This is a genomic window from Aquitalea sp. ASV11, assembly GCF_016429185.1.
In the GTDB taxonomy this organism is placed as follows: domain Bacteria; phylum Pseudomonadota; class Gammaproteobacteria; order Burkholderiales; family Chromobacteriaceae; genus Aquitalea; species Aquitalea pelogenes.
In genome coordinates this window covers 1-57440 of sequence record NZ_JAELUD010000002.1, presented here as the reverse complement: position 1 = coordinate 57440, position 57440 = coordinate 1, and the positions used below count along the sequence as shown (strand labels likewise).

54 protein-coding genes and 1 other RNA gene (1 of these 55 running past the window's edge) are annotated in these 57440 nt (G+C 58.1%); 25 read left to right on the top strand and 30 right to left on the bottom strand.

Annotated features, from left to right (window positions below):
* Nucleotides 1-742, bottom strand: the 5' portion of a protein-coding gene (locus tag JHD62_RS01305) for an alpha/beta hydrolase (RefSeq protein WP_199101445.1). The gene continues 176 nt to the left of window position 1, outside the view; 742 of the gene's 918 nt are visible here — the first part of the coding sequence; it begins with the start codon at nt 740-742; its stop codon lies off the left edge, out of view.
* A gap of 93 nt (nt 743-835) precedes the next feature.
* On the opposite strand from JHD62_RS01305, the gene JHD62_RS01300 reads away from it, so the two are divergent.
* Together JHD62_RS01300 and serS are read left to right on the top strand one after the other, a co-directional pair.
* The gene (locus JHD62_RS01300; protein WP_199101444.1) at nt 836-2146 is read left to right on the top strand and encodes a replication-associated recombination protein A; all 1311 of its coding nucleotides are present in this window, start codon (nt 836-838) and stop codon (nt 2144-2146) included.
* A gap of 283 nt (nt 2147-2429) precedes the next feature.
* Nucleotides 2430-3716, top strand: coding sequence for a serine--tRNA ligase (gene serS, locus JHD62_RS01295; protein WP_199101443.1), 1287 nt, complete (start codon nt 2430-2432; stop codon nt 3714-3716).
* A gap of 101 nt (nt 3717-3817) precedes the next feature.
* Here serS and JHD62_RS01290 read toward each other — a convergent pair whose 3' ends face one another.
* On the bottom strand, nt 3818-4729 hold the full coding sequence (locus JHD62_RS01290; protein WP_199101442.1) for an N-acetylmuramoyl-L-alanine amidase: 912 nt from the start codon (nt 4727-4729) through the stop codon (nt 3818-3820).
* A gap of 293 nt (nt 4730-5022) precedes the next feature.
* Nucleotides 5023-5802 carry an enoyl-CoA hydratase gene (locus tag JHD62_RS01285; RefSeq protein ID WP_199101441.1) on the bottom strand — a complete coding sequence of 260 codons (780 nt, stop codon included), beginning with the start codon at nt 5800-5802 and terminating at the stop codon, nt 5023-5025.
* A 299-nt stretch (nt 5803-6101) separates the two neighbouring features.
* On the opposite strand from JHD62_RS01285, the gene JHD62_RS01280 reads away from it, so the two are divergent.
* Nucleotides 6102-6773, top strand: coding sequence for a sulfite exporter TauE/SafE family protein (locus tag JHD62_RS01280; protein WP_199101440.1), 672 nt, complete (start codon nt 6102-6104; stop codon nt 6771-6773).
* Between the two features lie 49 nt (nt 6774-6822).
* On the opposite strand, the gene JHD62_RS01275 is transcribed toward JHD62_RS01280, so the two are convergent.
* Genes JHD62_RS01275 through JHD62_RS01250 form a run of 6 tightly spaced genes read right to left on the bottom strand, consistent with a single transcriptional unit; the run spans nt 6823 to nt 10914 of the window.
* Complete coding sequence (locus JHD62_RS01275; protein WP_199101439.1) at nt 6823-7710, bottom strand: metal ABC transporter substrate-binding protein; 888 nt, start codon at nt 7708-7710, stop codon at nt 6823-6825.
* Between the two features lie 10 nt (nt 7711-7720).
* Nucleotides 7721-8596, bottom strand: coding sequence for a metal ABC transporter permease (locus tag JHD62_RS01270; RefSeq protein ID WP_045848673.1), 876 nt, complete (start codon nt 8594-8596; stop codon nt 7721-7723).
* A complete protein-coding gene (locus JHD62_RS01265; RefSeq protein ID WP_045848672.1) occupies nt 8596-9339 on the bottom strand; it encodes a metal ABC transporter ATP-binding protein in 744 nt (247 codons plus the stop codon). The genes JHD62_RS01270 and JHD62_RS01265 overlap by 1 nt, the downstream gene beginning before the upstream one ends.
* Nucleotides 9336-9557: a hypothetical protein gene (locus JHD62_RS01260; protein WP_199101438.1), complete on the bottom strand. Its 222-nt coding sequence runs from the start codon at nt 9555-9557 to the stop codon at nt 9336-9338. Before JHD62_RS01260 ends, JHD62_RS01265 begins: the two co-directional genes overlap by 4 nt.
* Before the next feature lie 8 nt (nt 9558-9565).
* The gene (locus JHD62_RS01255) at nt 9566-10492 is read right to left on the bottom strand and encodes a GTP-binding protein (RefSeq protein ID WP_199101437.1); all 927 of its coding nucleotides are present in this window, start codon (nt 10490-10492) and stop codon (nt 9566-9568) included.
* A complete protein-coding gene (locus tag JHD62_RS01250) occupies nt 10480-10914 on the bottom strand; it encodes a Fur family transcriptional regulator (protein WP_199101436.1) in 435 nt (144 codons plus the stop codon). Before JHD62_RS01250 ends, JHD62_RS01255 begins: the two co-directional genes overlap by 13 nt.
* A gap of 144 nt (nt 10915-11058) precedes the next feature.
* Here JHD62_RS01250 and JHD62_RS01245 point away from each other — a divergent pair, with 144 nt between their 5' ends.
* Both JHD62_RS01245 and JHD62_RS01240 read left to right on the top strand, forming a co-directional pair.
* Nucleotides 11059-11499: a cytochrome c gene (locus JHD62_RS01245; RefSeq protein WP_199101435.1), complete on the top strand. Its 441-nt coding sequence runs from the start codon at nt 11059-11061 to the stop codon at nt 11497-11499.
* Between the two features lie 93 nt (nt 11500-11592).
* Nucleotides 11593-12030 (top strand): cytochrome c, encoded by a 438-nt coding sequence (locus JHD62_RS01240; RefSeq protein WP_045848667.1) that lies wholly within the window; start codon nt 11593-11595, stop codon nt 12028-12030.
* Between the two features lie 76 nt (nt 12031-12106).
* On the opposite strand, the gene JHD62_RS01235 is transcribed toward JHD62_RS01240, so the two are convergent.
* Nucleotides 12107-12760: a cytochrome b/b6 domain-containing protein gene (locus tag JHD62_RS01235; protein WP_199101434.1), complete on the bottom strand. Its 654-nt coding sequence runs from the start codon at nt 12758-12760 to the stop codon at nt 12107-12109.
* Nucleotides 12761-13037: 277 nt separating this feature from the next.
* Here JHD62_RS01235 and tyrS point away from each other — a divergent pair, with 277 nt between their 5' ends.
* The 5 genes from tyrS to JHD62_RS01210 all read left to right on the top strand — a co-directional run bounded on the left by tyrS (nt 13038) and on the right by JHD62_RS01210 (nt 19810).
* Entirely contained in the window at nt 13038-14315 is a 1278-nt protein-coding gene (gene tyrS / locus JHD62_RS01230; protein WP_199101433.1) for a tyrosine--tRNA ligase, read from the top strand.
* Between the two features lie 10 nt (nt 14316-14325).
* The gene (locus JHD62_RS01225) at nt 14326-15348 is read left to right on the top strand and encodes an NAD(P)-dependent oxidoreductase (protein WP_199101432.1); all 1023 of its coding nucleotides are present in this window, start codon (nt 14326-14328) and stop codon (nt 15346-15348) included.
* Complete coding sequence (locus tag JHD62_RS01220) at nt 15342-16130, top strand: hydroxypyruvate isomerase family protein (RefSeq protein ID WP_199101431.1); 789 nt, start codon at nt 15342-15344, stop codon at nt 16128-16130. The genes JHD62_RS01225 and JHD62_RS01220 overlap by 7 nt, the downstream gene beginning before the upstream one ends.
* Before the next feature lie 364 nt (nt 16131-16494).
* The gene (locus JHD62_RS01215; RefSeq protein WP_045848663.1) at nt 16495-17850 is read left to right on the top strand and encodes a DEAD/DEAH box helicase; all 1356 of its coding nucleotides are present in this window, start codon (nt 16495-16497) and stop codon (nt 17848-17850) included.
* A 172-nt stretch (nt 17851-18022) separates the two neighbouring features.
* Entirely contained in the window at nt 18023-19810 is a 1788-nt protein-coding gene (locus JHD62_RS01210) for an aminopeptidase P family protein (protein ID WP_370541012.1), read from the top strand.
* A gap of 72 nt (nt 19811-19882) precedes the next feature.
* On the opposite strand, the gene argS is transcribed toward JHD62_RS01210, so the two are convergent.
* From argS to JHD62_RS01160, 10 genes are all read right to left on the bottom strand, one after another.
* Complete coding sequence (gene argS / locus JHD62_RS01205; RefSeq protein ID WP_199101429.1) at nt 19883-21601, bottom strand: arginine--tRNA ligase; 1719 nt, start codon at nt 21599-21601, stop codon at nt 19883-19885.
* Nucleotides 21602-21762: 161 nt separating this feature from the next.
* Nucleotides 21763-22827 carry an MBL fold metallo-hydrolase gene (locus tag JHD62_RS01200; protein ID WP_199101428.1) on the bottom strand — a complete coding sequence of 355 codons (1065 nt, stop codon included), beginning with the start codon at nt 22825-22827 and terminating at the stop codon, nt 21763-21765.
* A gap of 90 nt (nt 22828-22917) precedes the next feature.
* Complete coding sequence (locus JHD62_RS01195; RefSeq protein ID WP_199101427.1) at nt 22918-24396, bottom strand: DUF3138 family protein; 1479 nt, start codon at nt 24394-24396, stop codon at nt 22918-22920.
* Nucleotides 24397-24529: 133 nt separating this feature from the next.
* Nucleotides 24530-25375, bottom strand: a complete 846-nt coding sequence (locus tag JHD62_RS01190; RefSeq protein WP_062790576.1) for an ABC transporter permease subunit — start codon at nt 25373-25375, stop codon at nt 24530-24532.
* Nucleotides 25372-26280, bottom strand: coding sequence for an ABC transporter permease subunit (locus JHD62_RS01185; protein ID WP_045848657.1), 909 nt, complete (start codon nt 26278-26280; stop codon nt 25372-25374). Before JHD62_RS01185 ends, JHD62_RS01190 begins: the two co-directional genes overlap by 4 nt.
* 287 nt (nt 26281-26567) lie before the next feature.
* The gene (locus JHD62_RS01180) at nt 26568-27668 is read right to left on the bottom strand and encodes a polyamine ABC transporter substrate-binding protein (protein ID WP_199101426.1); all 1101 of its coding nucleotides are present in this window, start codon (nt 27666-27668) and stop codon (nt 26568-26570) included.
* Nucleotides 27669-28555: 887 nt separating this feature from the next.
* A complete protein-coding gene (yegQ, locus tag JHD62_RS01175) occupies nt 28556-29902 on the bottom strand; it encodes a tRNA 5-hydroxyuridine modification protein YegQ (RefSeq protein WP_199101425.1) in 1347 nt (448 codons plus the stop codon).
* On the bottom strand, nt 29896-30336 hold the full coding sequence (locus JHD62_RS01170; RefSeq protein ID WP_045848654.1) for a hypothetical protein: 441 nt from the start codon (nt 30334-30336) through the stop codon (nt 29896-29898). Before JHD62_RS01170 ends, yegQ begins: the two co-directional genes overlap by 7 nt.
* 165 nt (nt 30337-30501) lie before the next feature.
* Entirely contained in the window at nt 30502-30714 is a 213-nt protein-coding gene (locus tag JHD62_RS01165; RefSeq protein WP_045848653.1) for a hypothetical protein, read from the bottom strand.
* A gap of 62 nt (nt 30715-30776) precedes the next feature.
* Nucleotides 30777-31619: a ferritin-like domain-containing protein gene (locus tag JHD62_RS01160; RefSeq protein ID WP_199101534.1), complete on the bottom strand. Its 843-nt coding sequence runs from the start codon at nt 31617-31619 to the stop codon at nt 30777-30779.
* Between the two features lie 179 nt (nt 31620-31798).
* On the opposite strand from JHD62_RS01160, the gene fliW reads away from it, so the two are divergent.
* Together fliW and JHD62_RS01150 are read left to right on the top strand one after the other, a co-directional pair.
* On the top strand, nt 31799-32242 hold the full coding sequence (fliW, locus tag JHD62_RS01155; protein ID WP_131360681.1) for a flagellar assembly protein FliW: 444 nt from the start codon (nt 31799-31801) through the stop codon (nt 32240-32242).
* Between the two features lie 39 nt (nt 32243-32281).
* Nucleotides 32282-32869 (top strand): DNA-3-methyladenine glycosylase I, encoded by a 588-nt coding sequence (locus JHD62_RS01150; protein WP_199101424.1) that lies wholly within the window; start codon nt 32282-32284, stop codon nt 32867-32869.
* Here JHD62_RS01150 and JHD62_RS01145 read toward each other — a convergent pair.
* The 3 genes from JHD62_RS01145 to argE all read right to left on the bottom strand — a co-directional run bounded on the left by JHD62_RS01145 (nt 32860) and on the right by argE (nt 36003).
* The gene (locus JHD62_RS01145; protein WP_199101423.1) at nt 32860-33099 is read right to left on the bottom strand and encodes a hypothetical protein; all 240 of its coding nucleotides are present in this window, start codon (nt 33097-33099) and stop codon (nt 32860-32862) included. The two genes, JHD62_RS01150 and JHD62_RS01145, sit on opposite strands and share 10 nt — an antisense overlap.
* Nucleotides 33100-33309: 210 nt before the next feature.
* Nucleotides 33310-34698, bottom strand: a complete 1389-nt coding sequence (locus JHD62_RS01140; RefSeq protein ID WP_045848649.1) for a sodium-dependent transporter — start codon at nt 34696-34698, stop codon at nt 33310-33312.
* Nucleotides 34699-34821: 123 nt separating this feature from the next.
* On the bottom strand, nt 34822-36003 hold the full coding sequence (gene argE, locus JHD62_RS01135) for an acetylornithine deacetylase (protein WP_199101422.1): 1182 nt from the start codon (nt 36001-36003) through the stop codon (nt 34822-34824).
* Between the two features lie 169 nt (nt 36004-36172).
* Here argE and ffs point away from each other — a divergent pair.
* Nucleotides 36173-36271: signal recognition particle sRNA small type (ffs, locus tag JHD62_RS01130), an RNA gene on the top strand.
* Nucleotides 36272-36544: 273 nt separating this feature from the next.
* Entirely contained in the window at nt 36545-36868 is a 324-nt protein-coding gene (locus tag JHD62_RS01125) for a DNA-binding transcriptional regulator (protein WP_045848647.1), read from the top strand.
* Between the two features lie 107 nt (nt 36869-36975).
* On the opposite strand, the gene JHD62_RS01120 is transcribed toward JHD62_RS01125, so the two are convergent.
* Nucleotides 36976-37425 carry a universal stress protein gene (locus tag JHD62_RS01120; protein ID WP_045848646.1) on the bottom strand — a complete coding sequence of 150 codons (450 nt, stop codon included), beginning with the start codon at nt 37423-37425 and terminating at the stop codon, nt 36976-36978.
* Nucleotides 37426-37544: 119 nt separating this feature from the next.
* Here JHD62_RS01120 and JHD62_RS01115 point away from each other — a divergent pair, with 119 nt between their 5' ends.
* The 4 genes from JHD62_RS01115 (at nt 37545) to xerC (ending at nt 40247) form a co-directional block, all read left to right on the top strand.
* Nucleotides 37545-37970: a thioesterase family protein gene (locus JHD62_RS01115; RefSeq protein WP_199101421.1), complete on the top strand. Its 426-nt coding sequence runs from the start codon at nt 37545-37547 to the stop codon at nt 37968-37970.
* Between the two features lie 17 nt (nt 37971-37987).
* Nucleotides 37988-38401: a TerB family tellurite resistance protein gene (locus tag JHD62_RS01110; protein WP_197077286.1), complete on the top strand. Its 414-nt coding sequence runs from the start codon at nt 37988-37990 to the stop codon at nt 38399-38401.
* Nucleotides 38402-38515: 114 nt separating this feature from the next.
* The gene (locus JHD62_RS01105) at nt 38516-39367 is read left to right on the top strand and encodes a MoxR family ATPase (RefSeq protein WP_045848643.1); all 852 of its coding nucleotides are present in this window, start codon (nt 38516-38518) and stop codon (nt 39365-39367) included.
* A 7-nt stretch (nt 39368-39374) separates the two neighbouring features.
* Nucleotides 39375-40247, top strand: coding sequence for a tyrosine recombinase XerC (xerC, locus tag JHD62_RS01100; RefSeq protein WP_199101420.1), 873 nt, complete (start codon nt 39375-39377; stop codon nt 40245-40247).
* 87 nt (nt 40248-40334) lie between these two features.
* On the opposite strand, the gene JHD62_RS01095 is transcribed toward xerC, so the two are convergent.
* The 5 genes from JHD62_RS01095 to apaG form a co-directional block, all read right to left on the bottom strand.
* Nucleotides 40335-41792 (bottom strand): aminoacyl-histidine dipeptidase, encoded by a 1458-nt coding sequence (locus tag JHD62_RS01095; RefSeq protein WP_199101419.1) that lies wholly within the window; start codon nt 41790-41792, stop codon nt 40335-40337.
* 234 nt (nt 41793-42026) lie between these two features.
* Nucleotides 42027-42782, bottom strand: a complete 756-nt coding sequence (locus tag JHD62_RS01090) for a TenA family transcriptional regulator (RefSeq protein WP_199101418.1) — start codon at nt 42780-42782, stop codon at nt 42027-42029.
* 69 nt (nt 42783-42851) lie between these two features.
* Entirely contained in the window at nt 42852-45287 is a 2436-nt protein-coding gene (locus JHD62_RS01085) for an EAL domain-containing protein (RefSeq protein WP_199101417.1), read from the bottom strand.
* Nucleotides 45288-45680: 393 nt separating this feature from the next.
* Nucleotides 45681-47477 carry an ABC transporter ATP-binding protein/permease gene (locus JHD62_RS01080; RefSeq protein ID WP_199101416.1) on the bottom strand — a complete coding sequence of 599 codons (1797 nt, stop codon included), beginning with the start codon at nt 47475-47477 and terminating at the stop codon, nt 45681-45683.
* 95 nt (nt 47478-47572) lie between these two features.
* Nucleotides 47573-47953, bottom strand: a complete 381-nt coding sequence (gene apaG / locus JHD62_RS01075) for a Co2+/Mg2+ efflux protein ApaG (protein WP_178973956.1) — start codon at nt 47951-47953, stop codon at nt 47573-47575.
* 105 nt (nt 47954-48058) lie between these two features.
* On the opposite strand from apaG, the gene rpe reads away from it, so the two are divergent.
* The 4 genes from rpe to trpE all read left to right on the top strand — a co-directional run bounded on the left by rpe (nt 48059) and on the right by trpE (nt 51786).
* On the top strand, nt 48059-48739 hold the full coding sequence (gene rpe / locus JHD62_RS01070; RefSeq protein WP_199101415.1) for a ribulose-phosphate 3-epimerase: 681 nt from the start codon (nt 48059-48061) through the stop codon (nt 48737-48739).
* Nucleotides 48739-49497: an SDR family NAD(P)-dependent oxidoreductase gene (locus tag JHD62_RS01065; protein ID WP_233160492.1), complete on the top strand. Its 759-nt coding sequence runs from the start codon at nt 48739-48741 to the stop codon at nt 49495-49497. Before rpe ends, JHD62_RS01065 begins: the two co-directional genes overlap by 1 nt.
* Nucleotides 49498-49518: 21 nt before the next feature.
* A complete protein-coding gene (locus JHD62_RS01060) occupies nt 49519-50184 on the top strand; it encodes a phosphoglycolate phosphatase (RefSeq protein ID WP_199101414.1) in 666 nt (221 codons plus the stop codon).
* A gap of 138 nt (nt 50185-50322) precedes the next feature.
* Nucleotides 50323-51786, top strand: coding sequence for an anthranilate synthase component I (trpE, locus tag JHD62_RS01055; RefSeq protein WP_199101413.1), 1464 nt, complete (start codon nt 50323-50325; stop codon nt 51784-51786).
* Nucleotides 51787-52067: 281 nt separating this feature from the next.
* On the opposite strand, the gene JHD62_RS01050 is transcribed toward trpE, so the two are convergent.
* Nucleotides 52068-52763 carry a hypothetical protein gene (locus tag JHD62_RS01050; protein WP_199101412.1) on the bottom strand — a complete coding sequence of 232 codons (696 nt, stop codon included), beginning with the start codon at nt 52761-52763 and terminating at the stop codon, nt 52068-52070.
* 359 nt (nt 52764-53122) lie between these two features.
* Here JHD62_RS01050 and JHD62_RS01045 point away from each other — a divergent pair, with 359 nt between their 5' ends.
* Genes JHD62_RS01045 through JHD62_RS01035 form a run of 3 tightly spaced genes read left to right on the top strand, consistent with a single transcriptional unit; the run spans nt 53123 to nt 57232 of the window.
* A complete protein-coding gene (locus JHD62_RS01045) occupies nt 53123-55027 on the top strand; it encodes a lytic transglycosylase domain-containing protein (RefSeq protein WP_199101411.1) in 1905 nt (634 codons plus the stop codon).
* A 25-nt stretch (nt 55028-55052) separates the two neighbouring features.
* Nucleotides 55053-56000 (top strand): complex I NDUFA9 subunit family protein, encoded by a 948-nt coding sequence (locus JHD62_RS01040; protein ID WP_199101410.1) that lies wholly within the window; start codon nt 55053-55055, stop codon nt 55998-56000.
* Complete coding sequence (locus tag JHD62_RS01035; RefSeq protein WP_199101409.1) at nt 56000-57232, top strand: multifunctional CCA addition/repair protein; 1233 nt, start codon at nt 56000-56002, stop codon at nt 57230-57232. The genes JHD62_RS01040 and JHD62_RS01035 overlap by 1 nt, the downstream gene beginning before the upstream one ends.
* Nucleotides 57233-57440 lie beyond the last annotated feature (208 nt).

The window sequence follows — 57440 nt, the reverse complement described above, 5'->3', positions numbered from 1 at the left end:
ACGGGGCCCGCTGCATGGAACACACGGCCAATAGTGGCGGTGTGCCCGCGCCCAGCAAACGGGTGGGCGACAACCGGTCCCAACGCGCGGCATCGCTACCAAAAGCCTTGTCATACAAGGGGAAATGCGGGCCGCGCATGATGCCCGCTACCTCCAGCGCTGCACTGTCCAGCAGCACGCTGGCCACCCAGGGCTGCACGCCATGGCGCTGGCGCAGCACGGTATCGGTACTCAGCAAGCCGACCAGATGCGCGCCAGCCGAGTGGCCCATCAATACCAGCTGCCGTCTGTCTGCCCCCCATTCGGTGGCATGCGCCTGCACCCAGGCCACCGCGCGGGCCACATCATCCGCCTGCTCTTCCACCGCAGCCTGCGGCAGCAGGCGATAATCCAGCGACACCAGCACCACCCCGGCAGGCAGCCAGTGCACCAGCTTGTTATCCACCACATTAGCCGCCTGCTTGCTGCCCAAGCGCCAGGCCCCGCCATGCACCATTACCAATAATGGCCGGCCCGGCCCTTCGCCTGCAGGCAGATAGACATCCAGTCGCTGCCGCACATCAGGGCCATACGCCAGATCAGCCAGCTTTCGTGCACCAGCAGGCAAACGGCCACTGCTGGCAACATCCTCCTCCACCAGAGCATCGTGACTGGCCGCCCGCTGCTGCAGCCAGTTCTGCAGGGGGCCAGCCTGCACCGGCAATGCCAGCAGCAGCCATAAACAGAGTACAACCGGCTTCATTCCGCACCTCCTCAATTCCAGCTCACGGTGCCTGCGGCAGGCAGAACACAGCTGATATACTAGCAGCCTGTTTCTTTTGCCGTGTTAGCCGCCATGAATGATCTGTTTGCCCAGGAAGCCAAAAAACCGCTGGCCGAGGCGCTGCGCCCCGCCGCGCTGGATGAGGTGATTGGCCAGCAGCACCTCATCGGCCCCGGCAAGCCGCTACGGCTGGCAGTGGAGTCCGGCACCCTGCACTCGATGATTCTGTGGGGCCCGCCCGGCGTGGGCAAAACCACGCTGGCGCGCATTCTGGCCGGCAGTTTCGATGCCGAGTTCATTCCGCTCTCTGCCGTGTTTTCCGGGGTGAAAGACATTCGCGATGCAGTGGAACAGGCACACGCCGCGCTGCAACGCTCTGGCCGCCACACCATCCTGTTTGTCGATGAAGTCCACCGCTTCAACAAAAGCCAGCAGGACGCGTTTTTGCCTTTTGTCGAATCCGGCTTGCTCACCTTTATTGGCGCCACCACGGAAAACCCGTCGTTCGAAGTGAACTCCGCCCTGCTGTCACGGGCGCAGGTGTATGTGCTGAACAGCCTGGGGGAAGACGAGCTGGTGCTGTTGTTCCAACGTGCACGCGACAAGGGCGCGCTGGACGGGCTGGAATTCGACGAGCAGGCCATCGCCGCCCTCACCGGCTATGCCGATGGCGATGCACGGCGCTTTCTTAACCTGCTGGAACAAACCCGCACCGCCGCGCTGGCGCGCAAAACCGCTCAGGTCACCCAGGACTTTCTGGCCGAAGTACTCAGCGTCAACGCCCGCCGCTTCGACAAGGGCGGCGACGCCTTCTACGACCAGATTTCCGCCCTGCACAAATCGGTGCGCGGCTCCAACCCGGATGCCGCCCTGTACTGGCTCACCCGCATGCTGGATGGTGGCGCGGACCCGCGCTATCTGGCGCGCCGCCTGGTGCGCATGGCCTGGGAAGACATCGGCCTGGCCGACCCGCGCGCCATGCAGATTGCCAACGACGCCGCCGCCACCTACGAGCGACTGGGCAGCCCGGAAGGCGAACTGGCACTGGCGCAGGCTGCCATTTACCTGGCGGTGGCGGCAAAAAGCAATGCCGGCTACATGGCCTACAACCAGGCGCGCGCCTTCATCAAGCAGGACAAGAGCCGCCCGGTGCCGGTACACCTGCGCAATGCCCCTACCAAGCTGATGAAAGAGCTGGGCTATGGCCATGAATACCGCTATGCCCATGACGAACCGAATGCCTATGCCGCCGGCGAAAGCTATCTGCCGGACGACATGCCGGAACCTGGCTGGTATCAGCCGGTGCCGCGCGGGCTGGAAATCAAGATCGGGGAAAAACTGGCCCTGCTGAAAAAGTGGGATGAGGAAGCCGGCAAGAAGTAAGGCCGCTGCGACCGCGGGCTAGCCAACAGGACGTCGCCTGCCAGCATCTACAAGCCCGCCAGCATTGCTTATAATGCTGTTTTTGCCAGCAACAGGCAGGACAAAGCCCGCCTGTTACCGTTACACTTGCGTTTTACAGTATGAGTTGGTGCTGCCAGCCACAGGCAGACAGTGCAGCGCCACACAGCGGTTGTTTCCCCTCCGCATGCAGGATTCAGTAAGGGGCTGATGCTGTTGCACAGCCCGCTACCAGCAAGACACTTCAATACCATCAGGATTTTCCATGCTAGACATTCAATTGCTCCGTAACGATCTGGACGCTGTTGCTGCCCGCCTGGCCAGCCGTGGCTACACCCTGGACACCGCCGCTTTCACCGCAATGGAAGCCGACCGCAAATCCCTGCAAACCCGCATGCAGGAACTGCAATCGCGCCGCAATGCCACTTCCAAGCAAATTGGTGAAGCCAAGCGCAAGGGTGAGGATGTGTCTGCCATCATGGCCGAAGTGGCAAACCTGGGTGATGAACTGAAAGCAGCCGAAGCTGCCTTCGAAGCGGTGCAAGTCAAGCTGGATGCCCTGCTGATGAGCATTCCCAACCTGCCGAACGAATCCGTGCCGGTAGGCAAGGACGAGAACGACAATGTGGAAGTGCGCCGTGTTGGCGTGCCGCGCCAGTTCGACTTTGAAGTAAAAGACCATGTCGACATCGGCACCCCGCTGGGCCTGGATTTCGACACCGGTGCCAAGCTGTCCGGTGCCCGCTTCACCGTGCTGAAGGGCGACATTGCCCGCCTGCATCGCGCGCTGGCGCAGTTCATGCTCAACACCCACACCGGCGAGCATGGCTATACCGAGCACTACACCCCGTATATCGTCAATGACAGTGCCCTGCTTGGCACCGGCCAGTTGCCGAAGTTTGCCGAAGACATGTTCAAGGTGACCAAGGGCGGTGAAGAAGGCACGGTGGATCAGTATCTGATTTCCACCTCGGAAATCACCCTCACCAACACCGTGAGCAACAGCATCCTGAAAATGGAAGAGCTGCCGCTGAAGCTGACCGCTCACTCCCCCTGCTTCCGCTCCGAAGCCGGCAGCTATGGCCGTGATACCCGCGGCATGATCCGCCAGCACCAGTTCGACAAGGTGGAAATGGTGCGTATCGAGCATCCGGACCACTCCTATGCTGCGCTGGAAGAAATGGTCGGCCATGCCGAGAACATCCTGAAGGCACTGGAACTGCCCTACCGCGTGATCACCCTGTGCACTGGCGACATGGGTTTTGGCGCTGCCAAAACCTACGATCTGGAAGTATGGCTGCCGGCACAGAACACTTACCGCGAAATTTCCAGCTGCTCCAACTGTGAAGCCTTCCAGTCGCGCCGCATGCTGGCCCGCTTCAAGGACGAAAACGGCAAGAACCAGCTGGTGCACACCCTGAACGGTTCTGGCCTGGCTGTAGGCCGCACCCTGGTGGCGGTACTGGAAAACTACCAGAACGCCGATGGCAGCGTGACTATTCCGGCCGTGCTGCGTCCGTACATGGGCGGCAAGGAAAAAATCGGCGGCTGACACTAGCCGGGTCTGCCATACAAAAAGCCACGACATGTCGTGGCTTTTTTGTTTGGTGAAGCAAGTCTGCTTGACGAGCCTGGGCTGAAGTCAGGCAATTATTACTGGCGGTATTTTTCCAGCAAGGCTTTAGCAATGGCCTCGGTTTGCGCATCGGCATTGCCGCTGTAGTCTGCCGGACGAAAGTGCATCTGGAATGCACTGATGGTTTTGCGGGTGTCTTCATCCAGCTCACCAGTTTGCGGAATCTGGTCATAGCCATAGCGTTTCAGGCTTTTCTGCACTTCCAGCACCACGGCTGCCTGCTTGGGCGCGCGTCCTGCAAGATGTTTTTCCACCGTTTGCGGGTCCGGCCAGGCGCCGATTCCCATACCGGCCAATTGCTCCCACGGAAACAAAGGGCCAGGGTCAGACTTGCGCAAGGGTGCCACGTCACTGTGACCCAGCACGTTGTAGGGCTGGATCTGGTTCCGGGCAATCACATCCTTGAGCAGGATAGACACGGCCTTGATCTGCTGAGGCGTATACGGATACCACTGACGCAGGCCAGAGGGTAATTCGGTGTAACCACGGTTAACCATTTCAACCCCGACTGAAGAAGCATTCAGCGCACTCCACCCGGCCCAGCTACTGACGCCAGCGTGCCAGGCACGCTTGCTTTCCGGTACCAGCTGCATGATGACGGGCATACCGCTGCGCCATTGGGGCCGTTCCGGTACGAGGTAATGCGTACTGACCTGCGGACCAGTCAGCATGGCCAGGGATTCCGCCTCATTCAGTGCCGTGTAGTGCATGATGACAAAACGGATGCGCTCGTCCTGGCCCTGGGCGGTAAAGCTGGTATTCAGGAAATAGTTACCTGCAACCTGTTCTAGTACCGGTCGGTTATCCGTGACTGCAGGCGGTTTGGGAAGTGAGTTGTAGCTGCAGCCTGGCAAGGCTGCCAGACTGCTGCTCAAGGCAAGTGTTTTGTACAGATACACTCGTGATAGATAATGTTTTTTAGTGTCCATGGGAATCATCTGGCGAAGGTTTAATTTAATACATCAATCGAAATAAACAAATCGATTGATTGCAATTATCAACAATCGCGCAGACACCGGATACTGGCCAAATTTGCAGGAACTTTCCTCAACAAAAGACGAAATATCAGCAAATACTGCATGAAAGATCAGTTGACACACCCCCATCACCAATATGCACATTGCAAATTCATGATTTGAATCGCAGGAACAGCATGCATTGCCACCGGAAATGAAAAAAGCCGGGATAATTCCCGGCTCTATATCTTGCCATCGCTGATGCGTCAATCTTGATCAGCCCAGCTGGGAACCCTCTTGCCCAGAAAAGCAGAAACACCCTCCAGTTGTTCTTCTTCACCAATCAGGGACAGCAAGGCCTCGCGTTCGCGTTGCAGGTGCTCTTCCAGCGTGGCACCGGTGCTGGCTTCAATCAGCTGGCGCGCGCGTGCCACCGCCTGAGGTGCCTGATTCGCTACCTTGCCCGCCAGGCTTACTGCCATGATCTTGGCAAAACCCGGATCGACAATTTCTTCCACCAGGCCGATTTCGTAAGCCTTTTCCGCACTCAGGATTTCGCCTCCCAGCAGAATGCGCTTGGCCCAGGACACGCCCACCTTGTCGGCCAGCGTCTTGCTGCCGCCACCGGCCGGCAACAGGCCAACCCGGGCTTCCGGCAAACCCAGCCTGGCGCCGCGTTCCACCACCATGTAGTCACACATCAGCGCGCATTCCAGGCCGCCGCCCAGGGCATAACCGTTGATGGCGGCAACCGTAACGCCGGAATAATTGCGCAGAGCAGCAAACGCGGCGGCAAAGGCGTCCAGCATTTCGGCCACATCCTGCTTGCTGCCCTTGCTGAACAGATTCAGATCAGCGCCAGCACAGAAGAAAGCGTCTCCAGCCCCGGTGATCACCACTGCGCGCACCGAGCTGTCCGCTTGCAGCTCGGCCATCACGGCAGCCAGTTCATGCAGGCTGGCGATGGTCCACACATTGGCGGGAGGATTGTTGATCGTGATGATTGCAGACTGGCCCAGATGTTCGAGCGTCAAATACTTGGCCATGTAGTTTCCTCAGTTTCTTTGTGGGTCGTTACACATTGCAGCACCTGTCCGTTTGGCCTTTTTATTTGTGGCCTCCCCGATTACGGCAGGAAAGAATGAGCATTCTCAGGGCTTGGCCCGCCTTTTTCCAGCGCGAATAACCGTTTCCCCATACTTTTTTTCTAGCTGGCATTCCGCGTCAATGCCAAACAGAATTTGGCTTTTTTTTACTATTACATTGTCACAATTTGCTTAAAAATCAGGCAGGCCGAGCTAACAAGCCCTCTGGTAGAATAGGGATTTAAGCAACAGGTTGTCGCATGTTAGAAACGGGTTTCTGGGTGATTTTCCTGGCCGGCCTGCTGGGTGGCGGACATTGCATGGGGATGTGCGGTGGCATTGTGACGGCGCTGACCCTGAATCTGCCTTCCGGGCAGCAGCGCTGGAAAATCATGCTGTCGTACAACAGCGGGCGCTTGCTCAGTTATGTCAGCGCAGGCGTGTTGCTTGGTGGCCTGGCTGAAGCGGGCTTGAGCCTGATTGCCACCCGACCGGCACAAATGGCCTTGCTGGTACTGGCCAACCTGATGCTGATTGCCATGGGCCTGTATCTGGCCGGGCTCTCCAGCGCCATTACCACCCTGGAAAAAATCGGCCGTCCGGTTTGGAGCAAACTGCAACCCTTGCTCGCCCGCCTGCTGCCCATCCGCAGTGCCAAAACCGCCTTGCTGGCCGGCATGCTGTGGGGCTGGTTGCCATGCGGCCTGGTGTATAGCGCTTCGCTGTCAGCACTGGCCAGCGGCAAGGCCTTGCAAGGCGGCCTGCTGATGCTGGCATTCGGCCTGGGCACGCTGCCCAATTTGTTGCTGATGGGGGTGTTTGCCGACACGCTGCGCCAGTTCATCCAGCGCAAGCCGGTGCGTTTGCTGGCGGGCTTGCTGGTGGCAGGCATGGGGCTGACCCGTTTGCTGCTACTTGCAATGCAGGCATGAAAAAAGCCGCCCGGTGTGATCGGGGCGGCTTTCGGATTCCTGGCGCAGTTTAGCGGAAAGACTGCATGATGGTTTCCACATTGTGATGGAACAGCTTCAGATAACTGCTGGCCGGGCCATTGGGCTTGGACAGGGCATCGGCATACAGTTCGCCACCAATCTTGACCTTGGCTTCGCGGGTCAGTTGTTCCAGCAGGCGCTTGTCGGTCATGTTTTCCATGAACACCGCATTCACCTTTTCCTGACGGACCTGTTTCACCAACTGCGCCACGCCCTTGGCCGATGCTTCTGACTCGGTGCTGACGCCCTGGATGGCCAGCATCTTGATGCCATAACGCTCGCCAAAGTAGCCAAAGGCATCGTGCGAAGTCAGCATCTTGCGCTTGGCCTGCGGCACGGCGGCAAACTGCCTGGCCGCCCAGTCGTCCTCCTGCTTCACCCGGGCTGAAAAATCGGCAGCACGGCGGTTGTATTCGTCCTTGCCTTGCGGGTCGGCCTTGATCAGCGCGGCAGTGATATTGCGGATGTATACCTGCACCCGCTGCGGGTCGTGCCAGGCATGCGGGTCCACCACATCGTGGCCATGCGCTTCGCCCTCTTCTGCCGGGGCCATGCGGGTCTTGATTCCCTTGCCGGCTTCCACCATCACCCCCTTGTAGGCAGATGCCTTGGTCAGTCGACCCATCCAGCCTTCCAGCCCCAGCCCGTTGGTAACAAACACGCGGGACGCCGATAACGCTTTCACATCAGCCGGAGAGGGTTGGAACACATGGGCATCCTGATCCGGCCCTACCAGCGAAACCACGTCCACCCGCTCACCGCCGATTTCGCGGGTCATGTCAGCCACGATGCTGAAACTGGCCACCACTGGCAATTTTGCTGCCATGGCTGCCATGGGCAAACCCAGCAACAACAGACTCAACAGACTTTTTTTCACACCGAACTCCTCAGGATTCAAAATGCCGCGCGCGGATATAGCGCGGCAAGGCACCGCCCGCCGGAGCGAACAGCAAGGAAAAGAGGTAGAACAAGCCAGCCACCAGAATGATGGCGGGGCCGGAGGGCAACTCGAAGTGATAGGACAGCAACAGACCGGCCAGACCACTGCCAAACGCCACGCTCACTGCCATCACCAGCATGCCTTCCACCGTTTCCGACCACAGCCGGGCGGTAATGGCGGGCAGCATCATCAGGCCCACCGCCATCAGCGTACCCAGTGCCTGAAAGCCGGATACCAGGTTCAGCACCACCAGCATCAGGAAGGCCATGTGCCACAGGCCACCGCGCGCGCCTACCGAGCGCAGGAACACCGGGTCCAGGCTTTCCAGCAACATCGGGCGATAGATAAAGGCCAGGGTGATCAGGGTGACCGAAGCAACACCACCCACCAGATACAAGGCAGCGTCGTCCACCGCCAGCACCGAACCGAACAGGATGTGCATCAGGTCCACATTGCTACCGCTCTTGGACACCAGCAGCACGCCGATGGCCAGTGACAACAGGTAGAACGCCGCAAAGCTGGCGTCTTCCTTGATACCGGCAAAGCGCGTGGCAAGGCCCGCCAGCACCGCCACCAGTACACCGGCAACAAAGCCACCCAGACTCATGGCCGGCAGGCTGAGGCCGGCCAGCATGAAGCCGACGGCAGCGCCAGGCAGCACGGCATGGCTCATGGCATCACCCATCAGGCTCATGCGGCGCATCACCAGGAACAGGCCGATGGGGCCGCTGCCCAGCGACAGGGCCAGGCAACCAGCCAGCGCCCGGCGCATGAAGGCAAAGTCGACAAAAGGCGCGATCAGTACATCGTAAAGGTGTTGCATCAGGCATTGACTCCATCGACCTGACACACCGCGGCACGGTCCTGCCAGTGGGCGGCCGTATCCACCGCCCGTTTCAGATTGGCATCGGTCAGTACCTGCTCGGTACGCCCCCAGGCCACCACTTCACGCGCCAAGAGCAGCGTATGCGGGAAATAGGCACGTACCTGCTCGTAGTCGTGCAGGACCGCAATGATAGTGCGGCCTTCTTCCTTCCAGCGCCGCACCAGTTCCAGCAGGTCGAAGGTGGTTTTGGCATCCATGGCGGTGAATGGCTCGTCCAGCAGGATCAGCCGCGCATCCTGCAGCAGGATGCGGGCGAACAGTACGCGCTGGAATTGCCCGCTGGACAGTGCCGAAATGGAACGGGTGGCAAAGTCGGCCAGGCCCACTTGTTCCAGTGCATCCATGGCCTGGCCAAGGCCGGCACGCCCTACCCGGCCAAACGGCCCGGTACGGTGCCACAGGCCGGTGGCCACCAGGTCGAGCACGCTGACCGGCAAGGAGCGGTCGATTTCCGACTGTTGCGGCAGGTAGGCAATGTCCTGACGGACAAAGCCATCCAGCCGGGCATGGCCGGAATCGGGCTTGAGCGCGCCGATCATGGCTTTGAGCAAGGTGCTTTTACCCGCGCCATTGGGGCCGAAGATGGCCGTGGCATCGCCCGTGACAAAGCTGCCCGATACATGATGCACGGCCGGATGGCGCTGGTAAGACACCGTCAGATTATCCAGTGCGACCTTCATGCCACCTCCTGCAATGCCCACAGCACCACCGCCCACAACACGGCCAGTACCAGCGCCACCAGTGCCAGCCGCTGCCAGGCCGACATGGCCAGCAGGCTGATGGGCGGACGCAGGTTGGCGGCGGTCAGGTGTTGATGCGGGACGGCACCATGTTGATGACCATGGGCATGCTCATGTTGATGCGCATGGTCATCGGGTGAAGAATGTTGATGTTTCATCTGTTGATTTACTCGAAGCAGGCTTGCAGCGCGGCCTCGACCGCAGCGTTATCCATTGCCGGGGCGATCAGCTCGAAACGGCTGTCACGCCGCCAGGACACCTGGCTGGCTCTCCACTGCCCTTCGGCCCAGTTCAACCACACCCAGCTGTCCAGCACCTTGAACACGCCCTTGGCCCTGACCAGACCAGGCAGCAGCTGGGGCAAGGTGTCAAAGAAATCGGTGAGCTTTTCGCCACTGAAGGCCTGCTCTGGCGGGAAGGTCCAGCCGGCGGAATCCCAGCCATTGCCACTATCAGCCGGAATGGCAGGCCGGTAGCGCGGCTTGACGGTGACGGCGGCATCCAGCCATTGCACATCCACCAGGCCATCCCGCACCTCGGCAATCACCGATTTGGGTGGAAACAGCTTGCCCGCCTGAATGCGGAAGGCTTCCAGTGTTTCGGCATCTGCCATATCGATCTTGTTGGCCACCAACACGTCGGCAATGGCCACCTGGTCGCGGTACAGCGGCTGGCGCAAGTAGTCCGGGCTGACAAACTGGCGCGGGTCCACCAGCGTCAGCACCGCGCCAACTTCCAGCGCATCGCCCAAGGGCTTGGCACGCAGCTCGTCAATCACCCCTGCGGCATGGGCAAGGCCGCTGGCCTCGATCAGCAGGCGGTCGGGGCGCTCGCGCCGCAGCAGAGTGGCCACGGTGGCGGTCATTTGCGGACCGGCCACGCAGCACAGGCAGCCACCGGCGATTTCCGCCACCGGCAGGTCGTCGTTCATCAGAGCGGCACCGTCGATGCCCACTTCACCGAATTCATTGACAATGACCGCCCATTTTTCACTGGCCGGACGGGTAGCAATCAGATGGCGCAGGGCGGTGGTCTTGCCCACACCCAGAAAGCCGGTAAACAGATTGACAATGGTTTTTTTCATATGCGGCATGCCTTGCAAAGTCCGGTCAGCGTCAGGTTCTGGCGGCTCAGGGTGAAGTCGGCGGCGTCCGCCACATCGTGCAAGCCGGCCAGTGCCGCCATCACGTCGACTTCCTGCACCTTGCCGCAGGTTTCACATACAAGAATCATGCTTTCGTGCTGACACTCGAAATGGTCACAGACAACAAAACCGTTCAAGGCATCCACACGGTGCAACAGGCCCTGCTCCACCAGAAAGTCCAGCGCGCGGTATACCGTGGGCGGGGCGGCAACGCCGCGTTCCTTTTGCAAATCGGCCAGCACCTGATAAGCCTTCACCACGCCCTGATGGCGCAGCACCAGCTCCAGCACCTGGCGGCGCAGGGCAGTCAGCTTGCAGCCGCGGCGCTCGCAATGCGCTTCGGCGGCCTGTATGTAATCCGTGCGGTTCATTGACGACTCCTGTTGGCGAGGGCGAATGTTACTTTATAACATCAGTACCGCACAACCATTAACACTAACGAGTACTGCCTGTCATCCGTCCGTGTTAGCCTGCGTTATCCCCTGTAGCAGCTTGCAACCTTCAAAGGAGTTCACATGAAAAAAACCCTCATGCTCAGCCTTTGCGCCGTTCTGGCCAGCTCTGCCTTCGCCGCCACCGATCCGGTATCCGCCCGTCAGGACATTTTCAAGCAGTTCAAGAAAGACGCCGGTGCCATGGGCAAGATGGTGAAGAGCGATGCCATCAACAAGGACGAATTCAGCAAGCTGGCTGCCCATCTGGATGAAGTGGCCCAGCAACCGTGGCAGCACTTCCCGGCTGGCACCGCCAGTGGTCAAACCGCCAAAAAGACCGAAGCCAAGGCCGAAATCTGGAGCAAGCCTGCCGAATGGACCAAAACGACAGATGCCTTCAAGGCAGAGACCGCCAAGCTGAAACAAGTTGCGGCAGCGGGAGACACCGCCAGCATCAAGAACCAGTTCGCCGCAGTGCAGAAGACCTGCAAGGCCTGTCACGACGCCTTCCGTAAAGACTGATAGAATTTTCCACCTGTCGCAGGTGCGGCCGGGCCTTGCTCTCTGGCGCGCACCTGCAATCCACCTTGCCAACATCACCCCGACACAGAATCCATGAAACACACTGTTACTGCCCTGCTGCTGGCTGCCCTGGCCATTCCTGCCGCCATGGCCGACTCTCCGGCGGAAATCCGCACCCAGAGCTTCAAGAAAATCCTGCGTGCCTTCGAGCCGATGGGCATGGTGGTACGCGACCGCGACCCGTACAACAAGGCAAAATTCATTGCCATGGCCGACAGCCTGAAACAGGTTTCTGCCGAACCGTTCAATCATTTCCCGGCTAACAGCATTGATGGCAAGAGCCGCGCCAAGCCGGAAATCTGGAGCCAGCCGGCCAAGTTCCAGGCTGCGCGCGACACCTTCCTCAAAGCCGTCAACGACCTGGACAGCACCGCCCACAATGGGGACCTGGCCAGCATCAAGAAGAGCTACGGCGTGGTGGCACAAAGCTGCAAAGCCTGTCACGACAGTTTCCGTGGCCCGGAAAAATGAATCTGTCGCCAGCCACACGGCAGCAAAACAAAAAGCCCTGACATGTCAGGGCTTTTTCATTAATACAAGATCATGCTCACAAGCGGGTCAGTAGCAGATACACCCCGCCACCCGACAACAGCAGGCTCAGCAAGGCCAGTTGCCAGGCACGAAAATACGGTGCCGGGGTCTGGCCATCGGCCACCTGATAGCCGGTCAGCATGGCACGCACCAGGTTCTGCTTCTTGATCACACGGTAAGCCACAATGGCAGTAATGTGCAGACCTACCAGCAGCAGGATGAGGTTGAACAACAGCTTGTGAAAGCGGGTGACAGATTCGGACAGCTCGCCCGAAATCAGCCGGGCCAACGGGCCATCAAAAGTGTAGCTATCCACGTCGGTGGCAAACAGGCCGCTCCCCACCTGCACCAGCAATACCGCCAGCAAGGCCAGCACCATCAGTGCGCCCAGCGGGTTATGCCCGGGACGCGGCGTCCACTTGCCTTGCAGATAGGCGCGAATGGCCGCCGGGCCTTTGACAAACTGGCTGAAACGGGCGGTTTCGCTACCGATCACGCCCCAGATCAGCCGGAACAGCAACAGCACGGCAATCGCCTCGCCACTCCAGATGTGATATTGCAACCAGTTGCCGCCCTGCTCGCCGGTAAACCACATGCCACCAAACAGCACAACCAGGCTCCAGTGAAACAGGCGGGTTGGCCAATCCCATACCTTGATGCTCTTTTCCATGCGCAACCTCGTGCAGCAAACAGTGCAAAGCACGCAGTTTAACCAGCTGCCAACTTACTGCCTACTGCCAAGTGTTGAAGAACTGTTGCCGAAGCCAGCCGCATGGACAATGCCGGAAAAATGCCGGAATTGGATTCTGATCAGGCCGTTTTCGGGTAGTATTAGCCCTTTCGCCGTCCGTGATAGCGCAGCTTGCCCAAGCACGGCTGACCACAGACGGCCAACGCACTGACAGCCCGCTGCGGCTGTGTTTTCACGCATTGAGTTGGAGAAAGTAATGACCCAAGCTTCACTGATCAAGGATCTGGAGGCCCGCGGCCTGATCGCGCAAACCACAGACGCCGCCGCCTTGTCCGAACTGCTGGCCAAGGAACAGGTAACCCTGTATTGCGGATTCGACCCGACTGCTGACAGCCTGCACATCGGCAGCCTGGTTCCCATTCTGATGCTCAAACGCTTCCAGCTGGCGGGCCATCGCCCGATCGCCCTGGTAGGCGGTGCCACCGGCATGATCGGCGACCCCAGCTTCAAGGCCACCGAACGCAAGCTGAACACCCCGGATGTGATTGAAGGCTGGGTGGACAAAATCCGCGCCCAGGTTTCGCCCTTCCTGTCCTTCGAAGGCGATAACGCCGCCGTCATGGCCAATAATTACGACTGGTTTGGCGGCATGGGTGCACTGGAATTCCTGCGCGATATCGGCAAGCATTTCTCGGTCAACGCCATGATCAAGAAAGAAGCGGTGCAACAGCGTATCAACCGCGACGACCAGGGCATTTCCTACACCGAGTTCTCCTACAGCCTGCTGCAGGGTTATGACTTTTCCGAGCTGAACCGTCGTCTGGGCTGCAAGCTGCAAATCGGCGGTTCCGACCAGTGGGGCAATATTACCGCCGGTACCGACCTCACCCGTCGCCTGAACCAGCAACAGGTGTTCGGCCTGACCATGCCGCTGGTTACCAAGTCCGACGGCACCAAGTTCGGCAAAACCGAATCCGGCACCATCTGGCTGGATGCACGCAAGACTTCACCCTACGCCTTCTACCAGTTCTGGCTGGGCACCGCCGATGCCGACGTGTACAAGTTCCTGCGCTACTTCAGCTTCCTGTCGGTAGCGGAAATCGCCGCCATCGAAGAAGCCGACAAGGCCCGCGATGGCAAGCCGGAAGCCCAGCGCATCCTGGCCGAACAAGTGACCGAACTGGTACACGGCAAGGCTGCCCTGGCCGCTGCCCAGCGCATTACCCACAGCCTGTTCAGCAACGACCTGTCCAGCCTGACCGAAGACGACTTCGCCCAGCTGGCGCAGGACGGCCTGCCGCACTTCGTACTGAATGCAGCTGAGGACAGCCTGATCGACGCGGTGGCCAATGGCGGCCTGGCCAAGTCCAAGAGTGAGGCACGTACCTTCATCCAGAGCGGCGCGGTCAGCATCAACGGCAACAAGGCAGACAGCATCGAGCATCGTTTCACTGCCGATGACCGACTGTTCGGTCGCTTCAGCCTGCTCAAGCGCGGCAAGAAGAACTATGCACTGATCGAATGGCAGGCCTGATACCGGCCTGATGCCCGCTTTGTCGGGCAATGCCACGGCGGCCCGCTTCTGCACTTGCAGGCGGGCCGTTTTTTCATGTCATCACTGCAAGACTCGACGCCGTGACGGCCAAACCAATAGAATTTCGCCATCCTCCATTGTCCGCAGGGCTAGCTTCATGGAAAGAATCGGTTTTATCGGCCTGGGCCTGATGGGCCTGCCCATGTGCTGCAGGCTGCAGGCTGCCGGCTTCCCGCTCACCGTCTGGAACCGCTCGCCGGACAAGCTGGAACAGGCCCGCGCCGAGGGCATGTCAGCCTCAACATCGCTGGTGGAACTGGCGGGTGTCAGTGACATCATCATGCTGTGCATTGCCGATGCCGCTGCGGTGCAAAGCGTGGTGGCGCAATTACTCCCGCTCTTGCGCGCCGGTCAGCTCATCATTGACCTGTCCAGCATCGACCCCGACACCACCCGCCGCTGCGCCGAGCAAGTCAGTCAACTGGGTGCCAGCTGGGTGGATGCGCCGGTATCCGGCGGGGTAAGGGGTGCGGAACAAGGCACACTGGTGATCATGGCGGGCGGCAGCGAGGTGGACATCCAGCGCGCCAGCCTGCCCTTGCAAGCCTTGTCGCAGCGCATTACCCGCATGGGGGATGTCGGCAGCGGGCAGGTGACCAAAATCTGTAACCAGCTGATTGTGGCCGCCAATGCCATGCTGATTGCCGAAGCGGTGGCACTGGCCGAAAACAATGGCGTGGATGCCAGCCTGCTGGCACCGGCGCTGGCCGGTGGCTTTGCCGATTCGCTGCCGCTGCAAATCCTGGCCCCGCGCATGGCGGCGCGCCAGGCCGAGCCGGTGCAATGGAAAGTGGCCACCCTGCTGAAGGATCTGGATAACGCCGGTCAGTTATCAAAACAAAGCCAATCCGCCACGCCGCTGGCTGCGCTGGCCAGCCAGCTGATGCGCCTGCATGCGGCACAAGGCCATGCCCTGGCCGACCTCAGCAGCGTCATCAACCTGTACCAGGACCAGGAAACCAGACCATGTTGAAACTCTGTGCCAACCTCAGCATGCTGTTCAGCCACTTGCCATGGCCGGAACGCTTTGCCGCCGCCCGCGCTGCCGGTTTTACAGCAGTGGAAATCCAGTTTCCCTATGAACATACGGTGGAACAGCTACAAGACTGGCTAGGTCAGCATCAATTGCAGCTGGTACTGATCAACGCCCCGGCCGGGGACCTGATGCAAGGCGGTGCCGGGCTGGCCGGAAACCCCGGCAAGGAAGCGGAATTTGCCAGCGGCCTGCAGCAATGCCTGCATTACGCCACCCAACTGGGCGTGGAGGCGGTGAACATCCTGCCCGGACGGCTGGCCGAAGGCTGCAGCCGCACACAGGCCCTGGCCACACTGAGTGCCAATCTGCTGATGGCTGCTGATCTGCTTGGCCAGCATCACATCCGCTGCACCGTGGAGGCCATCAACCGCCACGACATGCCCGGTTTTCTGGTGAGTACCCTGGCCGAATTGCAGCAACTGCCCGCTCACCCCGATCTTTTCTGGCAAATCGACCTTTATCACATGGCCAGCATGGGCGAAGCACTGTCCCCCTTGCTGGCAACACACTGGCAACGCATCGGCCACTTGCAGTTTGCCGACTACCCCGGCCGTGGCGCGCCGGGCAGCGGTGCGCTGGACTTTGCCAGCTTGTTCAGTCAAATCAAGGCACTGCCTTATGCCTTCTGGAGTGGCGCAGAATACCGTGACAATAACGGCGACATGGGGTGGCTGGCCTCACTGCCAGGCCAGCAGGACGATGCTGCACTGCGGCACTAAAACTTGCAGCCGGCTGCAATTTTTGATTTTTTGCCACATCTCCTGACAGGGAATCAATCACTTAGCAGGCCATTTTGCAGAAAAGGCTTGCAAACGGCTATTTTTTACCGTAGAGTGCGAACCCTTCTGATTTCCAAATTCCACCGGCAGATTCAGCAGCAGCAATGCAGCAACTGCCGGCGTGATGCTTCATCGTCCCTGACCGATATTCCAGGCTTCGTCCACGTAGTGTCTCTTTTGACTGGACTGCTGTTCGCCGCTTGCACAGGTTGGTGCCGATGACCGACAGCCTCTGAACGAGGCTGCTAACCGCCACATCTCCTGGCCAAGCGACACCGGCTCTACTCCGGTTTGAAAGGACATTATGCATTTCTCCGACCTGGGCGTTGCCCCGACCATCCTGCGTGCACTCGAAGCTGCCGGTTACGATACCCCCACCGGCGTACAAGCCGAAGCCATTCCTGCTGCCATTGCTGGCCGCGACCTGCTGGTTTCCGCTCAAACCGGTAGCGGCAAGACCGCAGCCTTCCTGCTGCCGGCACTGACCAAGCTGTCCGAGCGCTCCACCGGCAAGGGCCAGGGCCCGCGCGTTCTGGTGCTGTGCCCGACCCGCGAACTGGCTCAACAGGTGGAAAAGAACGCCCTGGAATACGGCAAGGACCTGCGCTGGATGCGTACCGCCTGCCTGGTGGGCGGCGCCTCCTTCGGCTACCAGACCCGCGCCCTGTCCCGCCCGATCGACCTGATCGTGGCCACTCCGGGCCGTCTGATGGACCACATGCGCTCCGGCCGTGTTGACTTCTCCCGCCTGGAAATGCTGGTACTGGACGAAGCCGACCGCATGCTGGACATGGGCTTCATCGAAGACATCGAAACCATCGTCAAGGCCACTCCGGAAAGCCGTCAGACCGTACTGTTCTCCGCTACGCTGGATGGCACCGTTGGCCGCATGGCTGAAAAAATCACCCGCGAACCGCAGCGCATCGAAATTGCCCGTACCGAAACTTCGGGCGGCACCATCGAAGAACACCTGCTGTACGCGGACGACCTGAACCACAAGCATCGCCTGCTGGATCACATCCTGAAAGAATCCGGCTTTGACCAGTGCGTGATTTTCTCCGCCACCAAGGCTTACAGCGAAGAACTGGCCGACAAGCTGTCCGACCAGGGCTACTCCGCTGCCTGCCTGCATGGCGACATGCCGCAAAGCTGGCGTAACCGTACCCTGAACGACCTGCGTCGCGGTCGTATCAAGATTCTGGTGGCCACCGACGTTGCTGCGCGCGGTATCGACGTACCCACCATCACCCACGTGGTGAACTTCGACCTGCCGAAACAGGCTGAAGACTATGTGCACCGTATCGGTCGTACCGGCCGTGCTGGTCGTGACGGCACTGCCATCACCCTGGCGGAATCGAAAGAATTCCACAAGGTACGCCGCATCGAGCAATACCTGAAGCGTCAGATCACCGAAGGCGTGATCGAAGGCATGGAACCGACCCGTCGTCCGCCGAAAGGCCCGCGTCGCAATGGCAAGCCGGGTGGCTACGGTGCCCAGGGTCAACGTCGTGGTGGTAGCGGCAACGGTAACGGCTATGGCCGCGAACGTCGCGAAGGCGGCTATGGCCGTGGCACTGGCGGCAACGGTGGCGGCAGCTACGACCGTCGTGGCCCGCGCTCTGCCGGTCAGGGTCAGCGCAGCACCCAGCGTGCCGACTAAGCACCCAGTTGTTCAGTAATACAAGAAGGCGATCCACGGATCGCCTTTTTTGCGCCTTGCCGTCTCAGGCATGCACAAAATGCATGGCGACCCCGGCATAAACTCGCTTGTCAGCCTGCCATGCGCGCACCAGAATAGCTGCACACACAGCACTGGATAACGCATGACTACCCTGCTCACCATTCCCCAGCGTCTGGCCGCCTTGCGCCAGGCCATGCAACAACAGCATATTGCTGCCTGCCTGATTCCCTCTTCCGACCCGCATCTATCCGAATACCTGCCCGCCTACTGGCAGGCCCGGCAGTGGCTGTCCGGCTTTCACGGCTCGATGGGCACGCTGATTGTCACGCAGGATCAGGCCGGACTGTGGGCCGACAGCCGCTACTGGGAACAGGCCGCCAAAGAACTGGACGGCAGCGGCATCGCCCTGATGAAAATCCAGACTGCCGCCAGCAGCCAGCATCTGGACTGGCTGGCAGAAAACCTGCAAGCCGGACAAACCGTAGCAGTGGCAGGTGACGTACTGAGCCTGGCCGCAGCCAATGCGCTGCACAGCAGCCTGAGCGCACGTGGCATTGCCCTGCGCACCGAGCTGGATTTACCCGCCCAGATCTGGAGTGACCGCCCCTCTCTGCCGCAAGCCGCCATCTACCCGCACCCGGCACCATTTGCCAGCACCAGCCGCCAGGACAAGCTGGCCGCGGTACGGCTGGCCATGCAGCAGCACGGTGCGGATTTCCATTTCATTTCCACACTGGACGACATTGCCTGGCTGCTGAACCTGCGCGGCGCGGATGTCAATTACAACCCGGTATTCATCAGCCACTTGCTACTGGGCCCGGACAGCACCACCCTGTTTGTTGACGGCCACAAAGTGGATGCCAAACTACAGGCCGAACTGGCCGCCGATGGCGTGCAACTGGCCGATTACCACAGTGCCAAGGCCTCACTATCCGCCCTGCCCCTCAGTAGCACCATGCTGCTGGACCCGCGCCGCATCACGCTGGGTTTCCATCAGGCCATGCCACAAAGCATGCCGCGCGTGCAGGCCATCAACCCCAGCACCTTGCTGAAAGCCTGCAAGACAGCCGCCGAGGCAGAACACATCCGCCACACCATGGAGCAGGATGGCGCTGCGCTGTGCGAGTTCTTCGCCTGGTTCGAACAGGCAGTCAACCACGAAGCCATCACCGAACTGACCATCGACGCGCAGATTACCGCCGCCCGCACCCGCCGCCCCGGTTTTGTCTCGCCCAGCTTTGCCACCATTGCCGGCTTCAATGCCAACGGCGCCCTGCCGCACTACCGCGCCACGGAACAGGCCCATGCCAGCATTGCCGGTGACGGCCTGCTGCTGATCGACTCCGGCGGTCAGTATCATGGCGGCACCACCGACATCACCCGCGTGGTGGCGGTCGGTACGCCCAGCCCGGAACAAAAGCGCGACTTCACCCTTGTGCTCAAGGGCACACTCAATCTGTCGATGGCCCACTTCCCGCGTGGCACCCTGTCGCCGATGCTGGATGCACTGGCCCGCGCCCCGATGTGGCAACACGATATCGACTTCGGCCACGGCACCGGCCATGGCGTGGGTTATTTCCTCAATGTGCATGAAGGCCCGCAAACCATCTCGCGCAGCCTGCCGGATGCCAGCATGGCAATGCAGGAAGGCATGATCACTTCGGTGGAACCGGGCATCTATCGTCCCGGCCAGTGGGGGGTACGCATCGAGAACCTGGTATTGAATGTGCCAGCACAGAAAAACGGCTTTGGCGACTTCCTGCGCTTTGAAACACTGACGCTCTGCCCGATCGACACCCGCTGCATCGAGCACAGCCTGCTGTCCCGTCAGGAAGTGGACTGGCTGAATCACTACCACGCCGAGGTACAACGCCGTCTGCTGCCACTGGTGACAGGCGCTGCCCGTGACTGGCTGCTGCACGCCACCCAAGCCATCTGAGCAAGACAAACCACAATGAAAAACGCCCTGGAATCCAGGGCGTTTTTTTCATACCAAGCCAGACAGAATGGCTTACATCGCTTCCAGCACCTTGATACCCAGCAGGTCCAGACCGGTGCGCAGGGTCTTGGCAGTCAGCGCAGCCAGTTGCAGGCGGCTGGCACGTACCTCACCTTCGCTCTTCAGGATCGGGCAGGCCTCGTAGAAGCGGGAGAACAGCGTGGCAATCTGGTACAGGTAGTTGGACAGGTAGTGCGGGTAGCAACCTTCTGCCACCGACAGCAGCGTGTCTTCAAACTGGGCCAGTGCCGCAGCAAGATGCTTTTCTGCCGGTTCGGCAATCACGATGGGCGCATTGGCGTCCACGTTTTCCGCCTTGCGGAATACGCTCTGCACGCGGGTGTAGGCGTATTGCAGATACGGCGCGGTATTGCCTTCAAAGGCCAGCATGGTGTCCCAGTTGAAGATGTAATCGCTCATGCGGTTCTTGGACAGGTCGGCATACTTCACCGCACCAATGCCCACTGCCGCAGCGATTTCGCGCTTCTCGGCCTCGGACAGCTCCGGGTTCTTTTCCGACACCAGCGCATAAGCACGCTCTTCTGCCTCGTCCAGCAGCTCGATCAGCTTGACGGTGCCGCCGGAGCGGGTCTTGAACGGCTTGCCGTCGTCGCCCATCATCACGCCAAAGCCGATATGTTCCAGCTTCATGCTTTCCGGGGCAAAACCAGCCTTGCGGCAGATGCTGAACATCTGGGCAAAGTGCTGGCTCTGGCGCGCATCCACCACATAGATCACACGGTCCAGATTCAGCACCTTGTGACGGTAGCGCACCGCGCCCAGGTCGGTGGTGGTGTACAGGAAGCCGCCGTCTTTCTTGCGGATGATCACGCCCATCGGCTCGTCGTCCTGGGTGCGGAATTCCTCCAGGAACACCACTTCGGCGCCTTCGCTTTCGCTCAGCAAGCCTGCGGCACGCAGTTCTTCCACAATCACCGGCAGGTCGTCGTTATAGGCGGACTCACCGCGCACATGTTCGCGCTTCAGGCCGACATTCAGCTTTTGGTACACCGCTTCGCAATGCTTGAGCGAGATGTCGACAAACTGCGCCCACAGTTTGAGTACTTCGTCATCGCCGCCTTGCAGACGAACCACGTAGTCACGGGCGCGGTCGGCAAATTCTTCGCTTTCGTCAAAACGCACCTTGGCATTGCGGTAGAAGGTTTCCAGGTCGGACAACTCCAGCGCGTTATCACCGGCCTGACGGATTTCCACCAGATAGGCAGTCAGCATGCCGAACTGGGTACCCCAGTCGCCCACGTGGTTGGCACGCACTACATCGTGACCCAGGAATTCCATCACCCGCGCCAGTGCATCGCCAATAATCGACGAACGCAGATGACCAACGTGCATTTCCTTGGCCAGGTTGGGCGAGGAATATTCCACCATCACGCGCTGGGCCGTCACCGGACTGATGCCCAGCTTGTCGTCCTTCAGGGCAGCTTCACTGCGGCGGGAGAGGTATTCGGGGGCAAGATGAATGTTGATGAAGCCCGGACCGGCTATTTCCACCTTGTCGGCAATGCCTTGCAGGTCCAGCGCGGCCACTACTTTCTGGGCCAGCTCACGCGGATTGGTCTTGAGCGCCTTGGCCGCACCCATCACACCATTGGCCTGATAGTCACCGAATTCCGGTTTGGAAGCCGGCTGGATCACTGCCGGCGCGTCCGGCGCACCGGCAGCTGCCAGCGCTGCCTGTACCCGTTGATTGATCAACTGCAAAATTGTCATGCTTGCCCCATATTGCCGTGAAAACGAAAAAAAGCCTTCGTTTTCGAAAAATTTAACAGTGTCGATTGTATGCCCCCAGGCCTTGACGGGCAATGTTTGCATCGCAGCAAAACGGGATAACAGCCGTCAAAGCACGGCGAATGGCAGCAGATCGTGGCGGATCATGACAGCCAGATGGTCTCGCCAATCGCGGGCAACTGGAAATCGCGCGCAGACACGCCCTGCTCGCGCAGCGCCATGGCCAATTCAGCCATTGGCTGCTGGATAGGTTCATCAGTCAGGATGAAAGTCCCCCAATGCACTGCCCACGCCTGCCGGGCCTTGACCTGCCGGAAGATGCGCACCGCCTCCTGCGGATTCACATGCTGCTGCCGCATGATATGGCGTGGCTCGTAAGCACCAATCGGCAGCAAGGCGAAATCCACCGGGCCGATGCGCTGGCCGATCTCCTCGAACAATTGCGCCTGATAGCCGGTATCACCGGGAAACCAGATTTTCAACCCGGCTCCCTGCAATAAAAAGCCGCCCCACAAGGCCTGGTTCAGGTCGCCCCATGGCCCGCGATTACTCCAATGGTGCGCCGGGGTCAGCTGCACACTGAGCGGCCCATGCTGATGCTGCTGCCACCAGTCCAGCTGGGTAATGTGCTGCATGGGAAAACCCGCCCGCTGCAAGGCACGGGCCACGCCCAGAGGGACGATGGCATGCGGTGCACCCCCCGGCTGTGCAGCCAGACGCTGCAGCGTGGGAAAATCCAGGTGATCGTAATGCAGATGGGTAACCAGCAGCAGGTCGATACGCGGCAGATCCGGCAAATCCAGCGGCAATGGCACCTGTCGCCTGGGCCCCAGGAAACGGAAGGGTGACACCCTGGGGGACAACACCGGATCGAGCAGGATATTGCAGCCAGCCAACTGGATAAAACTGCTGGCATGCCCCAGCCAGCTGACACTGCTGCGACTACGATTCTCACGCAAAGCGGCTGCCTCACCGGTAGTAAGCGGTATCATCTCGGGTCGATGCTCCGGCTGTGGCCCCCACCAATGCCTTAACTGCCATGCCAACAGCTGCCCCGCAGACGGGAGGGAAAACGGGTACATATTGCGATAAGCCCGCACACCATGGTGCGGGCGGACTGGGTCGGCCACATAGGGCTGACGATTGAACAGCGAACGGAACCATTCCGGCGCATTGAACATGATGATTTCCTGGCAAGCGGTTTTCATCAAATGCAGCCATACCCGGCATTTGCCAAGTCACCCCAATAAAAATGGCCTCCAGCGGAGGCCATTCGTGACAAACGGACAAGGTAAGGATCAGAAGCTGTATACCGCCTGAGCTGCGAAGATATCGTTGCTCTTGCGATAGTTGCCATCGCTGCGCAGGAATACGTCGCGATTGGCCCAGTCGTGACGGATTTCCATCTTCAGGGTCAACTGGTCGGTCGGGTAGAACAGCAGGGCTGCGGTCAAGGCCTGACGGGTGGCACCGGAGCAATCAGTACCATTGACAGTGCTGCTATTGAAACATGCCTGGGAAATACCGAAGCCGTTGGTGCCATCCACGCCATTGGACTGACCCAGCGCGATACCACCGCCACCGCCACCGTTCTTGCTGTCATTCAGGTAGTCATAGCGCAGGGTGGCACCCATGCGGCCGAACCACTCGGAATTCCATTTCTGATGTGCCAGCAACGAGAAGCCATACCATACGGCATCGCCACCGTTCCAGGCACCCTGCTTCAGGCGGCCATAGTCGAGTTCGGCATTGTAGACGCTGTCGGTGCCGGTCAGCGTGGCATCGATTTCGCCAAAGTAGTAGGCACCGTAGGCGCTGTTGGAAGTCCCCTGATAACCATAAGTGCCATCGGCCTTACTGTTGGCATCCGTGTGCACGAACAGGCTTTGACGACCAACGTTCATCGAACCACCGATGTCCAGATTACTGGTCATGGTGTAGTCGACGCGGCCAGTCACCGTCGGAGTGCTGTTGCTATGAGTACGCGCGGGCGTGTTTGAGTCATTTGCACTGTTCGGGTTGGTGTGGAACTGCTCGTTGGCAATCATGAACTTGGTGGCCCACGACCCATGCGACCAGTTGAAGCCGGCACCAACATAGCTGCCCGGGTCGCTGAAGTCATACAGCAGGCCATGGGTGATGGTGTTCATCTGGTTGGATTGCTGTACTTCGTAACCACCGAAGCTGTTCATCAAACCTGCCACCAACTGGGTAGTGTCGGACACCGGGAAGTTGATGATGGCGGTATTGATGATGTTGTTGCCGGCGCTGCTGGTGCCACCGCTGGTCAGCAGGTTGTTGCCGGAACCACGGTTAGGCAGGATGCTGACTTCGGCACTGGGCGCCATCGGGCCGACACCAAAGGTTTTCTTGATGTCCAGGTAGACATCACCAAAGGTGCTGTTGGTGTAAGCATACTGGTTGCTGTGATTGACAAACTGGAAGCCGGCGCTGCGGCCCAGACGGCTGGCCACATAGGTCGGGTCCATGTAACCGGTAATGCTCAGACCGGCAATCGGGCCTTCGCTGGCATCGGTGGTCAGCTTGTCGACCTTCATCTCCATGCCGGCCACGCGCTGTTTCAGCTCGGCATTGCCGTCATCGGCCTCCGGTGCCTTGGCGGCTGTTGCAGCATTCACCGCCTGTTGCAGCTGTTGCATTTGCGCCTGCAGGGCCTCTAGCTGGGCCTTGAGCTTGGCGATTTCGTCTCCCTTGGCATCGGCCATGGCCACACCGGGAAGACCTGCGATCAGTGCGCTGATCAACAATTTCTTCATTTCATTTCTCCCTTGTACTACAGCATGAACAGCTTTGCTCCTACGCTGACAGAACAAACGGGGTAACAGCCGGACTGGTCTGACTTCCCAACCCACTGCTACCCCGTTGTCGTTACACTAATCCCCTGCTGACTCAGGCAGCCTTGAAGGCCAGCTGCATTTCACGTTCACGCTTGCGCTGCATGGAACGCATGTACAGATTGCCTGCTACCACACCCACCGACACCACCAGGATGAACAGGGTGGCCAGTGCGTTCATTTCCGGGTTCAGACCCAGACGAACCCGCGAGAACACCACCATCGGCAAGGTGGTGGAACCCGGACCGGACAGGAAGGCGGTCAGCACCAGGTCGTCCAGCGACAGGGTGAAGGACAGCAACCAGCCGGACACCAGTGCCTGGGAAATCAGCGGCAGGGTAATCACGCAGAACACCTTGAGCGGACGTGCGCCCAGGTCCATGGCGGCTTCTTCCAGCGAACGGTTCAGTTCACGCACACGGGATTGCACGATGATGGCTACGTAGGACACACACAGCATCACGTGACCAATCCAGATGGTGAACACACCACGACCTTCCGGCCAGCCCAGGGTTTGCTCCATGGCCACAAACAGCAGCAGCAGCGAAATACCCTGGATCACTTCCGGAATCACCAGCGGGGCGTTGATCATGCCGGCGAACAGCGGAAACAGGCGGAAGCGGTTGAGCCGCGCCATCACGAAACCGGCCCAGGTACCCACCACCACCGATGCCGTTGCCGTCATCAGCGCAATCTTGATACTGAGCAGGGCTGCAGTGATGAGTTCATCATCCTCCAGCAGCGCCCAGTACCACTTGGTGGAGAAACCGGACCATACCGTCACCAGCTTCGATTCGTTGAACGAATAGATGATGAGCAGCAGGATGGGCAGGTACAGGAAAGAGTAGCCGAAGCCAAGTACCGCATAAGACAGCGGCTTGCTGGGTTTCAAGGTGCTCATTTCACTTCCTCCATCACTTTTGCTTGGTAATGCTGGAACATGGCCATGGGCACCAGCAGCAGCAGCACCATCGCGCAAGTCACGGTAGCCGCCATCGGCCAGTCCATATTGTTGAAGAATTCATCCCACATCACGCGGCCGATCATCAGCGTATCGGAACCACCCAGCAGTTCCGGAATCACGTACTCACCCACCGCCGGAATGAACACCAGCAGGCTGCCGGCGATGATGCCGTTCTTGGACAGCGGCAGGGTTACCTGTACAAAGGCCTTCCACGGACGGGCACCCAGGTCGTAGGCAGCTTCCAGCAGGCGCAGGTCCATTTTCACCAGGTGGGAATACAGCGGCATGATCATGAACGGCAGGTAGGAAAACACCATGCCGATATAAACACCCCAGTTGGTGTGGTACAGGCGCAGCGGGGTGTCGATGACGCCCAGCCACATCAGGAACTGATTGAGAAAGCCGTCGTTCTTCAGGATGCCGATCCAGGCATACACACGAATCAGATAGGACGTCCAGAACGGTAGCATCACCATCATCATCAGGGTGTCACGGGCAGATTCAGACGCACGGGCAATGTAGTAAGCCATCGGATAACCGATCAGCAGACACAAAACCGTGGACACAAAAGCCATCTTGACCGAGCTGATGTAGGTGGCGAAGTACAGATCGTCACCCAGCATGAACTTGTAATGGCCGATGTTGAGCACCAGGGTGAAGACATCGTCTTCCATCTTGGTGAGCGGTGTGTAAGGCGGAATCCCCAGCTGCTGCTGGGAGAAGCTGATGCCTACCACCAACAGGAAGGGCAACAGGAAAAAGACAAACAGGAACAAAAACGGAACACCAATCACGGTTGTCCTGCCGGACGGTAACCATCGACTGAATTTGAGACTTTTCATGATTAAGCACCACTTGGCCGGGGAACCCGGCTTGCCAAGCCCATCTTTACAGCCATCATATCAAGGCCCTGTCACGACTCGCCCTGATGTGATGACTTACGTTTCACAGCAACCCGACCCTGCCGGACCGGTTTGCAACCCTCACTCCAGATACTTTTTCTAGCCAGCCACCTGCCCGTTGCTGAACGGCAGCTGACGCTTGCATCAGCCTGCGCGGAGAAAACCCCGGCAGGCCGTGCTGTCTTGCAGCACCGGGGTGCAAACACCCCGGTGATTCAGGACTCGGTTTAGCGGCCGGTCTTCAGCTGGGTCCACAGACGGTTCTGCAGACGCATGATGTCAGCCGGCAGCGGCTTGAGCAGGAACAGGGTCTTCATGACCGATTCCGGCGGATAAATGGACGGATCGTTGGCGATTTCCGGCTTGACGAACTTGCGGGCAGCCGCGTTGGCCGTGGGGTAGAACACTTCATCGGTAATCGCGGCGTTGACTTCCGGATTCTGGATGTAGTTGATCCACTTGTGAGCGGCTTCCACGTGCGGCGCATCTTTCGGGATCACCATCACGTCAAACCAGATCGGCGCACCGGATTTCGGAATCACATAGCCCAGCTGATAGGTACGCTTGGCTTCAGCGGCACGGTGCTTGGCAATGTTGACGTCACCGGACCAGCCCAGCGCCAGGCAGATATCGCCATTGGCCAGGTCATTGATGTAGCCGGAAGAATTGAACTGGGTGATGTAGGGGCGGATTTTCTTCAGCAGTTCGAAGGCGGCCTGGTAGTCAGCCGGGTTCTTGCTGTTCGGGTCCTTGCCCAGGTGGTGCAGTGCGACTGCGAAAACGTCGTTGGCCTGATCCAGCACCGAAACGCCGCAGCCCTTCAGTTTGGAAACATATTTCGGGTCGAACAGGATGTCCCAGCTGTCCAGCGGAGCACCAGCGCCCAGAATGGCCTTCACCTTGGTGAAGTTGTAACCCAGGCCGTCGGTACCGTAAGCCCAGGGCACACCGTGGGCATTGCCCGGGTCGGCATCCTGGATCTTGGCCATCAGGGCCTTGTCCAGATTCGCCAGGTTCGGGATCTTGGACTTGTCCAGCTTCTGGTAGATGCCCGCCTCGATCTGCTTGGCCATGAAGTTGGAGGTCGGAACCACGATGTCGTAGCCGGCACGGCCGGTCAGCATCTTGGCTTGCAAGGTGTCGTCGCTGTCGTAAACGTCATACTTCACCTTCACACCGGTCTGTTTTTCAAAGCCGGGAATGGTGCCCTTGGCAATGTAGTCGGACCAGTTATAAACGTTCAGTGCCTTGTCTTCTGCCAGAACGCCAGCACTTGGCAACAGCAGAAGCAGCGAACACAGCACTTTCTTGACAAGTTTCTTCTTCATTACAGGCTTCCTATGTATTGCAAGACCATAAATTCCCTTCGTCTGGGGACGCGAGGGACCTGATGCACTGCACCTCATGAAACCGGTCGGGGATTCTCCCTCCTATCCGGTCACGCCAAACCCGGGGCGAATGTGGCACGCCTATTCACCAAGCAATAAGCGTGCACGACATTTATAACCCCATCCTATCCATTCTGGCTATTTCCAATCCAGAACGGCAGGCAACTGTCAGGCAAGAGACGAAGGACAAGGCAAACAAGCTGCCAGTCTTTTCACATTATTGTTATCGCAGGAAAGCCATGAAACGCTGCCGGCACCAGGCCGACTGCACTTCGACAGGTTCAGGCTAACGCTCGAACCAGCCTCCTCCGTTGTAGATATCACCTCGGTTATGTTTAATAAAATCCACAAATTGTGTTGAGGTGTTACAGCTTTTTAACCACAAAGACATTCAGCCGCAACATGATTTTTTTTTGCAGCGCAAAAAAACGGCAGGCGGCAGGGGCTTGACATCTGCACAGCACGCACACCCCGGCACATCTGATCATTTATCGGGCATATCCAGCGCCACAGCGCCAAATTGACTAAACATATGATCAAAAACCGCGCCCCGCTTGGTGATTCAAGGGTTTAGCCACCACCTGCGCGGGCCACACCCTGCAGCAGGGCTGGCAATGGCATACAGTACCCCTGATCGGATTAACGCGCCGATTCAGCCAGCGGTGGACAAAAAAAGTTTTTTCTTGCTTCAACTCAGAATGAGGCAGTTTTGCCACAGATCAAATCTGGCCATGCCTTGCTGTGCGTACCGACGAAATAAAAGCGGTTTGCCCCTTCAGGCAAGCCGCTTACGTTTTAGCACTGTTTGCACAGTGGCAGGCATTTGATCAGATCAGGCGTGCCAACAGCGCTTTCTCCATGCCAGCCATATCCGGAATGCGCACCTGCATGCCGTTACCGGCAGCCAGATCGACCGCCACACCGTTACGGGTCATCTGGGTCAGCTGAACGATGCGGTTACCACGCGGATGGATCACCTCGATACGATCACCCACCGCAAAGCGGTTCTTCACCTCGATCAGCGCCCAGCCATCGGCATCCACTTCCAGCACATCGCCCACATACTGGCTTTGTTTGGCCTTGGAATGGCCATCCAGGTAATTCTGGTAATCCTGCGTCTGGTGACGTTCCAGGAAGCCCGGGGTGTAGCCACGATTGGCCAGGCCTTCCAGTTCGGCCAGCAGGCTGTAGTCAAACGGGCGGCCGGCTACGGCATCGTCAATGGCCTGACGGTATACCTGTGCGGTACGGGCCACGTAGTACAGGCTCTTGGTGCGCCCTTCGATCTTCAGCGAATCCACGCCGATCTTCACCAGCTTCTCCACCTGCTCCACCGCACGCAGGTCCTTGGAGTTCATGATGTAGGTGCCATGCTCGTCTTCGATAATGGGCATCAGCTCGCCCGGACGGCTGCCCTCTTCGATCAGGTAGGTCTTGTCGGCCAGCGGATGACGCTCGGCACCACCACAGGCGGCAAAGCTCTGGTTGGCTTCTTCCAGTGCCTTGTTGAAATCCAGCTTGATGGTTTGCACATCGCCCGCGTCATCGCCCTGGGTGTCGTGCATCTTGTAATCCCAGCGGCAGGCATTGGTACAGGTGCCCTGGTTCGGATCGCGGTGATTGAAATAACCCGACAACAGGCAACGGCCGGAGTAGGCAATGCACAAGGCACCGTGCACAAACACTTCCAGTTCGATATCCGGGCATTCCTGACGGATTTCGGCAATCTCGTCCAGGCTCAGCTCGCGCGACAGGATGATGCGCGACACACCCAGCTTCTGCCAGAACTTCACCCCCATGTAGTTGACGGTATTGGCCTGCACCGACAGGTGAACAGGCACTTCCGGCCAGCGCTCGCGCACCATCATGATCAGGCCGGGGTCAGCCATGATCAGCGCATCCGGCTTCATGGCAATCACCGGCTCCATATCGGCCATGTAGGTCTTGATCTTGCTGTTGTGCGGCAACAGGTTGCTGGCCACAAAGAACAGCTTGCCGCGCGCATGCGCTTCATCAATACCGGTTTTCAGTTCTTCAAGCTTGAAGTCGTTATTGCGCGCGCGCAGCGAATAGCGCGGCTGACCGGCATAGACCGCATCCGCGCCAAAATCGTAGGCTGCGCGCATCTTGTCCAGCGTGCCGGCGGGCAGCAGCAATTCCGGGGCTTTTAACATAGGGCTTCGCTTTCTTGTTGGGACAGGCAGGCAATCGGCAAGGGCATGCGATCCGGCGGCACAAACGCGCGCCGTGATACATCCTGATTCAACCTGTCATCCGAGTAATATTGGAACAACACCGCCTTGGCGTCGTGCAATACATCGTCACACTGCGCCAGAAAAACCGGCCATTCCTGCACCATGGCCGGCATCTGCTGGGCACGGTGATACAGGATGGACAACAAGGACATGGTGAGGGTGTGATGGTATTTTTCTGCCGCGCCCTGCGCCATGGCATAGCGCGACAGCGCACGCGCACAGCGCACGGCTGCCTCCGGCGCCGGATACTGGCGACGGTAAGCCCAGGCAGCATACAAATGCGCCTGGTGGGTAAATTCGGATGCAGGCAGCGTGCTGGATTCCAACTGACGCAAAAACGCCTGATAGTCCATGATCCGGGTTCTCCGAAAACTGTAAAAACAAAAAGGCCCCGCCGTATCAGGGGCCTTTTTTCTATGTTGCGGCGCGATTATGCGCCGCCGGACGCGGCATCGTCAAGCTTGGCATCAGCATGGAGCAGATCCATTAAGCCCATGTTTTCAATGCCATTTTCTGCTTCATGGTTTTTTGGCCAGCATCGCCAGCAGCAGAAGCTGCACCAGCAGCGACCACACCATCAGTACGCCCCAGCACACAGTCAGTACCGGCTCCTGGGCAAAGCTCAGACTGCTCATCATTGCGGCGCTCAGCACAAAGGCCAAGGTAGCCGCCAGCAGGCACAGCACCGCCTGTTTGCGCCGCATGCGGATACGGCGAATGACATTCCACATTATCAGTCTCCTTCATCATCGGTTTCATCAGCGGGGCAAGGCCTCCGCTACATGCACCAGCGTCAGTTGGCGCTGGTGCATGGCTGTTCTGGTTTGGCCTGCTGCAACCATTGCAGCTCGGCTTCGCTGAATCCGGCACAACGCCGGGCATCCATATTGTAGCTGCCGCGATGGGCGGTCAGGTCATACTCGTCCAGCAAGGCGCAAAACGCGGTCATCGGCTCCAGGCCACGCGCGCGGCACAGCCAGTGAAACCAATGATTCCCCACCTGAACATGGCCGATTTCATCTTCAAGAATGATGTCGAGAATCGCCACGCTGGCATGGTCGCCAATATTGGCCAGTTTGCGCTTCAGCTCGGGGCTGGCATCCAGCCCTCGGGCATCCAGCCCTCGGGCTTCCAGCACGCGCGGCACCAGCGCCATGCGGACCAGCACATCATGATCGGTACGATGGCAGATTTCCCACAAGCCGTTATGCGCCGGAAAATCACCATAGTCATGGCCCAGTTGCTGCAAACGCTGTTGCAGCAGGCGAAAATGTTTGGCTTCCTCCGCCGCAATGCGCAGCCAGTCGGTGACGTAGGCGTCTGGCATGTCGCGAAAGCGCCAGGCAGCATCCAGCGCCAGATTGACGGCATTGAATTCGATATGGGCAATGGCATGCAGCATGGCTGGCTGGCCCAGCGGGGAGCCGGTCCTGCGTCGTGGCACCTTGGTGGCATGCACCAGCTCCGGCCTTGCCGGGTGACCGGCCAGCGGCAGGCGTGACAAAGGCGCGTCCAGCCGTTGCAAGTGACCCGCCTGCCAGGCAGCGTGGATATGGTCGGTAGCGGCCAGTTTGGCTGCGACATCGTTACAGCACAAGGCTGCTTCAATCTGTGGATACAGGGATTCAGGCTTCATCATGGTGCTGCATTCTAACGGTTTGCACTGCATTCGTGCGCTGATGCACCCTGGCGCACCAGCGCACACACGGAATTTCATGATCTGTCTCATCCGGCAACTGCCATACGCCCTACAAGAACATCGTCGGCATCATGGGCTTGATGCATAATGCTGTCATCTGCCACAGGGAGAACAACATGCTGTTCAATTCCAGCCAACTCGGCACCGTAGAAGTGGATGAAAGCACCATCATCAATTTTGACCAGGGTATTCCGGCTCTGGAAAACTGCACCCAGTTCAAGCTGTTCCACAATGCCGACAGCGCCAATCCGTCGGTATTCTGGATGCAGTCGCTGGACGATGCCGGCATTACCCTGAGCGTGACCCACCCGACTCAACTGGGCGTTCGCTACGAGGTGGAACTGAATGATGAGGAAGTTTCCCGCCTGGAACTGAGCAAGCCCGAAGATGCCGTGATTCTGGTATTGCTGTATCAGGAACAATCCGAAACCGAATCCCACCCGGCACTGGGCGAACTGAAGGCAAACATCCGCAATCCGCTCATCCTCAACCTGTCCAGCCGCAAAGGCCTGCAGAAAACCGGCCTGTCCTGCGACATCCTGATGCACAACCTCGGCTAAACCCGGCCCGGCACCAGCCGGGCTGCCCCGGAGCCTTTCATGACTGTCTCTTCAGTACCGCGCTGCCCCTGGTGCGGGGATGATCCTTTATATATTGCCTATCACGATGAGGAATGGGGCCGTCCGCAACACGACGACACCAGGCTGTTTGAAATGCTGATTCTCGAAGGTGCCCAGGCAGGCTTGTCCTGGATCACCATCCTGCGCAAGCGCGAAGGCTATCGCCGGGCCTTCCACGGTTTCGACCCGCAGCGGGTGGCGCAGATGACCGAAGAGGATGTCGAAAGGCTGATGCAGGACAGCGGGATTGTCCGCAATCGTCTGAAGATACGCAGTGCCATTCGCAACGCGGCGGTGTTCCTGCAATTGCAGCAACAGCACGGCAGTTTCGACCGCTGGCTGTGGAGTCACACCCAGGGGCAGAGCGTGCTCAACCACTGGCCGACATTGCAAGATTGCCCGGCCAGCACGGCATTATCCGACCAGATCAGCAAGTCACTGAAAAAAGCCGGAATGAATTTTGTCGGCAGTACCGTGATTTATGCTTACTTGCAGGCAACCGGGGTAGTGAATGACCACTTGCTGGGTTGCCACTGCCACCCGGCCTACGGCAAGACTCAGGCCTGAGCCGGGCTGAACACCACGGTGCGGAACATGCCGTCGGTGGAATGAAAGGGGTGAGCCTGCACCGGCTCATCCTCCTGACAAAATGCCATCATGCGCCAGCCGTGAATCAGCTCGCGCACTTCCTCTTCCGACCACGGCCCTTCCAGACGGTCCGGCACCAGTGCCGACAGCTCCTGACACAGCGCCCGCAAACGGCCCGGAACCTCTAGCTGCTGCAGCGTAAAAACCAAGTTCCGCTGATGATTCATGCTTCACCTCTCACCCCTGTGGGTGTGCAGTAAGCCATCATCATTTCATGTCTTATTATTAAAATCCAGTTAAATCATCATTCGTAATTTGATTTAATAATACGGAAAATCATTTGATAGCTTTCCATGAAAACAAAAAGGGCCATCCAATCCGGATGACCCCTCTGTTGAAGCAACCGCACCACAGGGAACTCAGAACAGCTTCAGCCCCTTGAGCATCACCACCAGAATCAGCAGCGGCGAAACAAAGCGCACCACCACCAGCAGTACCCGCACCAGCGCCTCGTTGTGCAACTGTCCTTCATTGGACAAGGCCGCCTTCAAACGGTCAAAACCCCATACCCAGCCGACAAACAGGCAAAGAAAAATACCCCCCAGCGGCATCAGGATATTGGACGTGACAAAGTCGAACAGGTCGAACATGGTCATGCCAAACAGCTTGAAGTCAGCCATGGTGCTGTTGGACAAGGCGCAGCTGGCACCAAACAGCGCCAGCACCAGCAAGTTCAACACCGTTGCCTTGGGACGGCTGATGCCAAAACGCTCGCTCAACACCGATACCGGTACTTCCAGGATGGACAACATGGCACCCGTCGAGGCGATGGCAGCCAGTATAAAGAAGGCCACCATGAACAGCTGGCCCATCGGCATGCTGGCAAACACGGCAGGAATGGTGATGAACAGCAGCGACGGCCCCGCTTCCGGCTTGAAGCCAAAGGCAAACACTGCCGGGAAAATGGCAATACCGGCCAGCATGGACACAAACAGGTCGGCACACATCACGCGCAAGGTGGTGGCAGGAATGTTCTGATCGTCACGGAAATAGCTGCCATAGGTCATCATGGTACCCATGCCGATGGACAGCTTGAAAAAAGCCAGGCCAACCGCAGTCAACACCACCGCGGCAGTAATCTTGGAAAAGTCCGGGGCAAACAGGAAACTGATGCCCTGCATGGCACCAGGCAGCATCAGGCTGCGCACGCCGATCACCAGCAGCAGCAAAAACAGGATGGGCATCAGCTTCTTGGTGACCGCCTCGATACCCTTGGCCACACCCATCAGCAGGATGCCGCCAATCAGCGCCAGTACCAGCCATTGCCACAGCAGCGACTGTACCGGGTCGGCAATCAGGCTGCCAAAAGCCGCCGAAGTGACTTTCGGATCGCTGGACAGAATGCCACCGCCAATCGCCTTGAACACATAGGCAAACACCCAGGCAGCCACTTCGGAATAAAACGCCATGATCAGGAAGGCCGACAACACGCCAAAGGCGCTGATCAGCCACCATGGCTGGCCGGCAGGTGCCAGTTTTTTCAATGCAGTGACTGCATCGGACTTGGCACGACGGCCCAGCATGATTTCCGAAATCATCACCGGCAAACCCACCAGCAAGGTGGCACAGACATACACGATCAGAAAACCGGCACCGCCATTGGTCCCGGTCAGGTAGGGAAATTTCCAGATATTACCCAGCCCGACCGCCGAGCCGAGCGTGGCGGCCAGTACGCCAAAACTGGAGGTAAATCCGTCACGTGCCTTGCTGGCACCTGCGGACGCCGAGGATCTGCTGTCCTGTTTCATTTGGTCTCTCATCACGACAAAATTCAAGCCCGTTCAAGCGATAACCTGAACGGATGCCACGGGTTCCGGGGTCACCGGAGCGGCGATTCTGAAGTTATTTTACAGACCATGCAAAAATATTTGTCAGCCACCACCCTGCGCGCGACACAACTCGGCTGTCAGCCGCGCCAGCCAGTCAAAACAGGCTGCCAATTGACTCTCCTCAATAAATTCATCCGGGCGATGTGCCTGCTCGATCGAACCTGGCCCCAGCACGACACAAGGGATGCCGGCCGCATGGAAAACACCGGCTTCCGTGGTGTACGCCACGCCGTCACCACCCTGACAAGCGCACAGCTTTTCCACATAGTGCAGCACTTCACTTTGCGGCGTGGCCTCGAATGCCGGGCAATACACGCGCGGCTCAATGGAGATTTCCGCTTCCGGGGCAACCTGGCGCATTTCCAGCAACAGATTGTCGGCATAATCACGCACCGAATCGACAAAACGCTGCGGATCATCACCCGGCAGCCAGCGGCACTCAAAGGTGAATTCGCAATCCTTAGGCACGATGTTGTTGGCCGTGCCGCCGCTGATAGTGCCGGTTTGCAAGGTGGTGAAAGGCACATCATATAACGGCTGGTGATGACCGAACGATGCCTCAGTGTCTGCCAGGCGGCGAACGTGGGTAATCAGCCTGGCGGCATATTCAATGGCATTCACCCCTTGCGGTGTGAGCGAGGAATGCGCAGCCCGCCCCTGTACATGGCAGTGGTAATGGGCAATGCCCTTGTGTGCCACCACGGGACGCATTGAAGTCGGCTCGCCAATGATGCAACCGGCCAGCGGCACCTGCTCCTGTAACAAGGCATCAATCAGGCGTGGCACGCCCAGACAACCCACTTCCTCGTCATAAGACAAGGCAATACCGATGCCCTGCTGCAAGCGCCCTTCTGCTGCAAGCCTCACCCACTCCGGCACATGCGCCAGTACGCAAGCAATGAACCCCTTCATATCGCATGCTCCGCGGCCATACCAACGACCGTCCCCCTTGTCGGTAAGGGTGAACGGCGGTGAAGTCCACGCCTGCCCGTCCACCGGCACCACATCGGTATGACCGGACAGCAACAGAACCGGCAAGTCTGCCGCACCTATCCGGGCAAACAGGTTGGCCTTGCTGCCATCATCATTCAAGGTCAGCTGGCTGCTCAGGCCGTAAGCCTGCAGATACTGCTCTACCCAACGGATCAGTGCGAGATTGGAATGACGGCTGGTGGTATCAAAGCCCACCAGTGTTTGCAGCAGGGAAAGAGAGGAGGAAGACATGAGGCAGTCCTGTAAACAAGGCAAAACATAGGCTGAGTCTGCCCCCAGAGCTGCTACTCAGGCAATATGCCTGCTAATAAAAAGACTGTCCGATTCCACGCTGGATAGCCGTTTTTCCAGCACCTCTTGGCAAGCATGCCGAAACCCGCTATTATTCGCACTCTTCTGCGGCGGGTCTCCTCGCATTGTACGGTAGCAAACCTGGTCAGGTCCGGAAGGAAGCAGCCATAGTTACTTAGTACAAGTGCCGAGGGTCAGGCTCGCCACCCTCCCCCTTTCTGTACGACCATCATCTATATACATGTTTACGACATGTAACTACCATTTTCGTGCCAGATGGATGACATTCCGTTGTATTCCTAGATAAGAATACGCTAACATATCATTCATGCGCATGTAATCCATGTCGGAACTTTATGATTTTTTTCAAATCACATTATTCCTTATGGATTTTCTTTGCTATTTTTAGGACATAGGGCAGTGTCCTAAGCCAAAACAATAATTCAATACAATACTGTTAGCCTTTTAAGAGGAACAACCCATGAAACTCTTTGAAAAAATCACCAATCCGCGCGAAATCCGCCGCAAGCTGGGCCTGAACCAGCAGGAGTTCTGGAGCCGCATCGGCGTAACCCAGTCCGGCGGCTCCCGCTACGAAAGCGGTCGCAACATGCCCAAACCAGTTCGCGAACTCCTGCGTCTGGTTCATGTCGAGCAGATCGAACTGTCCAAGGTTCGCCGCGAAGACTTCGAAATTGTCGAGTATCTGAAAGAAACCCACCCTGACCTGTACAAGAGCCTGCGCAAGGCCGTGCGTGCCAAGATGGAAGCGCAGGAAGGCAGCAGCGAAGCAACCGCTGGCTGATATTCCCGCCACCCAAAAAAAGCAGCCGTCAAACCATCAGGTTGAACGGCTGCTTTTTTTATGGGTAAACCGCTATGCAGTGGTGCAAAGCGGCCTGGCAAACATGCTCATTCACCGGCATTGCGCACCAGCAGAACCGGCACATCTGCCTGCTTGAGCAAGCCTTCGGCAACACTACCCATCAGGATATGCATCAAACCGCTCCAGCCATGGGTACCCATTACCACCAGATCAGCACCCCAGGTATTGGCATCATCAATCAGCACTGATGCAATCTTGTCACCCCAGCTCTCCAGGATCTTGACTTCAGGAGTCAGCCCGGCAGCCACTGCCTGTGCCTGTGCCTGTCCCAGCACTTGCTCACCGGCCTGCTTGATGGACTTTTGCAGCTCGGCAGCATCCAGAAACTCCGTACCGCCCCAGCCAAACTGCGCGAGATCAACCACATGCACCAGACGAAGGGTGCTACCCATGCTCTTGGCAAGTCGGCATGCTTCAGCCAATGCCAGGTTGGACGTATCACTATCATCCACTGGCACGAAAATGCGTTGGTACATAAGCCTCTCCTTGTGTGTGTTGGCAGCCATGCATTCAGTCTAGCAAACCACCCCGGCTTGCTGTTGATACAGATTAAGACAGTCGATTAGACTGAATGTCATTTTATTCAGGTGAAATCATGGCACGCATCAAGATTGCGCTTCCCGAGCAGTTCATCTTCCAGACCAGCATGGAGGTGCGCATTGGCGACATCAACTACGGCGGCCACATGGCCAATGATGCCATTTTGCGCCTGGCGCACGAGGTGCGCCTGCGCTGGTTGAAAAGCATGGGCTACAGCGAGCTGGATGTCGAGGGCGTTGGCATCATCATGGCAGATGCAGCCGTCATGTACCGTGCCGAAGCATTTCACGGCGACCAACTGGTGTTCAATCTCGGCACTGCCGATCACAACAAGTACGGGCTGGACATCGTCTATCAGGCGACAGATGGCAACAATGGCAAAGAAGTGGCAAGATTGAAAACAGGCATCGTATTCTTCGATTACCAGACTCGTCAGGTCGCAGCCATGCCCGCAGCCTTTGCGGCAAGGCTTCATCAATAACAACAAGGAATCTCGTGATGCGTCCATACCCGATTAACAGCCCCGAAGCCATTGCCCGTTTGCTGGCCATGTTCATGATTTCCGATGGCAACATGGACCCGCGCGAGCTGGACCTGCTGGAAAAAGTCAACGTCTACGACCTGATCGGCCTGTCGCGCAAGCAATTTGCCCAGGTTCTGACAGACTACTGTGACGACATTTCCGACGAAGCGGAGCAGGACGGCACCATTCACCTGCTGGATACCGACCGGATTGAAACCATGCTGGCCGAGGTGACCAATCCGGCCAAACGCATCCTGACCTGTGTGCTGGCCATGGATATCAGCAAATCGGATGGCACCATCAGCGACCCGGAAATTGTCTTGCTGCGCCACATGATGAAAGAATGGAACATCAGCCTGGACGATCTGGAACGCCAGTTCGTGCGCTGACACGCCTGACACAGCTAACGGGAACGAGGCCTGTTAACTGTGTTGCCGCATTGCGCAAGCCGCCCGGCTCGTCCCGGCGGCTTTGTCATTGATAACAACAAGGTGCTAACCCATATGCAAACCCGCTTTACCGGCAGCGATCAATACGTTGCCACCGACGACCTGATGATGGCAGTCAATGCTGCCATCACACTGCAACGCCCTTTGCTGGTGAAAGGCGAGCCGGGCACCGGCAAGACCATGCTGGCCGAAGAAATTGCCGCCAGCCTGGGCCGGCAGCTGATTGTCTGGCCGATCAAATCCAGTACCAAAGCCCAGCACGGGCTGTACGAATACGATGCAGTATCCCGCTTGCGTGACTCCCAGTTGGGCGATGCCAAGGTTCATGACATCAGTAATTACATCATCAAGGGGCAGCTATGGCAGGCCTTCGAGGCGGATACGGCACCGGTGTTGCTGATTGATGAAATTGACAAGGCGGACATCGAATTCCCCAACGACTTGCTGCGCGAACTGGACCAGATGGAGTTTTTTGTCCACGAGACACAGCAGTTTGTCCGTGCCCGGCAGCGGCCCATCATCATCATTACTTCCAATAACGAGAAGGAACTGCCGGACGCTTTCCTGCGCCGTTGTTTTTTTCATTACATTCGTTTTCCCGATCCGGCCACCATGCAGACCATCGTGGACGTGCACTACCCCGGCCTGCAGCAGCAGCTGGTCAGCCAGGCACTGGAAGTCTTTTTTGCCATCCGTGAAATGCCCGGCCTGAAGAAAAAACCCACCACTTCCGAACTGCTGGACTGGCTGAAGCTGCTGGGCAGCGAAGGCATAGACAGCGCACAACTGGCCGCCCAGCACCAGTCGGCCAGCCTGCCACCACTGGCAGGTGCCCTGCTGAAGAACGAGCAGGACCTGTCCTTGTTCGAGCGCCTGAGCAATATGGCACGGCTGCGCCGTGGCTGAGTCTGACATGCTGGCTGCATTCCGTGACAGCTTGCGGCTGCAAGGCAAGAGCCCGCACACGCTGGATGCCTATGTGCGCGACTTGCAAGGCCTGCAACTGCTACTGGGCAGCCGCGACATCCTGCAGGCGCAGGCCGATGACATCCGCAAGGCCATGGCCACCCTGCACGCACGCGGCCTGGGTAGCCGCAGCCTGGCACGCAAGCTGTCATCGTGGCGACAGTTCTATGACTGGCTGCAACAAAAACAGGCCATCGGGATCAATCCTTGCCTGGGCCTGCGTGCGCCCAAGCAGGACAAGCCCCTGCCCAAGGCGCTGCCAGTGGATGGTACTGCCGCCTTGCTGGAACACATTCCGCATGATGAAACCCTCAGCCTGCGCGACCGTGCCCTGTTCGAGCTGATGTACTCCTCCGGCTTGCGCCTGTCCGAAGCGGTAGGGCTGGACCTGTCCGACATGGACCTGCAAGAACAGCTGCTACGCGTGCGCGGCAAGGGCAACAAGACACGCTTGCTGCCGATAGGACGCACGGCACTGGATTACCTGCAGCAATGGCTGGCCGAACGGCAAGCCGAAGCGGGCTGCACTGCCGTGTTTGTCGGTCGGCATGGCCGCCGTCTCAGTGCGCGGCAAGTGCAAAAGCGCCTGGCGGAATGGTCGATCCGTACCGGCATGGACCGCCACGTACACCCCCACATGCTGCGTCACTCATTTGCCAGCCATCTGCTGCAATCCTCGGGCGATTTGCGGGCAGTGCAGGAATTGCTGGGCCATGCCAACCTGTCGACAACCCAGATCTACACCGCGCTGGACTTTCAGCATCTGGCCAAGGTGTACGATGCCGCTCATCCACGGGCCAGGAAAAAGGATACTGAATAGAAAAACCCGGCAAAGCCGGGTTTTTCCAATGCAGAGCCTGTCAGTGCGGCAGGTGACTTGATCGCCACAGCGAGCTCACCTACTGCTTTAACTGCGTGCAGGCACGGCAGCCAGTACCGCCTTGAGCAATTGCCAGGCCTTGCCGACCGACTCCACTTCCACCCGCTCACCCGGTGCATGCGCACCGCGAATGGTCGGACCGAACGACACCATGTCCATCTCCGGATACTTGGCTCCGATAATGCCGCACTCCAGACCGGCATGAATCACCTGCACGCCGGATTCGCCACCGAATTCTTGCTGATAAACCTGCTGGAACAAGGCCAGCAACGGGGACTGCGGGTTTGGTGCCCAGCCCGGATAGCCACCTTCCATTTCCACGGCAAAGCCAGCCAGCCCAAACAGGCTTTCCACTTCACGCGCCAGCATCCAGGTGCCGGAATCCAGCAAGGAGCGCACCATCAGGTTGGCAAATACCTTGCCCTGCTCCACCCGTACCACACCAAGATTGTTCGAAGTCTCCACCACGCCGCTGACACGCTGACTCATGCGCTTCACGCCATGCGGCGCGGCATGCATGGCGGCCAGAATGGCAGCCTGGTCAGCAGATTCCAGTACGCTATCCGCATGCGAGGCTTCAGACAGCACGCTCACATCCTCATCTACCCCCGCCAGTTCGAAGCGCAGCAGAGACTGGAAAGCATCCAGCCTGGCGGCGATGCGGGCAGCATCCTGCTCCGGATAGGCAACCGTTGCCGCCGCTTCACGGGCCAGTGCATTGCGGGCGGTTCCACCACTGAAGGAGGCCAGCTGCAGGTCGGTTTCGGCTTCCAGTTCGCGCAGCAAGCGCACCAGCAGCTTGATGGCATTGCCACGGCCCAGATGAATGTCGGCACCCGAGTGGCCCCCTTTCAGACCTTTGATGTGCAGCTGGACAACCTGATAACCGGCAGCCAGTGGACGACTGGCATATTCGCGCGTGACATTGACATCAACACCGCCGGCGCAGCCCATATAGAACTCGCCCCATTCTTCGGTATCGATATTGATCATCATGCTGCCCTGCAGCAAGCCTGGCTCCAGCCCCAGCGCCCCGCCCATGCCCGCTTCTTCATCCAGCGTCATCAGCACTTCGACCGGGCCATGCACCAGATCGTCACTGGCCAGCACGGCCAGACCCATCGCCACACCAATGCCGTTATCGGCACCCAGAGTGGTGTTTTCTGCCACCAGCCAGCCATCTTTCAGCACCGGGCGGATCGGGTCTTTGAAAAAGTCGTGCTCGGTACCGGCATTGGCCTGGCACACCATGTCCAGATGGCCTTGCAGTACCACGCCTACACGGTTTTCCATGCCAGGCGTGGCAGGCTTGCGCACGATCAGGTTACCGGCAGCATCCACAACACTGGTCAGACCACGCAATTCGGCCCAACCTTTCAGGTAATCACGCAACGCTTGCTCATGCTTGGATGGACGGGGAATTTCGCACAAGGTCTGGAAATGTTCCCATACTTCCGGCGGCTGCAGCTTGGCAATGTCGACCACAATGTTTCCTTATGACTATGCGGGGTGATGGGCATATTTTCATGGCATCACCCATGGATCAGGGCATGGTCTGTCACGGGCAGACCACTTTTGTACACAATCGACTTTATCATGCACAAGCGTGCTGGTCATGTGGCAGTGCGCAAGAATCTGCAACAGGCAGCCCGTCGCTTAAAGCAATACAGCGCGACTTGCGATACCACTTGCAAGCCGCGCTGCGACAAAGAAAACCGGTCAGGCCAGGCAGATTGAGGGCATTGGCGTGGTCGCGTGATCCACCTTGGCATTGCGCATGTAGTGATCCAGTAGCAAGCGCATGAACTGGTGGCTCTTACAGATGGCATTTTGCAATGCGGTGACCGTGTGCTTGTCCGGATGCAGGCCAACCAGCGCCACGATGATCTCCAGCGCTTCCCATGGGTGGGCATCGTCATACTTGGCATGCAGCTTCAACCATTTCATGGCCTTGGCACGCACCGATTCATCAAACAGCTGGGCATAGCGGTCTTCGGAGCATACGCGGGCTGACCACTCGCCAGTGGCACCTTCAATGGCATAGTTGGTGGCTGCCATGGCAACCGCCAGCGATTCCCGGTCACACACCTGCCAGCACCACTGGCTCAGGCTCAAGGTTTCCAGTGCCTGATGACCGCTGAGCATGGCCGGAATATCCACGCCGGATGCGGTAGCCCAGTTATACCAGTGGTCTGCATGGTTCTGTTCCACACGGATATTACGGATCAGATAGCGCCGCGCCATATCCTGACCGGGATGCTGGCCGTAACGGATTTTCAGCAGGTTCATCGCCATGTACTGCGGAAACTGCTCGATCACCGGCCAGCCACCGGACAGGAATGCCTTGTGGGTGGCATGGTCCAGCCTGGCTTCTTTCATGCAGGTAAACAGTTCGTGGTCCACCACCAGGCTTTTGTAGCGGTCGCAGTGATAAACCATTTCCTGCGTCCACTCCGGATAACTGGTGACATCCATCAAGGGACCTGTCCGGACAAATTGATGCTGGTCTAGCATATTTTCACTCTTCCTCAAAATGTGCCTGCCTCACTCCTGCCCCGGCAAGCGATAAGCCGTCACTGCCGGCTTGCCAAAAGGCGGGGAGATGAAAGGCGCTGGCTCGCCAATGTAGTAGCCCTGGGCATAGTCCACGCCGATTTCTTGTAATGCCTGCATGATTTCGGGGGCGCTGACAAACTCTGCAATGGTTTTCTTGCCTGTCACATGCCCGATGCGATTGATCATTTCCACCATTGCACGGTCTACCGAGTCCTCCACCATGTCCTTGACAAAGCTGCCGTCAATTTTCAGGTAATCCACTTGCAGATGCTTAAGATAGGCAAACGACGACATGCCGGCACCAAAATCATCCAGCGAGAAATGACAGCCCATCTGGCGCAATTCGCTGATAAAGCGGGTAGCCTGCTGCAAATTGGAAATCGCACTGGTTTCGGTAACTTCAAAGCAGACCATTGCCGGTGGAATGGCATAGCTGATGAATTGGCGCCGGATGAAATCCAGGAAGTTGTCATCACACAAGGTGGCACCGGACAGATTGATGGCGCACACCGCAATGGAGTGATCGCCGTGGGCATGCATGTGCCACAGGGTCTCGAAGGTTTGGCGAACCACGATGCGGTCGATATCCGGCATCAAGCCAAAACGTTCGGCAGCAGGAATGAAAGCACCGGGCAGAATGATGGCGTTGGCCTCGTCCCGCAAACGTAGCAAGACCTCGATATGACGCCCGGTCTTTTTGCCATCCGGCCGCACCGGAACGATTTCCTGCAAGTAGAGACTGAACCGCTCTTCTTCCATCGCGGTACGCAAACGCTGCACCCAGGCCATTTCAACCGAGCGTACTGCCAGTTCGGTATCTTTCGAACTGTAAAGCTGAATCCGGTTACGGCCCTTTTCCTTGGCCATGTAACAGGCGATATCCGCTGCCTGCAGGCTTTCAGCCAGGGTGGCACCGGGCTCGCCCAGAAACACCATGCCGATACTGGCGCTGATGGAAAACGGGATACCCTCCCATTGGAACCCGGCCTGCTGTACTGCCCTGCGCAAGCGATCCGCCTTGTCCAGCGCCACGTCGATCCGGCAATCCTCCAGCAGTACACCAAACTCGTCACCACCAAGCCTTGCCAGCACATCCGACAGGCCCAGCTGCTCTTGCAGCACACGACATACCTGACGCAGCAACTCGTCACCCGCCGCATGTCCATTGGTATCGTTGACCAGCTTGAACTGGTCCAGATCCACAAACAGCAGGGCATGGGAAGTATCCGTCACCATCAGGCGGCTGAGGGCTCGTGTAACGCGTTGCTCGAACTCGCGCCGGTTATACAGTCCGGTCAGGGCATCATGTGCCGCCTGCCAGCTCAGATGATTGATGTACTGCTGCTCGATGGACTTGTCATGCAACACCAGCACCAGGCCATCTATCTCGCCGCGCGAATCATGAATCGGCGCAGCAACCAGGGAAATCATGTGGCTACTGCCATCCACCCCTTGCAGGCGCAGACTGGGATAGGTCTGCTTGTTGGCACACTGTGCGCGCAACTGGCTGCTGCCCAACTGATCCAGATTGCTGCCCGACAGGTCAATCATGGAAAACACATCTTCGAAATAGCGGCCCAGTACCTGCTCACCGCCACCGATCATGTGCAATGCCACCGCATTCAGGTAACGCAGCTTGCCGGACAGGTCAATGGTAATCACCGCATCGCCAATGGAATTAAGCGTGGTCTCTGCCCTTTCCTTCTCAGCATTCAGTTCGGCTTCAAAACGGGCGGACTGACGCAGCAAAACCTGCACTTGCCGCACAGTAAGCAGCAACAGTACCAGGCCGACCAGCACATTGACCCACCACAGCAGCGCCGTGGCAAAGCGTGAGCCTTCTCCCAGCACTTCCGAAAACGCGCGTGCCGGGGCCTTGAGCTCTTCGTTGATTTCAACAATGCGGCGGCTCAAGGCCATCAGCTCGTCGTCGCTGATATAACCATGGTTGAAACCGTCGTGCAGCCGCTCGGCAATACTGGAGATTTCGATGACATAGCTATCACCGATTTCCCAGTAATGAATGGCCTGGCTCAGATAACTGACATGGCGGAACCAGCGAAAAGCGGTAATGACATTATCAATGTCACCTGGATTATTGCCCCCTTGCAGCAAGCCAGCCCGTGCGGCGTCCAGATCCGGCACCGAGCGGTCCAGTGCCAGACGAGCCTGCCGATCACCCAGCTGGATGGAGATGGCACTTTTGTAGGCATTAAAGTCCTGCTCGGAACGGCTGCCCGCATAACGGCTGAGATAGTAAATGGCGTCTTTCTGGGCTTTGGACCACAAGCCCTCTCCACCCACATAGGCACGGATGGTGGACAGCACATTCAGGCTGATGATGCTTAGCAATAGCAATGCGCCAACAATCGCCACAAAAGGCGAGACCACCCGGATCAGGCTGCGGTTGCCGCTTGCTTTCATGGCTGACATTCCCTCTCGATGACTCTGGGCTGTTATTGCGTTGGCATGCGTCGGCCACCAGTTGCCCGCTGGAATAGCCAATGGAAAATGCTCCGGCAAGCGGCACCCAGCAAGGCTGGAGATACTAATCGCACAACAGGACCGATACTTGCACCACGACTGTGCAAGCAGGCAGCACTCTATTGAATGACAGTACGCATCTATTAGTGTTATTTAAATGTGTATCAAGCATTCTGTCAATGCTGCAGGCTTTGCTGATAGCATATTTTATCTAAGCCAAGCATGCACATGCGCAAAGACTGCTGACTATATGAGGGATGATGCGGACTGAAGGGATGAAAGAGCCCGGCAGACACAGGTCAACCGGGCAACCAAGAAACGGCAGGAAAGGTCTTATGTTGCGACCGCCGCTTCCTCGCCTTGTTCTTGCTGCAAGCGCCACATCTCGGCATAGCGTCCGTTCTGCTCCAGCAACTCGCGATGCGTGCCCCGCTCCAGCACCATGCCGTCATCCAGCACGATGATCTGATCGGCATCGACAATGGTGGAGAGCCGATGGGCAATGATCAGCGTGGTACGGTTGGCAGAAATGACGGCCAGTTCATGCTGGATGGCCTTTTCGGTACGCGAATCCAGCGCGCTGGTGGCTTCATCAAAAATGAGAATGGCCGGATTCTTCAGAATGGTACGCGCAATGGCCACCCGCTGCTTTTCACCACCGGACAGTTTCAGGCCGCGCTCCCCCACCTGGGTGTCATAGCCATCGGGCAAGCTCATCACAAAGTCGTGAATATGTGCAGAACGAGCCGCCTCGATGACTTCGTCCCGGCTGGCTCCCGGTCGCCCATAAGCGATGTTGTAATAAATGCTGTCATTGAACAGCACCGTGTCCTGCGGCACGATGCCGATATGTGCGCGCAGGCTATCCTGGGTAAAGCTGCGCAGATCCTGCCCATTGATGGTGATGCACCCCGCACTCACATCATAAAAACGGAACAGCAGCCGGGCCAGCGTGGACTTGCCCGCCCCGCTCGCCCCGACCACCGCCAGCGAACTGCCTGCCGGCATGGAAAAATCCAGCCCGTGCAATATGCTGCGCTTGGCATCGTAGCCAAAATCAACCTGTTCGAAGCGGATGCTGGCATCACGGCAGGCCAGCACCTTTGCGCCCGGTACATCATCCACCTCCTGATGAGTGGACAACAGGCCGAACATGCGCTCGATGTCAGCCAGCGAATGCTTGATTTCACGGTAGATGAAGCCGAGGAAGTTCAGCGGGGTGTACAACTGGGTGATAAAGGTAGCCACCAGCACCACATCGCCCACTGTCATCTGATGCTGCACCACGCTGCGCGCTGCCAACACCATGATCAGGGTGACGCCGCTGGCAATGATGATGCCCTGCCCTGCATTCAGCATGGACAGGGAAACCTGGTTCTTGATGGCAGAAGCTTCCCATGCAGCCAGGTTACGGTCGTAACGTTCGGCTTCATAAGCTTCGTTATTGAAATACTTTACCGTCTCGTAATTGATGAGGGCATCAATGGCCTTGGCATTGGCGCGCGAATCCAGGTCATTCATGCTGCGACGGAATACCGTGCGCCATTCGGTCACCACCAGAGTAAAGACGATATAAATGACGATGGTGCCCAGTGTCACTGCGGCAAATTCCCAGGCATAGCGATGGAACAGGATGAAAGACACCATGCCGATTTCCAGCAAAGTGGGCAGGATGTTGAACACCATGAAATTGAGCAGAAAGCCGATGCCCTTGGTGCCGCGTTCGATATCGCGACTCATGCCGCCAGTCTGACGTTCCAGATGAAAACGCAAGGACAGCCGTAACAGGTGCTGGAACACACCGCGTGCCACACTGCGCACCGCACCCTGGATTACACGTGCAAAGATGGCATCGCGCATTTCTCCCAGCACACTGGAAGTCAGCCGCGCCAGGCCATATCCCAGCAGCGCCATCACCGGCACTGCCAGCAGGCTTGCCGGGACAGATAACTGGTCGACAATGTCCTTCAGATAAAGCGGCACCGTCACTGCCGCCACCTTGGCCAGGATCATGCAAGCCAGCGCCAGCAATACCCTGCCCTTGAACGCCCATAAATAGGGCAGCAAGGTCTTCAGGGTTTGCAGGTCGTTACGATTCTCGGGCGCCGGGCCACTATGGGTAAAACGCATGAACACATCCTGTCAGGATGACTGGCGGACGCCAGTACAGTGAAAACCAATCTTCAAGACCCGCAGGTCAACAGCACACGCAGCAGTCCTGATATCTAGTGCAGCACGCGCGGTGCCACCAGCGTCATTTCCGGGATAGTGACATCAAAACGCGTACCGTCATCAGCCAGCATCTGGTAACTGCCACGCATGGCGCCATACGGTGTTTTCAGATGGGTGGCGCTACTGTATTCGAATGTCTGGCCAGGCTCCAGCCGTGGCTGCTCGCCTACCACCCCCATGCCGCGCACTTCCTGTTCCTGGTTATTGGCGTCGCTGATGATCCAGTGCCGACTGATCAGTTGCGCCGGCTCGGTTCCGGTATTGGTCAGGCGGATACGATAGGCAAAGACGTAAATGTCCGTGGCCATATTGGATTGCTCGGCGACATAGTGCGGCTCGGCCTCCACTTCAATCCGGTAGGTTTTGTCAGCCATCTTCATTTCCTTGTGGTGGGTACTGCATTTTATCGCGCCATGCTCCGGTGGCGCGGTAGAATATGCGCCTGTTTGATGAATCCATCCGTGATTGCAAGGTAGACCATGCGCGACTTCCGTATTGCCCCCAGCCTCCTTTCCGCCGACTTTGCCTGTCTTGGCCAGGAGGTACGCGACGTCATCGCCGCCGGAGCCGACATCATTCATTTTGATGTCATGGACAACCATTATGTCCCTAATCTGACAGTTGGCCCGCTGGTTTGTGAGGCCATCCGTCCGCACACCACCGCTCCGATCGACGTTCACCTGATGGTAAAGCCGGTGGATAGCCTGGTGCCGATGTTTGCCAAGGCGGGTGCGGACATCATCACCTTCCACCCGGAAGCCTCCGAGCATATCGACCGCACCCTGGGCCTGATCAAGGAATCCGGTTGCAAGGCAGGCCTGGTATTCAATCCGGGCACATCGCTGTCCTATCTGGACCACGTGATGGACAAGATCGACATGGTACTGATCATGTCGGTCAATCCGGGCTTTGGCGGCCAGTCCTTCATTCCGCATGCGCTGGAAAAAGTAGCTGCTGCGCGTCAGCGTATCGACGAGTATACCGCCAAGCACGGCGGTGAAATCTGGCTGGAAGTGGATGGCGGGGTGAAAGTGGACAATATTGCAGCCGTTGCCGCTGCTGGTGCCGACACCTTCGTGGCCGGTTCTGCCATCTACGGCCAACCGGACTACCAGGCCGTGATTGCCGCCATGCGTGCCGAACTGGCCAAGGTAGCCTGATGCAAGCCGCCATCATCAGCGGAGCCTCACGCGGCCTGGGCCTGGCCTTGACTGCCGACCTGCTGCAGCGCGGCTGCATGGTGGTGGGCCTCGCACGGGAACACAGCCCGGCACTGCAACAACTGGCCGTGCACCATCCGGAGCACCTGCATTTCCTGCGTGCCGACATGGCGGACAGCGACAGCCTGCACGGCATCATGGCCGAGGCCTTGCAATGCCTGCCGCTGGAGCAGATTACCCAATTGCTGCTGATCAACAATGCCGGCGTGGTCAGCCCCATTGCCAGTGCAGGCTTTTACCCCACGGCCGAAGTTTCGCGTGCGCTGGCCATCAACCTGACTGCACCCATCTTGCTGACCGATGCACTCTTGCGACTGACTGACACGCTGGAATGCGAACTGCGCATTGCCTGCATTTCCTCAGGCGCTGCCGTCAAGGCCTACCCGGGCTGGGGCATCTATGGCAGCAGCAAGGCCGGGCTCGATCACTTCTGCCGCCATGTGGCAAGCGAACAGCAAGCCGGTAACGTACGTATTGCCGCCATCTACCCTGGCGTGATTGACACCGACATGCAGGCCAGCATTCGCCAGAGCGACCCGCAGCAGTTCCGCGAACTGGGGCGCTTTACCGCGCTCAAGCGCGATGGCGGTCTGAGCACGCCACAACAGGCGGCCCGCAAGATTGCCGACCACCTGCTCAGCCCCGGTTTCGGCACCCAAACCGTGCTGGATATCCGCCAATTGCCCGACCCAACCTAATAAGCACTACCAATCCAAGTCATGAACCTGAAACACATCAAAGCCCTTGCCTTCGATCTGGATGGCACCCTGGTTGATTCCATTCCCGACCTGGCCGCTGCCGCCAATACCATGCGTGAGCATCTGGGCCTGCCCGCACTCACCGACCTGCGCATTCAGGAGCATGTCGGTGACGGTATTGCCAGCCTGGTCCACCGCGCCATTACCGACGAACGCCACGGCCAGGCCGATGCTGCCATCTGGGAACAAGGCTTCAACTTCTTCGTGCGTTACTATCACGCCCACCTGACTGACAACACCACGGTATATCCCGGCGTGCGTGATGGTCTGGGTTTGCTGCGCGCCTTGCAGCTGCCGGTGGTGGTGGTCACCAACAAGTCGGAATACCTGGCCGTCCCGCTACTCGAGCAGCTGGATCTGCGCGACGCATTCAGCCTGATCATTGGCGGCGACACCCTGGCCGAGAAAAAGCCTTCCGCCCTGCCCTTGCAGCACGTTTGCGATGTGCTGGGCATCCAGACCAGCGAACTGGCCATGGTTGGCGACTCCGAAAACGACATCCTGTCCGCCCGTGCTGCCGGTGCCACCGCCATTGCCGTGAATTACGGCTATGCCGATGCCAGCCAGTTGCAAGCCGACCTCGTCATCGGCAACCTTGCCGAACTATACGATTTGATGAAAAAATAAAGCTTCCACTTTTCATTCCACATGGATAAAGCCTGCATCATGACTTTCCTGCCCGCACCGGCCAGTTGGCGATGGCAACGCTAAGCCACATTCTGTCCATCCCTTTTGCTTTCAATCCGGTTTCAAGGTAGCGCACGCATGACGCATGAAGAATTCAATCAACTGGCCCAGGCCGGTTACAACCGCATTCCGGTCACACTGGAATTGTTCGCCGACCTGGACACCCCGCTGTCCGTATATCTGAAGCTGGCCAATCAGCCCTACTCCTATCTGCTGGAGTCAGTGGTTGGTGGCGAGCGCTTTGGACGCTACTCCTTCATCGGCCTGCCAGCCACCACCCGCCTGCGCGTCAATGAGTACAAGGTGCAAGTGGAATATGGCGACAAGGTGATCGAACAATATGAAGGCGACCCGCTGGCCTTCATCGAAAGCTTCCAGCAGCGCTTTACTGCCCCGCCAATTGAAGGTCTGCCGCGCTTTACCGGCGGCCTGGTTGGTTACTTCGGCTACGACACCATCCGCTACGTGGAAAAGCGCCTGGCCAACACACGCAAACCCGACCCTATCGGCACGCCGGATATTCTCCTGATGGTGTCCGAAGAAATCGCCGTGGTGGACAACCTGTCCGGCAAGCTCTACCTGATTGTCTATGCCGACCCGGCCGTGCCCAATGCACTGGCCAAGGCAGAAAGCCGCCTGGCGCAATTGCGCGCACGCTTGCGTGAGCCGCAGGACATCCCCTTGTCACTGCCCTCGCAAATCAGCAAGGCGGTTTCCGAATATGGCCAGGAAGAATTCAAGCAGGCAGTGGAAAAGTGCAAGCGCTACATTGTGGATGGCGACATCATGCAGGTGGTGCTGGCACAGCGCATGCAAATGCCTTATGCCGACTCACCACTGACCTTGTACCGGGCACTGCGCAGCCTGAACCCGTCGCCCTACATGTTCTTCTACCATTTTGACGACTTCCATGTTGTAGGCTCTTCGCCGGAAATCCTGGTCCGCCGAGAGCAGGAAACCGTCACCGTGCGCCCGATTGCCGGCACCCGCGTGCGTGGCAAGAACCGCGAAGAAGACGAAGCACTGGCTGAAGAACTGCTGGCCGACCCCAAGGAAATTGCCGAACACGTGATGCTGATGGACCTGGGCCGCAACGATGTGGGCCGTGTTGCCAATACCGGCTCGGTGAACATTACCGACAATATGGTGATTGAGCGCTACTCCCACGTGATGCACATTGTTTCCAGCGTGGAAGGCAGCGTCAAACCTGAAGTCTCCAATATCGACATCCTCAAGGCCACCTTCCCCGCTGGCACCTTGTCAGGTGCACCCAAGGTACGGGCAATGGAAATCATTGACGAATTCGAGCCTACCAAGCGCGGCGTCTATGGTGGTGCCGTCGGTTATCTGGGCTTTAACGGCGACATGGATCTGGCCATTGCCATTCGCACTGCCGTCGTCAAGAACAAGATGCTCTATGTTCAATCGGGTGCAGGCATCGTGGCTGACTCGGTGCCGGAATCCGAATGGCAGGAAACGCAAAACAAGGCCCGCGCGGTGATTCGCGCGGCCGAACTGGCCCAAGCTGGGCTGGATGCCTAGCAACATTATTCCAACAGACTCAGCAAACCCCGCTAACGCGGGGTTTATTATTTCCCCCAGCAGTTTTAAATAACTCGAGCTCACTTTTACATAGCACAAATACACACACTAACATTTTGGGCACAATCATCATTAACCAAACCATCGAGTGCAATAGCAAAACATGAAACGAGGTTGCATGATTAACAACACCCCATATCAGCAGTGCAATAGTTCAACAAACGCAAGACAAACCCCACTTGCCGCAAATTATCTATTACTCAATACAACCTATCCAATTATCACACTCTCATTCGCTGGCAATATTCTCGCCAATCCATTTTCATGCAATAAATAAAACCAATCAAAAGCGGCAGGGAGACGACAGGCCACCCAATCACCCTCAATACCAGGGCATCAAAATAAATGTTCCATATGTCCGATATGAAAAAGGCAAACACGGCAGCAGAACAAATACTGGCCAATAATTTATTTACAGCGATAAACCATAAATCACTCCATACCATGTTTTGCAAATCAACATTCAAAGATTTACGCACAAACATACCTACCAAACCATAAATCAACATATCCACTGAGCGCTGAAAAAATGGCATATCAAGTTGAAAATTACCCACCTTGATAACACTACACACCAACGCCAATATCAGAACAAATACTGCCCGCAGCGGCAACAGCAGTACACCCGCCAAAAAAATGAAATCATTCCTCATAAAAAGAATCCTGTCTCTATAAAATGAAGTGGAAATAAATAGACTCACCAGCATCATCAACACCAACATAGTAAAAATATACCCATAAAAATATTTGGCATTTACATTACGATAAAAACAAAAAAAATCATCCAAAAAAACATACCGACAAACAGTCCACAATACAAAAAATATCAGAAAGTGCATGTAAATGAATGGCATATTTGCAATCGTCAACTGCGCATAATGAAGCACAACGTCTCGCAAGTAATTATCACTAAACATACCCACCTCCTTGCATTATCACAGTAAAAATAGCCAAGAAAATGAAACGTAAATTTGGCAGAGAAAAAACATATCAGACTGCCCACTACTCACAAACAAAAAAAGCGCAAAATTTGAGAATAAAGTCAAATTTACAATCACTAATTTATCTCTCGGACATGCCACAATAAATCAGAAACTTCTTAGAATTGGTCATTTTCATGCAGCGCTGACCAGCAAGGCAGTAGCACATTCTGCATCGGAGGGTTGCCAGAAGCAGGTATAATCGGCCAGTCAAGCTCGTACGCCACCGCATGCCATTCCTTATCTGACACGGCGAGACTGAGGCTGACCGACCATCAAAGAGAAGATCCGTTTACATGACCCGCCCGTTCAGTACACTAAAAACCCTGACCCTGATCTGCACCCTGGCCACCTCTTTGCATGCCATGGCAAACAGTAATGATGAATTGATCGCCGCGCGCGACGCCTACCGCAGCAACAATCTGGGCAAGCTCACTGCCATTGCCGGCGAACTACCCGCCAGTTACATCCTGAAAGACTATCCGTCCTACTGGCTTACCCTGAAGGCACTGGACCGGGACAATGACAATCAGGTCATCGGCTTTCTGAACAGCGTGCGTGAAGGCTGGATGCCGGAGAAAATCCGCAATGAATGGCTGAAGAAACTGGGCAAGCGGGAGGACTGGGACGGCTTTGCCGCTGAATGGAAAAAGCTGCCTGCGGAAGGCCGGGATGAGGAGTCCACCTGCTATGGCCAGCTGCTGGACCTGCGCCAAGGCAGAAAGCCGGACGATCTGGACCGTTTTCTTGACATGCGCGCCGCACCGGATGGCTGCAATCAGCTGATTACCGCAGCCGCCGCCAAGGGCTGGCTGACACAGGACTGGCTGTGGCGGCGGGTGCGTCTGTTACTGGCCGGCAATTTTGTCTCGCAAGCCAGGCAACTGGCCGATGCCACCAATCTGCCGCTGAGCAATGCGACGCTGAGCAATGCGACGCTGAGCAATCCGGCCACGGCCAGTGCCGACACCCCTGGCGGACAGGAAGCGATGGTGTTTGGCATCGTCAGCAAGGCCCGCAGCGACCTGGGCGGTGCGGCCAGTCGCCTGGCTGCCGTGGAAGGTTCGCTCAGCAAGGACCGCAGCGCCTTTGCCTGGGGTCAGCTCGCGCTGTTGTCAGCACGCAAACAGGCCATGGGTCAGGCTTTGCAGTGGTATGCCATGGCCGACCCGCAGCAATTGACTGCCGATCAATGGGAATGGTGGGCACGTGCAGCCCTGCGCGGCGAGCAATGGGCCGTGCTGGAGCAGATTACCCGCAACATGCCAAGCAATGTAGCCAGCAAGCCGGCTTGGCAGTACTGGCGCGCCCGCAGCCTGAAACAACTGGGCCGTGGCAGCGAGGCTCCGGCTCTGTTTGCCAAAGCCAGCATCGGCCACCATTACTACGCCTTGCTGTCGCTGGAGGAGCTGGGCAATACCCTGTCCACCCCAGCCAGCAAGACTGTCCCCGGCAATGCCGATATTGCAGCCATGCGCGCCAACCCGGCCATTCAGCGTGCACTTGCCTTGCTGGACATCAGCAATAACGAAGGACGTGCCGAATTGCGCAGTGACGCGCAGCGTGAATGGCGCTGGGCCATGCGTGGTCGCAACGACATGGAACTGCTGGCTGCGGCAGAAATCGCCCGTCGCGAAGCGTTCTACGACATGGCCATCTACAGCGCCGAACGCACCAGGGAAGACCACGACTACTCGCTGCGCTATCTCACCCCTTATCGTGACATTACCCAGCGCTATGCACGCCAGCTGGACGTGGACGATGCCTGGGTTTACGGCCTGATCCGCCAGGAAAGCCGTTTCATTGTAGTGGCACGTTCCGGTGTGGGGGCCTCCGGCCTGATGCAGTTGATGCCAGCCACCGCCAAATGGGTAGCCAAGAAGATGGGCCTGGGCAACTTCTCGGTGAATGACATCGAAACCAATGTGCAGCTGGGCACCTGGTATTTGCGCTATGTGCGGGACAATCTGTCCGGCAATGAAGTCATGGCCACCGCTGCCTACAATGCCGGCCCGGCACGCGCCCGCGCCTGGCAGGACAGCCGCCCGCTGGATGGCACCATCTATGCAGAAACCATTCCATTCAGCGAAACACGCGACTATGTTCAAAAGGTGATGGCCAATGCAGCCTACTATGCCAGCACCTTCGGTCATGACAATATCTCGCTCAAAGCCCGCATGGGTACCATCCCGGCTCGTTAAACCAAAGCAGAAACAGGAGAAAACAATGCATGAGCAGCGCATTTGCCTGATTGGCGGCAGTGGTTTCATTGGCAGCTACATTGCCGAGCGACTGGCAGAACAAGAAGTGTCGCTCACCATTGCCACCCGCAATCGCGATCGTCACAAGTCCTCGCTGATTGTCTTGCCCAAGACAGAACTGGTATCCACCAATGTGCATCACCCGCTGGCCTTGCAGGAACTGCTTGCCGGCCACGATGCAGTGATCAGCATGGTCGGCATTCTGCATGGCTCGCGCAAACAGTTCGAAACCGCGCATGTGGACTTGCTGGACAAGATCATTGCTGCCTGCCGCAAGCAAGGCGTGCGGCGCATCATTCACATCAGCGCACTGGGTGCCGACCCGCATGGCCCCAGCGACTACCAGCAAACCAAGGGCATTGCCGAACAGCATTTGCGTGATAGCGGACTGGAGTGGACCATCCTGCGCCCATCGGTGGTATTTGGCCGTGGCGACAGCTTCCTTACCCTGTTTGCCGGCCTGCTGGACAAGCTCCCGCTGCTACCGCTGGCTGGTGCCGGCACCCGCTTTGCGCCGATCTGGGCGGATGACCTGGCGCGCGCAGTCGTCGCCTGCCTGCAGCATCCACACACCATAGGCCAAAGCCTGGATCTGACCGGCCCGGCCAGCTATACCCTGGCCGAACTGGTGGCTTATGTCGGTCGCCTGCGCGGCACGGTGCGTCCCGTCATCCCGCTGCCCGACACCCTTGCCATGCTGCAGGCCGGGCTGATGGAAATCCTGCCCGGCCCGACCCTGATGAGCCGTGATAATGTCCGCTCCCTGGGTGTCGACAATGTCAGCCCGCACCCCTTCCCCAGCGCAGTACTGGGCTTCAGCCCCACGCCGCTGGAAGTGGTGGCACCGAAATATCTTGGTCAGGACGAATTCAATCTCGTTTTGTCGGCGTATCGCCGGGAAGCCGCACGCTGATGCAGATTTACATGGTTGGCGGCGCGGTGCGCGACCGCTTGCTGGGACTGCCGGTAAAAGACCGTGACTGGGTGGTGGTGGGTGCCAGCGTGGAAGCCATGCTGAAACAAGGCTACAAACCGGTGGGCAAGGATTTCCCTGTCTTCCTGCATCCGCGCAGTCACGAAGAATACGCACTGGCCCGCACCGAGCGCAAAACCGGCAAGGGCTATCACGGCTTTGCCTTTCATGCCGATGAAAGCGTGACGCTGGAACAGGACCTGGCGCGGCGCGACCTCACCATCAATGCCATTGCCGAAGACGAGCAGGGTCGGCTGATTGACCCGTATCACGGCCAGCAGGACCTTAAGGCCGGCCTGTTGCGTCATGTCAGCCCGGCCTTTGCCGAAGACCCGGTGCGTATTTTGCGCCTGGCCCGCTTTGCCGCCCGCTTCGGCTTTGCCGTGGCCGATGAAACCCTGCTGCTGATGCGCAATATGGTGGCAGCCGGTGAGGTCGATGCGCTGGTAGCCGAACGGGTGTGGCAGGAAATGGCCAAGGCACTGATGGAAGACAAGCCATCGCGCTTTTTTCTGGTGTTGCGCGAGTGCGGTGCCCTGCAACGCATCCTGCCGGAAATCGATGCTTTGTTCGGCGTGCCGCAGCGGGCAGACTACCATCCGGAAATCGACACCGGCGACCATGTCATGCGTGTCATCGACATGGCAGCCAGCATGCAGCAGCCACTGGCGGTACGGTTTGCCGCCCTGACCCACGACCTGGGCAAGGCTCTGACACCGGCCGATGTGCTGCCGCGCCATATCGGCCATGAACAGCGTGGTGAAAAACCCTTGCTGGCATTGTGCGAACGGCTGCGCGTGCCAGCGGAATGCCGTGACTTGGCGCGCATCACCGTGCTCAATCACACCAAGATTCACTGCACCGCTGAAATGAAACCCGCCACCATCTTGCGGCTGTTCAAGGACTGCGACGCGCTACGCCGACCGGAACGTTTCCGCCAGATGCTGTGTGCCGTACTGGCCGATGCCCGTGGGCGACTGCATTTTGAGCACTGCGCTTATCCGCAGGTAGAGTGGATGGAGCATTTGCTGCAAGCCGCACTGGAAGTGGACGCCGGAACCATTGCCCGCAGTTGTGACGACCCGCGCCAGATACCGGCCATGGTGGAAAAGGCGCGTATTGCCGCCATCACCCGAGCCCGCCAGGACTTGCCAGCAGCGACAGCCGGATGATGCCGACGTGCTAAACTGTGCATCTTCCCAGCTCAGGAGAACTCATATGAAATCCTTGCTCAGCCTGATTCTGCTGGCATTGAGCGCCAGTACACTGGCCAACTCTGCCTGTGACAAACCCAAAAACGACTTTGACGGCCTGTATTGCCTGAACAAGGTGTACAGCCAGGCAGACAAGGACCTGAACGAAAGTTATGGAGAACTGGCC

Bases quoted from the DNA above. Each gene is read 5' to 3' on its own strand.
- JHD62_RS01300 (WP_199101444.1), top strand. From the start codon at position 836: ATGAATGATCTGTTTGCCCAGGAAGCCAAAAAACCGCTGGCCGAGGCG.
- serS (WP_199101443.1), top strand. From the start codon at position 2,430: ATGCTAGACATTCAATTGCTCCGTAACGATCTGGACGCTGTTGCTGCC.
- JHD62_RS01290 (WP_199101442.1), bottom strand. From the start codon at position 4,729: ATGGACACTAAAAAACATTATCTATCACGAGTGTATCTGTACAAAACA.
- JHD62_RS01285 (WP_199101441.1), bottom strand. From the start codon at position 5,802: ATGGCCAAGTATTTGACGCTCGAACATCTGGGCCAGTCTGCAATCATC.
- JHD62_RS01280 (WP_199101440.1), top strand. From the start codon at position 6,102: ATGTTAGAAACGGGTTTCTGGGTGATTTTCCTGGCCGGCCTGCTGGGT.
- JHD62_RS01270 (WP_045848673.1), bottom strand. From the start codon at position 8,596: ATGCAACACCTTTACGATGTACTGATCGCGCCTTTTGTCGACTTTGCC.
- JHD62_RS01265 (WP_045848672.1), bottom strand. From the start codon at position 9,339: ATGAAGGTCGCACTGGATAATCTGACGGTGTCTTACCAGCGCCATCCG.
- JHD62_RS01260 (WP_199101438.1), bottom strand. From the start codon at position 9,557: ATGAAACATCAACATTCTTCACCCGATGACCATGCGCATCAACATGAG.
- JHD62_RS01255 (WP_199101437.1), bottom strand. From the start codon at position 10,492: ATGCCGCATATGAAAAAAACCATTGTCAATCTGTTTACCGGCTTTCTG.
- JHD62_RS01250 (WP_199101436.1), bottom strand. From the start codon at position 10,914: ATGAACCGCACGGATTACATACAGGCCGCCGAAGCGCATTGCGAGCGC.
- JHD62_RS01245 (WP_199101435.1), top strand. From the start codon at position 11,059: ATGAAAAAAACCCTCATGCTCAGCCTTTGCGCCGTTCTGGCCAGCTCT.
- JHD62_RS01240 (WP_045848667.1), top strand. From the start codon at position 11,593: ATGAAACACACTGTTACTGCCCTGCTGCTGGCTGCCCTGGCCATTCCT.
- JHD62_RS01235 (WP_199101434.1), bottom strand. From the start codon at position 12,760: ATGGAAAAGAGCATCAAGGTATGGGATTGGCCAACCCGCCTGTTTCAC.
- tyrS (WP_199101433.1), top strand. From the start codon at position 13,038: ATGACCCAAGCTTCACTGATCAAGGATCTGGAGGCCCGCGGCCTGATC.
- JHD62_RS01225 (WP_199101432.1), top strand. From the start codon at position 14,326: ATGCCCGCTTTGTCGGGCAATGCCACGGCGGCCCGCTTCTGCACTTGC.
- JHD62_RS01220 (WP_199101431.1), top strand. From the start codon at position 15,342: ATGTTGAAACTCTGTGCCAACCTCAGCATGCTGTTCAGCCACTTGCCA.
- JHD62_RS01215 (WP_045848663.1), top strand. From the start codon at position 16,495: ATGCATTTCTCCGACCTGGGCGTTGCCCCGACCATCCTGCGTGCACTC.
- argS (WP_199101429.1), bottom strand. From the start codon at position 21,601: ATGACAATTTTGCAGTTGATCAATCAACGGGTACAGGCAGCGCTGGCA.
- JHD62_RS01200 (WP_199101428.1), bottom strand. From the start codon at position 22,827: ATGAAAACCGCTTGCCAGGAAATCATCATGTTCAATGCGCCGGAATGG.
- JHD62_RS01195 (WP_199101427.1), bottom strand. From the start codon at position 24,396: ATGAAGAAATTGTTGATCAGCGCACTGATCGCAGGTCTTCCCGGTGTG.
- JHD62_RS01190 (WP_062790576.1), bottom strand. From the start codon at position 25,375: ATGAGCACCTTGAAACCCAGCAAGCCGCTGTCTTATGCGGTACTTGGC.
- JHD62_RS01185 (WP_045848657.1), bottom strand. From the start codon at position 26,280: ATGAAAAGTCTCAAATTCAGTCGATGGTTACCGTCCGGCAGGACAACC.
- JHD62_RS01180 (WP_199101426.1), bottom strand. From the start codon at position 27,668: ATGAAGAAGAAACTTGTCAAGAAAGTGCTGTGTTCGCTGCTTCTGCTG.
- yegQ (WP_199101425.1), bottom strand. From the start codon at position 29,902: ATGTTAAAAGCCCCGGAATTGCTGCTGCCCGCCGGCACGCTGGACAAG.
- JHD62_RS01170 (WP_045848654.1), bottom strand. From the start codon at position 30,336: ATGGACTATCAGGCGTTTTTGCGTCAGTTGGAATCCAGCACGCTGCCT.
- JHD62_RS01165 (WP_045848653.1), bottom strand. From the start codon at position 30,714: ATGTGGAATGTCATTCGCCGTATCCGCATGCGGCGCAAACAGGCGGTG.
- JHD62_RS01160 (WP_199101534.1), bottom strand. From the start codon at position 31,619: ATGAAGCCTGAATCCCTGTATCCACAGATTGAAGCAGCCTTGTGCTGT.
- fliW (WP_131360681.1), top strand. From the start codon at position 31,799: ATGCTGTTCAATTCCAGCCAACTCGGCACCGTAGAAGTGGATGAAAGC.
- JHD62_RS01150 (WP_199101424.1), top strand. From the start codon at position 32,282: ATGACTGTCTCTTCAGTACCGCGCTGCCCCTGGTGCGGGGATGATCCT.
- JHD62_RS01140 (WP_045848649.1), bottom strand. From the start codon at position 34,698: ATGAAACAGGACAGCAGATCCTCGGCGTCCGCAGGTGCCAGCAAGGCA.
- argE (WP_199101422.1), bottom strand. From the start codon at position 36,003: ATGTCTTCCTCCTCTCTTTCCCTGCTGCAAACACTGGTGGGCTTTGAT.
- JHD62_RS01125 (WP_045848647.1), top strand. From the start codon at position 36,545: ATGAAACTCTTTGAAAAAATCACCAATCCGCGCGAAATCCGCCGCAAG.
- JHD62_RS01120 (WP_045848646.1), bottom strand. From the start codon at position 37,425: ATGTACCAACGCATTTTCGTGCCAGTGGATGATAGTGATACGTCCAAC.
- JHD62_RS01115 (WP_199101421.1), top strand. From the start codon at position 37,545: ATGGCACGCATCAAGATTGCGCTTCCCGAGCAGTTCATCTTCCAGACC.
- JHD62_RS01110 (WP_197077286.1), top strand. From the start codon at position 37,988: ATGCGTCCATACCCGATTAACAGCCCCGAAGCCATTGCCCGTTTGCTG.
- JHD62_RS01105 (WP_045848643.1), top strand. From the start codon at position 38,516: ATGCAAACCCGCTTTACCGGCAGCGATCAATACGTTGCCACCGACGAC.
- xerC (WP_199101420.1), top strand. From the start codon at position 39,375: ATGCTGGCTGCATTCCGTGACAGCTTGCGGCTGCAAGGCAAGAGCCCG.
- JHD62_RS01090 (WP_199101418.1), bottom strand. From the start codon at position 42,782: ATGGATGTCACCAGTTATCCGGAGTGGACGCAGGAAATGGTTTATCAC.
- JHD62_RS01085 (WP_199101417.1), bottom strand. From the start codon at position 45,287: ATGAAAGCAAGCGGCAACCGCAGCCTGATCCGGGTGGTCTCGCCTTTT.
- JHD62_RS01080 (WP_199101416.1), bottom strand. From the start codon at position 47,477: ATGCGTTTTACCCATAGTGGCCCGGCGCCCGAGAATCGTAACGACCTG.
- apaG (WP_178973956.1), bottom strand. From the start codon at position 47,953: ATGGCTGACAAAACCTACCGGATTGAAGTGGAGGCCGAGCCGCACTAT.
- rpe (WP_199101415.1), top strand. From the start codon at position 48,059: ATGCGCGACTTCCGTATTGCCCCCAGCCTCCTTTCCGCCGACTTTGCC.
- JHD62_RS01065 (WP_233160492.1), top strand. From the start codon at position 48,739: ATGCAAGCCGCCATCATCAGCGGAGCCTCACGCGGCCTGGGCCTGGCC.
- JHD62_RS01060 (WP_199101414.1), top strand. From the start codon at position 49,519: ATGAACCTGAAACACATCAAAGCCCTTGCCTTCGATCTGGATGGCACC.
- trpE (WP_199101413.1), top strand. From the start codon at position 50,323: ATGACGCATGAAGAATTCAATCAACTGGCCCAGGCCGGTTACAACCGC.
- JHD62_RS01050 (WP_199101412.1), bottom strand. From the start codon at position 52,763: ATGTTTAGTGATAATTACTTGCGAGACGTTGTGCTTCATTATGCGCAG.
- JHD62_RS01045 (WP_199101411.1), top strand. From the start codon at position 53,123: ATGACCCGCCCGTTCAGTACACTAAAAACCCTGACCCTGATCTGCACC.
- JHD62_RS01040 (WP_199101410.1), top strand. From the start codon at position 55,053: ATGCATGAGCAGCGCATTTGCCTGATTGGCGGCAGTGGTTTCATTGGC.
- JHD62_RS01035 (WP_199101409.1), top strand. From the start codon at position 56,000: ATGCAGATTTACATGGTTGGCGGCGCGGTGCGCGACCGCTTGCTGGGA.